This is a genomic window from Gilliamella sp. CG13 (assembly GCF_046635805.1).
Lineage (GTDB): Bacteria > Pseudomonadota > Gammaproteobacteria > Enterobacterales > Orbaceae > Gilliamella > Gilliamella apicola_I.
The window spans coordinates 1-57671 of record NZ_JBIDFM010000001.1 but is presented as its reverse complement, the minus strand read 5'-3'; the positions used below and the strand labels follow the sequence as shown (position 1 = coordinate 57671).

The following is a 57671-nucleotide window of genomic DNA, read 5'->3' as shown; positions in this document are numbered from 1 at the left end:
TTTATGCAGTTTATGCATCCCAAACGCTCAGAGGTGCATTTAAAGCAATACCAAGCGGCCAAAAACAGGCCGCTCAAGTGCTTGGTTTAAGTAAATTTAGAACGTTCTTTCGTATTATCATGCCACAAATGTGGCGCCATGCTATACCAGGATTAAGTAATCAATGGTTGATATTATTAAAAGATACCGCACTAGTCTCAGCCATTGCAATCAATGATCTAATGATGCAAACCAAAACGATTATTGCACGAACTAATCAACCATTTCTATGGTATGCGATCGCAATGGTAATCTATTTGATTATTTCAATCTTAAGTCAAAAAGTGATTGAACGAATCGAAAAACGTGCAACTTATTTTGAACAACCCTCTTCTGCCAAAAGTTTGTAAGGTTAAATTATGTCTGATAATTTTGTTTATTATCTTAAAATCATCCTACAAGGTCTTCCTGACACGTTAAGTCTGGGAATTTTAGGTATTTTAACTGCGGGGCTTTTGGCTATCGTTTTTTCATGCTTATTATCACTTAATCATTTTGTATTAACAAAGGTAATACGTACCTATATTATTATCTTTACGGGGTCTCCCCTATTAGTTCAGTTATTTTTAATTTATTATGGACCTTCACAGTTTGCTTACTTTTTAAGCCAATTTCCGCGATTTTATGATTTCATATCTTCGCCTTGGTTTTGTGCTTATTTAGCTTTAACGCTAAATAGTGCGGCGTATACCACACAAATTTTTTATGGTGCTTTAAAATCTGTTCCACAAGGACAATGGCAAGCTTGTGAGGCTCTTGGTATGAATAAACGACAAACCTTAAAAATTGTCATGCCTTATGCTTTAAAACGAGCCTTGTCCACCTATTCCAATGAAGTCGTTTTTGTTGTCAAAGGCACCGCCTTAGCCTCGATGATTCCGGTTATGGATATTATGGGGTATAGCAATCAACTTAATGGTGATTATTACGATTTTTCAATATTTATTGTTGCAGGATTCGTTTACCTCTTGATAAATGGATTATTAAGCACCATTATGAGGATAATAGAGAAAAAAGCCCTCACATTTGAAAACTAATATGAGCCAATTTGATTCAACATCTTTTTTAAAAACAGTCCCACATAAACCGGGCATTTATCAGATGTTTAATGATAAAGAGACGATTATTTATGTGGGTAAAGCTAAAGATCTGAATAACCGACTAAAAAGCTATTTTAATAGTAGTAAAAAAACACTAAAAACGGATATGTTAGTTAGCCATATCCATCGTATTGAATTTACGATTACAAATACCGAAACCGAAGCCCTACTATTAGAACAGACTTACATTAAAAAACATCAACCACGTTATAATGTTCTTTTAAAAGATGATAAAAGCTATCCTTTTATTAAATTAAGTAAAGAAAGACATCCACAATTATCACTTTATCGTGGGGCGATTAATCGCAAAAAAGATGAGTTTTTTGGTCCTTATCCTAGTGGATATGCAGTTAAACAGATTTTAGCGCTATTACAAAAAACGTTTCCGATTAGACAGTGCTTGAACACCACCTATCGGAACAGAACTCGCCCCTGCCTGCAATATCAGATTAAACGCTGTTTAGGGCCTTGTGTGCCGGGATTAGTAAGTGATGAAGATTATAACGAACAAGTTAATTATGTGAGATTATTTTTATCAGGACAATCCGATCAGATCTTACAAAAAATCACTGAAGATATGCTAAAAGCAAGTAATGAACTCAATTTTGAAAAAGCAGCAGCATTACGTGATCAGTTACAAGCCATTAAACATATCAACGAAAAACAAGCCATTTACAACAATAATGATAATTTAGATGTTATTGGCTTCCACTACGAGTTTGGTATAGCCTGTATTTATGTCTTATTTATCCGAAATGGACAAACTTTTGGGCATCGTTCTTATTTTCCTAAAGTACCATCAAATACTGAATTGGAAGAAGTGATAGAAACCTTTTTAGGGCAATTTTATTTGCAAGGCAACCAAAATCGTAATATTCCGAAAAAGATCCTACTCAATTTTTCGTTGTCGGATAAACAACCCATGGAAGAGACACTGTCACTTATTGCTGAGCATCAAGTCAAATTGGTTGATGAGCCCAAAGGCGATAATTTAAAGTTACTCAATATTGCAACCGTCAATGCGCAAACTGAAGTGAAGAATAAATTATTAACCAATTCGACAAATAAACAACGTTACGATGCACTTAAAACCTTTTTGGGCATTGATAAAATCAATCGTATGGAATGTTTTGATATCAGTCATTTCATGGGGAAAAACACAATAGCCTCTTGCGTTGTCTTTGATGATAAAGGTCCGGTAAAATCAGAATTTCGCCGCTACAATATTACGGGTATTACCCCAGGTGATGACTATGCAGCAATGGAACAGGTATTAACAAGACGCTACAATAAAAAAGATCTGCCTGATGAAAAAATACCTGATGTTATTTTTATTGACGGTGGTAAAGGACAGTTAAACCAAGCTTTACAAGTATTTGAAGGGCTCAATGTCAATTGGGACAAACATCACCCTATTCTTGTGGGGGTGGCAAAAGGTGCTGAGCGCAAAGAAGGACTTGAAACACTATTTTTTGAAGCACATGGAACTGGACATTATCTTGATGACCATTCGCCTGCTTTATTACTTATCCAACAAATTCGTAATGCATCGCACGATCATGCCATTGTGGGGCAACGAAAAAAAGGGGTAAAACAACTCACCGATAGTGCTTTAGAACACATTGAAGGAATTGGTTCAAAAAGACGGCAAGCATTACTTAAACACTTTGGTGGTCTAAGAGAATTAAAAAATGCCAGTATTGATGAAATAGCACAAGTGCAAGGAATCTCTAAATCGCTAGCCGAAAAAATTTATTTAAATTTACAACAATAACACATTGAAAAATTATAATATTTCAGGCAACATAAGCATTAAGAAACCCCGTTTTTTAATTTTTGTTAATCTATTGATTAATTAAACAAAAAAGAGCTTATGTCACATGAAAATTAATCTTCCAACTATATTAACGTTATTCCGAGTTATTTTAATTCCTTTTTTTGTGCTGGCTTTTTATTTATTTCCAACTGAATGGTCTGGTTTTTTTTCAGCATTAATTTTTCTTATTGCTGCAATAACCGATGTGTTTGATGGTTATTTAGCTAGACGTTTAGGACAAACAACCAAGTTTGGGGCGTTTTTAGATCCAGTTGCAGATAAAATTATTGTCACAATAGCCTTAATTCTGATCACTCAATATTATCAAGCATGGTGGATTTCCATTGCGGCTATAATTATCATTTCACGTGAAATCATCATCTCTGCTTTGCGTGAATGGATGGCTGAGGTTGGAAAACGGAGTAATGTTGCGGTTTCATCTATAGGCAAGTATAAAACTATCGCCCAAATGACAGCCCTAACATGGCTCCTTTGGCGCCCTTGCGATATTGTAATATATGCAGGCCTTGTCGCACTATTTATTGCAACAGTTTTAACGTTAATATCAATGGTGCAATATTTATGGATTGCACAAAATGATTTTTTCGATAATCAATAGGTTTCCAAATGATCGTTTTAAGGCATAAATGATTAAAGCAATATGCCATTTTAAAACGACCTATTTTGCTGATTATTAATACAATGGTGTAATTTACATTCAGAATAAAGTTAAACATTAATCAATCAAACAATTTATCTAAAATTTCTATTGACTGAAAAGATAAGACAGGTAAAATGCACAGCATCCGAAACGCAATTACCTTTAGGTAACTAAGTTTTGAGCCCGGGTGGTGAAATCGGTAGACACAAGGGATTTAAAATCCCTCGGCCTTTTTGGCCGTGCGAGTTCAAGTCTCGCCCCGGGCACCATTTACTACACTTTTCTTATGCGGGAATAGCTCAGTTGGTAGAGCGCAACCTTGCCAAGGTTGAGGTCGCGAGTTCGAACCTCGTTTCCCGCTCCAATATCACATTCAATACAACCTATTGAAGTCAGAAAGGTTTAAATTTTGTTTAATACCTTACTTGTACTGAAATGAAATTTAAAAAATATATTTGTTTAAATACAACTATATTGTTAACGTTTATTGCAAATCAAATTATCTCCTCAAACCCAATTAGATTTTCCCAAGCGAAATAAAATCCACAATATGCTCGCATGCTCAACTACACTTTTTTCATGAAATGAATTCCTCATAAACAATGAGTGCATAATACAGTCCCCATGGTTTTAATCTTTTAAGACATTATTTTACTCAAACTTTGAAGTATCGGTAGCGCAAACACGGAGTCGATGGCCATCAGGATCATTTCCTACAAATGTGTATCCGAAATCGAGCATTTGGGGTTCAAGTTCAATTTTAACGTTTAGTTTTTTCCATGCAGAATAAATCGCATCTACATCATTTTTTGTTACATCACTAAATGACAACTCAAAACCACCATAATGATTAGGTGCCTTTGGTGTTATTTTATCAGCCTCTTGAAGTCCCAAAATAAAACCATCATTCAATAAAAATACAGCAAAGCCAGGATAAGTTTCAACAGGTGGACGCCCTAGTATTTTTGTGTAAAACTCTGTGCTAGCATCGACATCTTTGACATAAACAATAACGCTATTAGGTTTAAACATTTTTTCTTTCCTTTTAATGTGAAAATTGATTTACTTAATTTTAGTGATCAATATTATGATGTAGCATTGCTGACAACTGTATGTCATATTTAAAATTCAATCTAAATTATTTTGCAAACATAAAGCATGAAAATTAATCGTATAATTACTACTATCATGGTATTGCTACAAAGAGAAAAAATAACTGGTAAAGAATTAGCAGAAAAATTAAATGTATCATTGCGTACTATTTACCGAAATATACAAGTTATCGAGGGAGCGGGTATACCCATTATTACCTATCAAGGAAGTGCCGGTGGAATAAGTATTTTAAAAAATTATAAAATTAGTAAAGGTCTATTCACTAAAGAAGATGTCATTGTTTTATTAAAAGGCCTTAACTTATTATCCTCACCGGTTTTAAAAGAAAGTGAAAATTTAAGAACATTCGAGAAAATAAAGAGTTTTTTATCAGAACAAGAACTTGATGAAGTGACAAATAACTTAAATCAACTTATTGTTGATTTATCTCCTTGGTTTTGCAAACAAAATATTGATAACAAAATATCTATTATAAGACTGGCACTGAAAGAACAACTGCTTTTATCGTTTGATTATTTAAGTATTAGGAATAAACAAGCGACACGTTTAATTGAGCCATATAAACTTATTTTTAAGGAAAAAGAATGGTATTTACAAGCTTTTTGTCTAACTAAAAATGACTTTCGTGTATTTAAATTGTCAAAAATGTCAAACCTTAGAGAAACTAACACTAAATTTATTAGGCAAACAACGCCTGACGTATTCTCTTTATTCCAAACGGAGATGAAAAAAAAGATTTTTAAAATAAAATTATTAATAGATGAATCGCTTTTGGAACGTATTTTAGATTTTTGTGACGAAAAGATATTAAGAAATTAAACGAACAACAATATATTGTAAATTTTGACTTTATTGATGATGACCACAGTTATGGCATTTTGCTGAGCTTAGGTCATCAATGTATTTGTTTAGAGCCTGAACATATAAGTCACGAACTGGTTGAACGAGCAGAAAAAATAATTAAATCTTATAAAAAATCGGTCAATTCATTGATGTCAAATTATTCTATTAAATAACTTATCATCAATGAATAGTCTCGTACCATAAAATGGTAAGTCAAGGTCTAGTAATGAGTGGTTTGTATTGTACAATAACATGAACTAAAAAATTACATGCAAGTCTCCTATCACCAATCAAATGGATGAATCCAATAATTCTTACTCAATTCATTTTGGTAAACAGCCTTAAATAATGATGTCCTTTAAGAAAACAAAAAGATATCGTTTTTAGATGGACTGTTACTGACATTCAAAATTAGCAGGATTATTGGTATTACCCTCACCTTTGTAAACTGTTTTTTGTGGATATGCACATAATGGTCGTTGCAAAGTAAGATTACCATTCTCTATTTTTTTAGCTGTTAGGGTTTTTGGAGGTTGTTGTTTTTCGACCCAATTTACCAGTGATTCAAAACCATTGATCTGGTCTGCACCATCACCACCATTACAATGATCAACGCCAGGTGCCATATAAAGCTTAACAAATTCATCCGTGTGTTTCTGTCCCCCCATTAATTTTACAACGTGATTGTAATAATGAATCGTCCCTTTTGGTGGGATTAAACGATCATCCCAACCATGCCAAATAATCATTTTTCCACCAGATTTTTTAAACTGGCTCAAATCTGGGTTATCCGTACCCATAATAGGTCTGAATAAATCGACTGAATCATTAAAATAATCGACAAAGCTTTGGTAGTCCATGTTTTTCCAATCAAGATTTGGATTCTGAGCTATCCAATATTTAAAATAATCAACAGGGATTGGAAAAGGTTCATTACCAGCAAGTGCCTCTTGCGGTGCGGTTTTTTCCACACCAAACCATAAGGATTCTCCAAGTTGATTCGTCGGACCTTGCCAAATTTTTCGTAATGCTATAATTTCAGCATCATTAAAATTATGTTCTTTTAAAAAGTTATCAGAAATGTCTAATGCTGTTGGATCATTGATTATACCGTCTTTAATTCCATCTTGTTCATCAGCTAATTGAATTATTGCCTTTCGTAACATTATAAGTTTATGAGTGTCAATCGGATGCCCTAACTCCTTTTGCATAACAACTTGAGGCCACAATTCAGAAGGGATAAATTTGTCCCATTGAATTGCTGGTGCCACAATATAGATACCGTCATATTCAGCGGGAAATCTTTGCGCCTCCATTAATCCTTGTCGCCCACCCGTTGAACAACCATTCCAATATGAATAGTCAGCTGGTTCACCATAATAAGCTTGAATAATTTGTTTAGTTTTAATTGTCATTTCATGAACACTACGATAAGCAAAATCCACTATCGTATCGGCTTGTAACTGATTATTCTTGAATACAAAATCACCTTCAAACAGATTTCCGCTATGTCCGGTATCAGTTCCCACTGTAGCATACCCTTTTTTAACTGCCACAGCTAATTCGTCAAAAGGAATAAAACCAGCATATCCCCCTCCCCCAATGGCTTGTAAACGATGATTCCATTGAGTTGGCATCCAAATTTCAACATTGATTTTAGGTTGAATCACCAATTCAACCCGACAAATTTGAGGAAGATGAGATATTTCTTTTGTATCCGCATTGCGCAATGAATCCGCTAAATTAGACGGCGGCGTAAAACGATCGGCAATAAGTTCTGTTTTGATAATTTTAGCATCATCAAATTTAAGGTTTACTAATGCTTGGCAACGTTTGTTATCATTAGCGTTTGCAAAATTGAAAGTACCAAAACAGCTTAATATCGTCAAAAATAATAGACAATGTTTCATTCTTACCCATCTCCTTGTGAATTTAATCATTTTTTTAAGTTTACAGATTATTAGTATTTTTATAAATGATAATATCAGTTTTACAACGTTATAGTTAGGCTGAAATTTTGGTTAAGTTTATTGCTGTATTTTAAATTTATTTTATAGTTTTGATAATTAAATCATAATTTTTATGTATGCTTAATGATAAAAACAGCCTCGTGTTGAGGCTAATTTATTATTTAATTGATTAATTTGATTTATAAAAAATACTCTATATTCTTTGGCTCAAACCTTAATATTATCTATAATAGCGGCATTTTTATTACCGGTTGTTTGATCAAAGGCTACGGCATAATATTCATGATTAGGTCTTATTCTTAAACTCACTTGACCATTTTCATCTGTGGTATAAGTCATCATGACTTCTCCCGTTTTTCTTAAACAAAGCTGAATTTCGCAATGCGATAAAAGGTTACCCTCTTCATCTTTTACCTGTGCGACAACATCTTTACGATTAACTAGCCAATTAATAATATCATTGACCATCTGTATTGCTTCTTCTGTTAATGGTCGACTAAAAGGAAAACCAATAAAAGCACAATCGCTACCAAAAACCTCACCATTGACATTTAAACTGCCTTGGCGGAATATGGCGGTATTAATATAATAAGTACCATTATACATTTGATTGACTGATAAAATTTCAATTCCAAACTCTTTTTTTAAATCTTCTATTATCATAAATATTTCACCGCTTGAGCTATGTGCGATTGTTTCGTGTTTTCGATCACTTGTTAATACGTCACTAACATTGATTATCCTATTTAAATTTCCACTTGAAAAATACATAGGGTTTTTGGCCATTCCCAGTGACATAATACTGCCCGTACTATTTCTGGTTCCACCTGCTATAACTGGAATACCCTTTTTAGAGCAGTTTTTAATGCAAAATGATGTGGTATATTCTGTTCCATTTCGATAATCCATAATTAAATCGAATGTCGATAAATACTGTTCATTGTAATCTGTCGAGCTTGCTATACAAAAAGTAATGTCATGATATGGATTTAGTGCATCTATCATTGATTGCACTCTTATAAGTTCTTCGCTGCATATAACAATTTTGGCCATTTTGACCTCCTTAATAACGTAATTATGAAATTTAATGCATTGAAAAAAACAATTAACCATTCATTGAAAATCTATTATTAGCATGTACAAGTGATTTTTAGTTCCAAACGTCGTTTTAATATCGTGATAAAATGAATGGTTAAATTGAGAAGTTATAGTTGGTTAGATTAGAATTTCGGTTTTAAGTATTATTTAAAATTATTTAATAGGTTAATTTTATGGGACTTATATTGATATGTTATTATTATGATTAATCAAACTTTGATATTATCTATAATTACTGCATTTTTCTTACCATTATCTTTATCAAATGCAATGACATAGTAGCTTTGTCCAGAAAATACTTCAGCAGAAAATAAACCGTCTTCATTACTTGTTATTTCCGAAACTAATTCTCCTGTTTTCTGATCATATATTTTTACCTCTCTTGAGATTGGTTGATCTGTTTCATCCACCACTTTCCCCGATAGGGTTGTATAATTTTGAAAACAAAAATTAATAGCATTATCGAGCATTTTTATCGCATTTCTTGTTAAAAATTCACGATCTAAGAATGACATAAAAACACAATTTGCGCCAAAAGTTCCCCCATATGTATCGACCGTTCCTTTTTTAAATTGTGCACAAATGATAAAATCATCACGGTCATGATACATGGCACACAGTGCTTCACCCCCAGGTGCCATTGAAGAAATAGGAAAGGACGAACACCATGTTGGTTTCAAATAAGGGGCAAAACCCAATTTAGGGATCTTTTGTGTTATTAAAGATATTTTCAATGGTCTTAAGTAATTCCAATCATTAACTTGATGTTCATTTTGATCAAACATACCTAAATCTTTAGCTAAAGAAACTGTCGATGACGTCCCTTGCGCTACAATTGCAGGAATACCATTATCCACGCATTGTTTAATTACCTCTTTACGCGAATATTGGGTTGTTGATACGATTAAATCGTAGGTCATCAATTGATTATAAGTGATACTGTTATCTATCAGATAATCAACTTGGTGACCTAACCCATCAAATACATTCTTGATGTCTTTTCGATAGGTGCTAGTAGATATAATTGCTATTTTTGCCATAATTTTTCCTATTTAATTTTGACTAGTAGATTATTTTTATCAATTGCTGATTGTTCTTCATGAATTTTAAAAATTAAGTCATTATAAAGTTCAATCGAATGAGAAAATGGTGTAAAACAATAAATATTATCGACAATACTTGATATTTGAATATCTAGCGTTCCCTGAAGATATTCAGAAACATCCAATTCAAATGTAGTAACATCAATAATTTGATCTACAATTATTCTTTTATTGAGTTTGATGGTCAGATGATATTTAACACCACTTTCTGGTGTAATATCGCTTTCATACCATCCAATAAGTTCTCCTGATGTTTGTTGAAGTCGATTTCTCGATGACCATTTGATGTAGAGTTGGTCGGTACTGAGTTTATCGGGAAAATAAAAATTATTTATCGTAACATTTGCAGGAGGATAAGGTTTTGCAGCTCGACCTTGAATATTAATCATTGCACCTGTCGCTAATGAAGGATCTAATGAATCAGTAGAAGTATTTGTAATAATTCGGCAATCAACTTTATCACCTTGATAATATTCATCACTTTTTAATGATAATTGTCCCCCACAAAAATAGACTTTACTCCCTTTTTCATGTTTTTCTGGTAATGTGTCAAGACACCCTCTTTTGACGGTCAGCTGATTGTTAGAAAAAGATTGAACATATAAAATTTCGTTTCCAATCAAGATCCAGTTATAGTCTTGTTCTGGTGGATTAAAGTTGAGTGTAATAATTGATGTAACTTGATCAAGTTCATGCTCTATTAATCTCATTTCACAATCTATGATATTTTCTGGATTCTCAAAAGTATTCGAAAGAGATGTAACCAACTCACTATGAAAAGTCCCCTCAGGTGGCGATGCAATTGTTGCAGCTATTTGACCGATCGACTTATCATCTTGAATCATAAAATCAACTTCTCTTTGCCCGTAATTATAAACCAGTTCATAATAGGGACATTCCATAATAGCGTAATGTTCAGCTGGTTTAGCTAAATTTATATCGGTTGTGGGTATAATGACGGGTTGATTACTTACCACTGTCGATGATGGCAATGAAAACACATCTCTCATGCATTCAACGGTAACTTGATTACTTTTCTGAGTACCGTAATCAAGTGAAGTTACACGCATTACGGCTTTATTTAGCCCTAGCTGTGGCATATCCAATACAAAAACATCACCACGATTAAGCATCCTTCCGTCTAAATTAAGGGTTAATGAAACAGAAGCTAAATCTGAAGATAATGCGGCTAAATCACGAAGTGCTAGTCTAGAAGCTAATGAACGATTGTAAACCATATCATAAGTAACAGTCGTATTATTTTCACGTCCAGCCATCAAAATTAAAGCATCATCCCGAACAGTCACCGAGCCTTGTTTATAGTCATTTGTTCTGTCTATAAAATTGACGGTAACCGAGTTAATCATCTCAGTGATGATATTTTTTTTAATATCGGAAATTTTGACTATATTCGTTTTATCAAAAAGAGGTAATTTTTCAATATGGTAGTCATTTCGAATTACTTTTATTTCAAATTGATTTGTTTTAGCATTTTGATATAAAACACAGTTTGCAGTATTTTCAATATTTTTCTTCAAATCTTCAAACTTACTTTGATCATTCCATATATAAGAAAGACCAAGTTTTTCTCGATAAAAGAGATCAGCAGCTTGTCTAAATGAATCTTCGTTAATGCTGTTCTTGATTAGGCTCGAATTAAAACCATTTTGCTGATTAAGTACTAATTCTCTTAGTATGTGAGCGGGATTCATATCTGCATTGAGATTATTGATTGCATTCATGATGGTATCATAAATAATGTTCGAATCGGTTCCCTTTATTACTGGTATCCCATCTTCTGGCGTATTATCAATTTTTGAACTTAATGATTTATTGGTATTATCAACATTGATACAAAATATATTGACATCATGTTCATCTTGTTCATTAAATTGACCTTTTTTATCAATCATATTATGAATTTCTTCATTTTTGATATGGTCAGCGTTTTCAAGTTCACCATCACTAACAAAAATACAACATCGATTCATTGTTTGATTGAATGTGTCTTTAAAGAAATTTATAGAATGAGATAACACATTTTCAAGATTTTCTCCGCCAACAATTTTTAAATTATCAATAAAAGATAAAAGACCTACAATATCGTTTTGAGAAACTTTTCTAACTAGTTTTGTTTGTGGATTTCCGCCTTGATAAGTGGTTATCAGAATATCTAATCTTAATGTCATCAAATCGATTGAAGTTGAAAGATTTTGTATAGCACGTTTCATCGCTGATTTAAGTGCTTGGATTCGCCCTCCACTCATACTCATTGAAGTATCCAATATAAAATGGATAGCTGTATTTGCACTTCCATTTTCAGTTTTTATCTCTGCTTTACTGTCATACCATTGTCGTGTTTTTTTGGAGTCTTGATAATGTATACGCTGAACAACTGCCGAAATATCTTTCATATAAGGGTTATTTCCCCAATAAAATTGTCGGAATACAAGACCCGCGACATGACGATAAGCCGGTACAATAGCTGATAATTTACTTGCCAAATAACTATTTCGATTATGTTGATGATGACCTGAATACACATCAACTGTACCTGATACACCACCTTCCCTTTTGTCACCACCGAATAATCCTTGTTTATTTATGGCTATTTGTCCATCTTGCACAGCACCTCGCCATGCTGTCCTGTCTGCTACGCTAATATTAGTCAATTTATCTATAGTGCCTTGACATAAAACCATACTGACTCCAGCGTAATATTTATAACCTACAGTTTGCTTTTTCTTACTTCCGCCCATGTTCTACGCTCCGCATGTTCTATAACTTGATTTGCCATTGCATCATTGGTTGATTTTAAAATTTCAGCATCTATGCCTTCTTTCAAAAATTGGTTCCAATCGAGTCCATGACGTTTAAAAAACTCCCGTCCACCACGACTACATTGTTTTACTGCAATCATATCGTCTCTGGTTACAATTATTTTCATTATTTTTTGCCACCTTTTTTTCTAATAGCTGACGTTTTTTTATCTCCAATCCAGGTATAAATTGGATTGGTTATCTTAACGGTACCAAATACAATGGGTATTCCCGTTCCTTCTGTTGAAGTTCCCGTTTTAAATTCATCAGCTTCTATTTTTTGTTGATTTGCTTTGCCCTTTGAAGACACCATCCCAACGACCATTCCAACAACAACAGCAACTAATGCAGAAATTAAAAAAAACATATTTCGCTCCTAAACAATTGAATTACCGTTATTTAACGGTTCTAAAGGTAAATAAGGAAATCCACCATAATTGATGGTGTTATTGAATGAATGACAAGAATTTAGGGTTCTTAAACAACCTTTGTACAGCGTAATTTGTAATATCCCTTTATTTAAATTGTCCAACAATTGCTGATTTTTTCTGATTAGGACTATTGATGATTGATTATGTTCTTTAATAAACGTCTGTTCGCCTTCAGGCGTCCTTAAAATACCTGCCGTGAAATAACCATTTTCAATTTCACGTTCAAATTCAACCGTGACGATATCATTTTCATAAGCTAACACAGTGCCTTTTACCTTAAAATCCTCTCTATTTAGACCACAATGTTCGCCATAAAGAGAATAACGACAATTACGCTGAATTTTTTCATTTACACCAGTTTGCCCTGAGCGTGTAATCAATAATTCAAATGTCATCACCATCTCTTTTTCTGATGTTGATGTCTGAGTTAAACGTCCACTCCATGACATAGTAGTCATATTTTTTTTATCGAGAATATAGATATCAACAAGTAAATGCTTCGTGATATCCGGGTTTATCCATGATTTCACGACTTCATTAGTAATTGGCATGGTTATATCAATTTTATTTTTGGAAATAGCGGCATCCCGTTTTATCGCTGTGCGATTGATGGACTCCTTTTTATATGTCTGATTATCAATATTTAGTTCACGCATACCATTGGTATAACGATATGTATTGATTCCATCATTAAAAACATATAATTCAGCTTGTTTAAAAATATTGATCATCGAAAACCTCGATTATTGGAATGTTAGATTGAGCTTGTAAATAGTTATCGTATTCAATTTGTATATCATCGGTGTCAAAACGACATAACATTAAGTGACTAATTTTTGTTATAGGCTTAGTGATAACTTGATCAATCGTTAATTGAATACTTTTACCCGTATTTTTAATATTGATAATTTTCACATACGAAACACTATCTGGATGAAATAATGCTAAATATTTGAATGATGGGTTAAATGATTGATTTTCTATATAAATCTTATCGCCTAATATATGTGTTTTAACAAGATTTTCATCGTTATCACATAACCAAAATGCGTTAAGTTTTCCTTCGATTCGATAAATAAATTTTTTAAAAGCCTGGATTTCTTTCAGTCCATCAAGGTAAAAAGTCAAAGATCGAGACAGCTTTGAATATTGCCAATTCTCAATTCGGGTAATTTTACCTAGATCATAATCAACAATTTCAATATCTTTTTGAATTGTTGATTCATTAACTCCATAACAATTATGCAATACTTCTAATCCAAGATACTTGATACCATAATTAGCGCCGCTGCTAAAATTCAATTCATGACTTAGTTCAACACTAATATCTATTTGACTTTCATACCCTGAAGTCGTGTATTTAGTATTAGTAAGATAACATGGCATTAATGGAAGAATATACGCTGCTTTATAATGATAATTTATCGGTTTTATATTGACCTGCTTTTCAACAGGAACTCTTTTTTTTAATTCAAACACTAATTTGGTTTTTTTGGGTTCTATGAAAACAAATTCTAATGGCTTTTGTTTTGGTAATTGTAGCCATTCATTTACTTCACTATGTTCAGCATTCTGATAAATCAAAAACTTATCACCCACTTTTTGATTTAAGATATTAGGTATAGTTTTCTGACCTAATTCTAGTTCACCAAGATATATTCCTGACAACCAATCTGGTATCAACCATATCTCAGTAAAATTATTTCTGAGTGAATTTAAATAATAGTTACGATTATGAATATGAGTTAAAAATGAGTATTCATAAGAAACTCGTGGTAAAGCACGTAAACCTATTCTGTGCTCTCTACCGTTTTTTGTTTCGATGATATCAGTTAGCCAGGAAAATGTTTCTTTAGCCCCTTTTATGGGTTGTTCTGTAATGATATTTGACATGTTGGCCTTCTTTAAAATAAGAATTAAGCAATTTTTGATATGTTGACAATGGTGAAAGGCTAGCTAAATGCGCTTTTGTTAATTTGTTCTTGAATGTTTATAAAGAAAAAGCGCCAATTGAGGCGCTTAATTTTATTAGTTACTCAAGTTTTAAATCCACTTTGATCTTATAACTATATGATTTGGGATTTTCAATTTTGATGCAATTTGGTCTTACTTAGACATTTTAATTAACAAGCTTTCACTATTGTTGCTAGTTCATCACCATTTTCTCGATTTATTTGCATTATTCGCTTGACACCTTCTTGAGTAGATAACCATTGCTGTGCACTGTCATTGTCATTGACTAAAGCAATATTAATGATTGGGGCAATAGTTTGTAAGCTACTTTCAGCTTTTTCAGATGTTGAACTTTGATTCGTAATTTGAGGAACTTGTATGCTACTCATATCTCCTCGTTGTAAGGCTTCAAGGTTATTAACCCCTATTCGTTGCGTTGCTGACGCATTCATCACAAATTCTTGACCATGTACTAGACCTGCTACCTGAGTTCGTGCCAGGTTCCCCGTATAACCACCTTTCATAAAGCCTGTAGATTGAGATCGAATGGCTGCGACATTCGCCATACCGGAAGTAATAGCCGCCGCCGCAGCTGCTGCACCCAGAGCCGGGCCTATATAAGGAATACCTGCCATTGATGCATAGGCAGCATTAGCAGATTGATAAGTATTTACAATGGCCTGTGCAATCGCTGCTGCTTTACCAACTTTAGCCATCGTAGCATTATTTGAACTTTGTAATTTTGCCACATTGCCAAAAAATTTATCTGCCTGACTTAAAATAACATCATTTTGTTTGGCCCAAACTTGTGCTCTTAATGATGCGGCAACCGACTGATCAAGATTGAATTTTTCTGTAAGAACATTTATTTGATCATACATCGATTGATATTGTTCAATCTGCAAACTTAATAAGCTCCAAGAGTTTTCGAACATTCCTGTAAATGGACTTCGACTATCTGTGTTCAACACGTTGATTATTTCATTATCATCTAATTCGGACAGACTTAAAGCATTAACCAAATCACCAAAATCTTGTTGCTTTTGTTTTTTTGAATTGTTCTCTAAGCCGTCTTTAATCGCAAGTATTCTCAAATATTCCTGATTCAATTCGATTGTTTTTCTTAATTCAGCATTTTGCTGTTGATTTAATATTAAACCTTTATTCATCAGATCTAGAGTGATACGATTAAATTCATTTTCTATAGCCCTTTCTTGAGAAGAGAGTTTCATCAGTTCCCATGTTCGCTCTAACTCTTTATTATAATTACCAAGTGGATCTATTGATTCATCATATTGCTGATTCAATAATGTCATATAGTCATTGTACTCATTTTGACTAATTGCTGCTTTTTGATAGATGCCTGCCAATTCTGATTGTTTTTTGTTGAATTCTGTTAGTTTATCATTTATTGGATTTAACGAACTTAGTAAAAGTTGTTCATCTGGAGTTATTAATGTGTTATCTGTATTTTTAGCTGTTGATTGATGTTGTGCTATCCCTGTATTTTTTGTTTTTGTCGTCAATGTATTGAAATTTTCATTTGGATTCTTCAATACTTTTGTACGATTTATTACAACCTCAAAGCTTTTTAATATTTCGTTACTTAAGTTTTTAATACTATCTTCAGCTTTCTTAAACGGATCTGTATTCCAACTATTTTTTAACAATGTTTTTAATTTGTTTAAATTTACTCTTGCTGAAACTGAAGCACTATCGATACTTTTTAGCTTTGTTTTGATTGAGGTAGGAATATTCTCTGAAAACTGTATTGTTTCAATTGGCATATAAACCCCTTTTTTGCCTGAATATAATCAAATTGAGGTACAATCTTTATTAACTGATAAGTCTGTCTCTCATGTTGATATATTTTTAAAGCGCTGATTTAAATTATTTATAGGTAAACTTTTTACAAAATAGTAGTAGTTATACAAGTTCATTTTAGCCTTATATAACCACTCTATTTTCAATAAAAAATTTAATGAACTAAGCTTAATAAAGATAAATAATCATCTACTTTTAAAAAATGTTACTTAGTTTTTTGATTTAAAAGCCCGATTAACATGTTTTAAATTTACCTTATCCATTTCACGTATTAGATAAACAAAATCATTCGTATCTTCATTATCTAATTGATAAAACCGAGCGTATTCAATGATTGCTAACCATGAAATAGGTGTTGGGCCCATTGAATGTGAACGTGTCGTATCTAAATCGAGAAAAGCTTGATAGTAAAATTCAAGATGTTCGTCAAGTTCGGGTTTATTTTTGATTTTATCTGGAATTGCTTGTCCCATTTGTTGAGACATTCTGATGATATCTTCGTCCTTTCCATTCATATCAAGTTGATATTCAAGGACTTCAATTAGTTTTTTATATCTTTCTCCAGCTCAACCGTTTTAAATAAATCAATATCACTTGCTTGTGCAATTAAATCATTGAATAAATCTGGCAACTGAGTTAAGAGCTTAATTGCATTGTCAGAAGTGAACGGTATAATTTTATTGTCACGTCCTTGTATGTTTTCCCAGCCTCTTAGTACACCACCAACAAAAGCTTGCATCGAAATTTCAATGACTTTATCTTCTGGCAAAGAATCTAACTGTATTTGTCTTTTGTATTGTTTAGTTAGTTTTTTGATTAACATTGAGTATTTAGAATTTACGCCTCCCATTCGGGCTAAATAGAACGTTGGAATTGTTCCATCTTTATTGGCTCCATAAGTCACTGGAACCCCATCTTTTTCTTTATTTCTATCTGTTTCAAATTGTTCAAATAAGCTCATTTTTTTCTCCTAAAAAGCACAATTATGATTAATATAATTAAACGTTAACATATGGCATGGCTGAATCAGGAAGGTATTCAAATGTTTGATACATCATTGTGTAACCATGTTTGTTTTCCGCCCCTGTTTTCTCAAGTGGTATCGTAATTTTCTGATCTTTTTCTATATTAGGCATACCACCACTTAACGCTAATAAAGGAATGTCAAAAATGACACCTGAATTTTCCGCAGCTAAAATTGTCGAAAAGCCAACATCTGCGTTGTTTCGAATCGCTTCTATCGCATCAACTGAAGAAAAGTATGCGGTAATTGATCCGGTTACACTAAAATTACCAACAGATACATCAAAGCTTCCTAAAATTCCAAGTCCTTTAACTCCTGTAACACCATTAGAAATAGCTAAACTGGAATCAGTAACATAAGCAAATAAAGCACTTGGTGTTGAACTTTTGGTATCATTGATACTTAATTTTTGTCGATAAATATTAGAAGTTGCGTTAAAAGGTGATGATTTATCACATTCTAAACGTTCACCTATAATTCGATCCTTCCCTTTTTTCGTGAAAGAATTACATCCAACATAATTCAAATCTGCAGTAACATATTGCGCTGAACCCATATTAATGGTTAATTCATTTGCAACTGCCCCATTTACGTATTGGGCTTGAATTTCGTTATTAACTGAACCGAGTGTTCGTTCAAAACAATAGGTTTTTTTAACAATTTTATTTTGTTCTTTTTCATTTTTAATTACCGTTCCAAAATAGATTTCTAATTTAATATTAGCACCGGTATCATTTTCAGGCACAAAGTCGGTATCATCAAAAGTTATTGTTTTCGCAGTAATTTCGGTTATTCTTGCCCAACCTCTATTTTTTGGAAAATAAGAGTCCGATGCATCACCACCAACCCAAATCCATTCACCTTCAATTAATCCGAGTTTAGTTAAATCAGTCGAAGTGGAAACCAATTTAGGTAATGTTCCTTTTTTAACTTCCATTGAACAACTACCTGAGCTGAATTTAAAACCTACCGCAGAAATTTTTGCGCTTGCTGGCGGATTCAATTCTTCTAGCTGTGGTGTACTTGAGTTAGTAGAAATATTGTTTTCAGAGCAAGAAGATACAATTTTTAAACCATTGTTTGCAAAATTGCTAAACCCTGAAGCATGAATAATCGTGCCTGTCAGTAATTTTTGCGGTAATTTATTACTATCTGGAAAATTATAACCTTTTGATACACTCTTAATAGGTAATGTTTTACCGCTAAGTGATTGAGTTGTAAATTTTTCTCTTGCTTCTGCAAACATGAAGCCTCGCATTAGCCATGGAAAAATATTTTTAGTCATATCAAGGCTAAAACCTGCTGAAGCATCAATATCAACAATTTTACCCTTTTGATTTTGTCGTGAAGGATTGATCGTTTCTCGCTGTAGTAAGGTTGTAGAACCGCCGAAATCACTATAGCTATTTACTTCGATACCATGCCAAACAGGATTGCTAGGAAGTATTTTTAAATCATCTTCTTCTGCGATGTATAAACTTGTAACATTACTGTCAATTGTTTTTGTTGTATTCATATTAGTTCCTAATTAATTAAATGTTTTAGTTGTATTTGCAAAATAACAATTGAAAATATTGCTATTTTGCGGTGGTTGATTATCAGTATTTCTAAATAAATCGTTAGAATTGAGGCTATCAATTCATCTAATATACTGATGAGATTTCTGATTTAATTTTTTGAGATTGTATTATTAGAAAGTTGTTGAGAGTTTGAATAAACTCACGATGGAGATGATATTTAAGGTTTAAATCTAAAAATTGAAAACGTTACTTATGTTAACTTAAAAAGTTGTAAGAAAAGATATAACATCTTTTTTATACTGATGACACTGTTAGTAAGATAAAATTAATTATTTGTTTACGTTTTTTGAAAACCTCCTTTTTAAATAATTTGGCATTGATCATATAAAAAATAAATCTGAAATATTTTATAAACTATTAATTTCATTTCTATCAACTAAAAAACGGGAAATTATTATTTTAGTAACCCATTAATGTTTTCGAGTAATAAAAAAGCCCCACTATTTATAGCGGGGCTTTAAATAAAATTATCTTAGCTTAGGTTAATTATACAGCAAAAATGTACGGTGTCAATTAATCAGGCTAAATTATCGGTTTTATTTAATTAAAAATACATATATCTCATTAACATAAAATAGATAACTATATGATTATAAATATATTAAATTAATAAAATAATTTTTTAAACATAAGTTCAATTTTCGTTTATGCTAAAAATAAATTGCCGATAAAGCTCACTTTAATAATTTTTAATGATTCAACTTAAAGTTCTAACTTTCGAATCAAAATTGATAAAAAAGATGGATGCTTTTACGATTAGATATGGATGACTTAATAAATAATGTTTTTTTGAACGTTTATAAATTTGCTTGATTCTTATGATGGTGGCCCCTACTGGACTTGAACCAGTGACCAATCGATTATGAGTCGACTGCTCTGACCAACTGAGCTAAGGGGCCTTTAGTGATGTGCTACTAAGTTAGTAGGGTTGCGATTATAATAGACTTAAATCGATTTTGCTATAGTTAAATGCATAAATTAAGTCGGTTTGCTTATTTCTTAATCTTTAATCTATTGGATACTTTGGATTTTAATAACTGATATTTTTAAACCCATTAACCTGTTACAATGTTTTAGGTTATAATTAATGTTCTGTTGTTCTAATGGCTGAGGAAATATTATGTCTTGCAAAAAATTATTATTAGTTAGTTTAACAGTGTCTACAGCGTTATTTTTAAATGCATGTAGTAATTCTCAATATGAGCTTACCCAAGCTGGGCGTCAAGTTCAGTTTGTTGATACTAAACCAACGGCTAATTGCCAACTGTTAGGTAAAGCAGAAGGACGTCGTGGAACATTTTTTTCTGGTACAAAAACACATAGCGAACTGATACGTGATGCTGCATCTGATTTGATGAACAAAGCTGCCACTATGGGGGGAAATGTGATATATGATGCTCAAGATGCATCATTACAATATATCTCAGATGTTGCTCCAACTGATGCGGTTATGGTTGGTGATGTTTATCGTTGTAATTAAGATTGATTAAAAGGGGAAGTACTCCCCTTTTTTATTCACAAAATAAATTTTAATTATCCATTTTGAGCTTCAAATTGTTTCATAAACTCAATTAAGTAATTCACACCTTCAATATCCATCGCATTATAAATTGATGCTCGCATTCCACCGGCAATACGATGCCCTTTTATACCAATAATATTGGCTTGCGTTGCTTCACTGACAAACTTTTTATCTAACTCTTCATTGGGTGATAAAAACGTTACATTCATGATGGATCGATTATTTTTAGCCACAGTGTTTCGATAAAAGTCTGACTGATCAATAAATTGATAAAGTTGTTGCGCTTTAGCATGATTGCGTTTTGCCATCGCTTCTAATCCGCCAAGTTTTTTAATCCATTTAAAAACTAGACCTGACATATACCAAGCAAAGGTTGGCGGAGTATTAAACATAGAATCGTAATCGTTCAACACTTTATAGTCTAAAACGGAAGGCAGAATAGATTTAGCATGACCAAGAAGATCTTCTCGGACAATAACAATGGTAATTCCTGAAGGACCTATATTTTTTTGGGCACCTGCATAAATGATACCATAACGGCTAACATCAATAGGTTGAGATAGAATACAAGAAGAAAAATCAGCCACTACAATTTTATCGTCAAAATTAGGTTCTTCAAATATTTCGATACCATCAATGGTTTCATTTGGGCAATAATGGACATATGCCGAATCACTATTTAAATACCAATCAGACATAGGTTTAACTGATGTAATTCCTGCCTGTTTAATAACAATATTTTGTTCGATAACATTGCAATATTTTTTTGCTTCTTTAGCTGCACATTCACTCCAATATCCACTATTGATGTAATCAGCACTGGTTTTATTCCCTAAAATGTTTAAAGGAACAGCTGCAAATTGTGCGCGAGCCCCACCCTGACAAAATAATATTTTATAATTATTGGGTACTTTTAAAATATCACGCAAATCATTAGTTGCTTCAATCGCACATTGATCAAACTCTTTGCCTCGATGACTTAATTCCATCACCGAAGCGCCCGTATTTTGCCAATTTAATAATTCAGCCTGTGCTTGTTGTAAAACATCAGCAGGTATTTTAGCCGGACCTGCACTAAAGTTATAACTCTTACTCATTGCAATTCACTTTAATCCTTCAAAAAATAGACATACATTTTTACACTGTCTGGCAAGATATACAATCAGATTTTTATCAAGATTTTTTGAATAATCGCCGTCAAATTTGTTTTGTATATTTGATAAGATTATTGAGTAATAAAAACAGTGATAATATAAAAAGCCAGCAAAATACTGGCTCAACAGGTGGGATGAGCAATTAAATTGCTAATTGTCGTTTAGCATTTTCAATCGCCATTTTTACTTGGTCTGGTGATACGCCCCCTTTTGCACAACGTTTGGCAAGACACGATGCTAAAGACAAAATTGGGTAAACATCATTGTCGATTACCGAACTAAACGCTTTTAGTTCTTCTAATGAGAGTTCTTCTAAAGCTTTTTGTTTAGCGATAGCACCGACCACGGCCTCACCCACAATATGATGGGCTTCACGAAATGGTATACCTTTAGCAACTAAATAATCTGCCAGTTCAGTCGCATTTGAATAGCCTTGTTTGGCGGCTTCTCGACATCTATCATTATTAATTTTAATATCTTCCAATACTAAAGCGGCCATATCTAAGCATTCAAGCCATGTATCTAGAGCATCAAACAGATGTTCTTTATCTTCTTGTAGATCTTTGTTATAAGCTAGCGGTAATCCTTTAAAAGTGACCATTGCACCAGTTAAAGCCCCCACAACTCGTCCGACTTTTCCTCGAATTAACTCTAAAGCATCCGGATTTTTCTTTTGAGGCATCAATGAAGAACCCGATGTAACACGATCAGACAATTCAACAAAATTAGCTTCACCGCTATTAAAAATAATCAAATCTTCTGCAAAACGTGATAGATGTACCATACCAATTGAAGCGTTATTTAATAATTCCAGAATATGGTCACGGTCAGAAACAGCGTCTAAACTGTTATTTGTTGCTTGAGCAAACCCTAACCAGCTTGCAAGCTCCTCCCGATCCATTGGATAAGCGGTACCGGCTAGTGCCCCACTACCTAATGGACTCACATCCAAACGTGTTAACGTATCTTGTAAACGGCTTACATCACGCGTTAACATCTCATAATAAGCAAGGCACCAATGCGCAAATGTAATGGGTTGTGCTCGTTGTAAATGGGTGTAACCTGGCATCACAGTCTCTTGATGCTTGTCAGCCGTATTAACTAAAGATTGTCTTAAGTGATTAATGGCTGAAATCAACTGTTGAATTTCATATTTGCACCATAATTTTAAATCGGTAGTAGATTGGTCATTACGACTTCGTCCTGTGTGTAATTTTTTACCAAGATCGCCCACTTTTTCAATTAATTTTTGTTCGACCCAACTGTGAATATCTTCAGCATCACTTTCTAAAATTTGATGAGGATTGTGTTGAACACTGACTAATAATTCATTTAAGGCTTTTTCGAGTTTTTTTTGCTCATCATAGGATAAGACACTAACCGTGACCAATGCTTTAGACCAAGCTATAGATCCAATAATATCTTGCTCAGCAAGACGATAATCAAAGCGCAAAGAATCATTAAAATGTTTAAAACGTTGATCTGCTGCTTGGCTAAAACGCCCACCCCATAATGCCATACCTACCTCAAATATTTATTAATCAATTTTAATTGCTAAACAATCTGAATTTATTGTTCTTATTTTGTATAAAATAGCTAACAGACTATAAAAGAGATATATACAGGACATAGCCTATATATATCTTTTATCTCACTTATCTAGATCAATATCAAAAAATTACTTTTCCGATTTTTTTGTTGTTTTAGATTTAGTTACTTCTTTGGTTGCTGCTTTAGCTTTACTCTCCGTTTTTACCTTTTTTGGTGAATCAGATGTTTTTGTAGCAGCTTTAGCTTTTTTAGCTGGCCGTTTTTTCTTTTCTTCATTCAATGCTCGAATGCGTGAAGATAAAGAAAATAATCGAATAAAACCACCAGCATGGCTGTGATCATAAACCTCATCTTCTCCGAATGTAGCAAACTCTTCGTTATATAAGCTATTCGGTGATTTTTTCTGCACTGCGGTAGCACTGCCTTTATAAAGCTTCACCACAACTTCACCTGTCATATCTTCAGCTAATACATCGGCTGCTGCTTGAATAGAGCGACGATAAGGGGCAAACCAACGACCATCATAAACAACATAAGCCATTTCAAGACCTAACTGCTCACGCCATTTGAAACTATCACGATCTAAAATCAACTGCTCAAGCCCTCGCAAAGCGGTCATCATAATGGTACCACCAGGCGTTTCATAACAACCACGTGATTTGATTCCTACTAAACGATTTTCAATAATATCGACCCGACCTACTCCATGTTTAGCACCAATTTTATTCAATGTGGCAACACAGTTGTAAGGCGAAAGTTTTTTACCATTAACAGAAACTACCTCACCTTTTTCAATACCAATAGTCACAAGTTCAGGTTTATTTGGTGCATCTTCAGGAGAAACCGTCCAAGCCCAACAATCTGCGTTTGCTTGATTCCAAGTACTTTCAAGAACGCCACCTTCGGTTGAGATGTGCCAAGCATTTTCGTCACGACTGTAAATTTTTTCGACCGTTGCGGTTGTTGGTATTTTTCTTACTTTTAAATAGTCAATTAAGGCTTCACGTGAGCGTAAATCCCACTCACGCCAAGGTGCTATCACTTTTAATTGGGGAGCAAGCGCAGTATAAGTTGTTTCAAAACGGACTTGATCATTACCTTTACCTGTCGCACCATGGCAAAGCGTATCGGCGCCAACTTCTAACGCATATTCGACTTGTGCTTTAGCAATAATTGGACGTGCCATTGATGTACCAAGATAATAAGTTCCTTCGTATAAAGCACCGGTTTTTAAGACTGGGTAAACATAATCTTTAACAAATTCTTCTCGTAAATCGACCACTTTACATGCTACAGCGCCAGAAGCTTTGGCTTTCTTTTCTACATCTTTCAATTCTTTTGGATCTTGACCGACATTAGCCACTAACGCATAAACTTCACATCCACCATAATTTTCTTTTAACCAAGGAATGATAGCGGATGTATCTAAACCACCTGAATAAGCTAAAACGACCTTTTTTGTGCTACTTTTTTTCATGTTATACCCTTTCTTAATGAACGACGATCGACGAATAAGTTAAAAAATCTTGAAACCTACATCACTTTTTTCTCAAAACAGTTATAATGATAACCGATATAATATAATATTTGATCGCTATTTAAGCAATAATTCTTGTACCCGTAATACCGGATTTTCCATTAAATAATTCAATCAGTTTATCCGGTTCTTTCCAACTTGCTATATCAATTCCCCTTCCTAACGCTTTAGCAGCTTCAAATGCAGAATTAACTTTAACTATCATGCCGTCAGTAATCACCCCATTAGCGATAAGTTGATCAGCTTGTGATTGAGTTAATGATTCAATGCGCTGTTTATTTTCATCTAAAACGCCAATCACATCAGAAAGCAAAATTAAATCGGCATCTAATGTTTTAGCTAACGCCACTGCTGCATGGTCTGCGTTGACATTCATCATTTGGCCTTCATCTGTTATACCAATTGAACTTACGATCGGCAAATAACCGTTTTTTATTAGAAGATTCACTAAAGTTGGATCCCCTACCTGAGCTTCTCCAACATACCCAAGCTCTTCCGAAATCTGCTTAACTTTGACGCTATCACCGTCCGCTAAACAGAGCCCTATACTTGGTATATGCTGTTTTTTAGCTTCAGAGAGTAAAGTGGTATTTGCGCTACCAGCAAGACTACCAACAATCACATCAATTTGATCTGCCGGTGTGACCCTTAATCCATTACGACGAACAACGGGGATCGATAACCTATCCATTAAGGAATCAACGACACTGCCCCCACCGTGTACAATAATTAAAGGACGGTTAAAATTCTGTTTATAATCACGAATAACTAAAAACAATTTATTGAGTGCATCTTTATTATCGAGTAGTACGCCGCCAAGCTTAATAATTAATGGTTTCATTTCAATTCCCTATTAACTTAGATTATCGTTAACCGCTATTCATCTTAATTTATCGATAAATATCCCAATTTTTAAAGTAACGCCGTTGTTTCATCAAAACCAAATCGAATATTCATACACTGCACAGCTTGTGCTGCTGCACCTTTTAATAAGTTATCTTCCACTGAAATTAAAATTAAATGTCGTCCTTTTAAAACAAATCCTATATCACAATAAGGTAATCCAACGACAGCTTTTAAAGCTGGCCAATCTTTTTGATAAACTCTAACTAAAGGCTTATCACTGTAATACTTATTTAAAGCTGAAAGAATATCATTAGAAGACACATTGGCTTTTACAAGGCAGGTTATCGTTGCGTGAATACCTTGTTTAAAACATCCTAAATGAGGAGTAAAAATGACCTCTTGACCTAGATGCGTTGCAATTTCAGGTTGATGACGATGAGTAAACAATCCATAGGCATGTAAGCTGACTTCACAAAATAAATTATTATGTGAAGGTTTACGCCCTGCACCACTTACTCCACTTACCGCATTGATGACAGGTAATTGCGATTTATCTATTAAATCTTCTTCAATTAATGGCTTTAAAGGTAACAAACTGGCCGTTGGATAACAACCGGGAACGGCAATTAATTTTGCTTGTTTAATTGCCTTAAAATTCCATTCGGCTAAACCATAAATTGCTTGGTCTAACCATTGTTGATGTTGATGAGTAAAACCATAAAAATCTTGATAAAATGAGGAAGAATTAACACGAAAAGCACCCGACAAATCAAAAACCGTACAGCCATGCTCTAAAAAATAAGGGGCGATAGCATGACTAACAGCATGCTCAGTTGCCAAAAATACCAAATCGATATCATTAATTAAAAAAGAATAATCTGAGGTTGCAATCAAAGGTAAATCAACCACCCCTTTTAATTGAGGATGAAGATTATAGTCTGAGATAAGCTTTCCCCCATCTTGACTATTTTCTGAAACCGTTAAAGCAACAAGTTCAACATGTGGGTGTTTAGTCAAGTAATAGGCTAATTTTGCACCTGCATAACCACTCGCTCCAACAATAACCGCTTTTAACATACCATTCCTATAATTTATTATTAAATAATTAATATATAGTAGGTTATTTATTAAACCGACACAAGTCCTAAAATGAATTTTTATTCACTTTTTGTGAATTTAATTTCATTTGTCGAAATAAAGTAATGTTTAAGACAGTTAAAAACCTGCCGACAACGATCCGCAGGTTTTTTAAATTGATACTATTTTAAAAGTGTTGCTGATTTTAAAATTGCAATAAGTAGATCCCAATAACGATGAACGCTTTGAATGTTCACTTTTTCATCAGGAGAATGAGGAGATACAATTGTTGGCCCAATCGAAATCATATCCATATCAGGATAAGATTGCTTAAATAGACCACATTCTAGCCCAGCATGTATTACCATAATTTTTGCTTTTTGCGAAAAAAGTTCATGATATTTGTCTTTTGCAAGTTGCAACAAACTAGAATCTAATTTCGGTTCCCAACCAGAATAACCGCCACTAATTTCATAATTTGCATTTACTAATTGACTCAATGAAATTAAGGTCGAAACAACCGCATCTTTAGCTGAATCTACTTGTGAACGGATTAAGAAATTTACATAGAGTTGATTCTCTTTGATATTCACAATGCCTAAATTTAAAGATGTTTCAACGACGCCATGTATTTGATTACTCATTCTCACCACACCATTTGGTGCTGAGTTCAACCAATTGATGATTTTGTTTTGATGCTCGGTTGTTAACACACGTCTAACTTTAGTTTCATCAACATCACTCAAATTTATTTCAATATTTGGTTCAACGCTACCTAATTCGTTTTTTAAGGTCGATTTGTATTGCTGAATGATTGACTCAAGCTTAGGTAAATCTTGTTTATTCAATGAAATTTCGGCAAATGCTTCTCTTGGGATTGCATTTCGTAATGATCCACCTTGTATATCCGCCAATCGAAATGAAAAATCCTGAGCATACTCAGCCAAGAACCTTGCCATAAGTTTAATGGCATTACCTCGCCCAAGATGAATATCACATCCAGAATGCCCACCTTTAAAACCTTTTAATGAGATACGCATATAACAATCATGTTTTTCAGGCATAACAGCATAAGTAATTGCAAACGTTGTGGTAAAATCAACGCCTCCAGCGCATCCTGTAAATATTTCACCTTCATCTTCAGAATCGGTATTAATTAAGTATTTGCTTTTAAGCCAATTAGGTTGAAGACCAAATGCCCCGTGCATACCGGTCTCTTCTGATGTGGTAACAAGCACTTCTAACGGCCCATGCTCAACAGTCGGATCAATTAAAACAGCTAATGCCGAAGCCAGCCCAACACCATTATCAGCTCCTAAAGTTGTTCCTTTAGCTTTGACCCATTCACCGTCAACATAAGCTTGAATAGGATCAGTCAAAAAATCGTGTACTGTGCCTTCATTTTTTTGAGGAACCATATCCATATGAGCTTGTAACGCAATTGAAGGACAATGTTCCAAACCTTTGGTTGCTGGTTTTGTTAACAAAATATTCCCTGCTTTATCGATTTGATAAGCAATATGATGAGAATTGGCAAAATCAACAATATATTTAGTTATCATTTGTTCATGATGCGAAGGATGTGGAATTTTACAAATATCATTAAAAATCTGCCAAGTAAATTTTGGCTCTAATGTGGAAAGCATAATATATCCTCAATATTAAGTGAGTAATTAATTAATGAGTGGTTTTTTTTGTGTAATCGCTCTATAATAAGGTGCAATTTTACATCTATTTTTAGTCCATTAATATTAATTTATTATATTTACACATTCGATTAAAATTGCGAGTTACTCATGTCAATAGAACAAAATTTAACTGAAGAAGAAATTAAAGCTAAAAAACAGCATAAAGCTGAAATCATCGCTGAAAAAGAAAAATTCAACGTTACCTGGGAAATGTTACAAGCCTATGGACGTCAACTTTCAAAACGTTTATTACCCGCAAATCAATGGAAAGGCATTATTGCAGTAAGCCGTGGTGGTTTAGTTCCAGCTGCAATTCTTGCTCGAGAATTAAGCATTCGTTATGTTGATACTGTCTGTATTTCAAGCTATGATCATGATCATCAGCGTGAAAAACTGATTCTTAAACAAGCTAATGGTGATGGTGAAGGTTTTATTGTCGTTGATGATTTAGTTGATACCGGTAACACCGCTCACACCATTCGTGATATGTATCCTAAAGCACGATTTGTGACTATATTTGCAAAACCGGCTGGTAAACCTCTTGTTGATGATTATGTTGTAGATATTGAACAAGATACTTGGATTGAACAGCCTTGGGATACCGGTGTCATGTTTGTTAAACCAATTAGTGATCATGAATAATTAATCTACCATAAGGGATAATTGGCTGTTATGTCAGCGACTAAAAATCTATCAGAACAAATATTTAAACAGCAATATGATTATCCAGAAACTTCGGGGCTTATTAATCGTATTGATTACAGTGACGGTAGTAGTATTAGTCCGTTAGACGGCGACCTAGATTCAAGATGGTATAGAATTATCAATCCCATTTTGTGGTTTTGGCGTGGTTTGCCAAAGCTTGAAGTTGAAGCAGTTTTATCACGAATTGCTGCTTCAACTAAAAAACACACCAATGATAAATGGTTAGATTCAGTTATTGGTTATCAACCTGGTAATTGGATTTACGAATTTTTGAATCAAGCTGCTGAATGGTCAGCAAAAGCCGATGCAATCGATCCCACCAATTTAAGCGAAGACGATAAAAAAAACCTAAATACTTTTTATTTGATTGCAAGCGAATATGCAAGTATTGCAAGCTATCCTCATTTTAAAAATGACGAGTTAGCGATGTATGCCCAAACATGTGCGTATCAAGCTTATACAAAAGCGCTCAATTATTCCCCTTATAAGATTAAAGAACTTGAGTTCAAAGTCGAAGATCGGAATGTCAAAACGCTACTTCATTTACCTAAAACTGAAGGTACATGCCCTGTCGTTGTGATCTGTAATGCACTTGGTAATTTGCAAATTGATTTTTATCGATATTTTAGTGAATATTTAGCACCGCAAGGCATTGCGATGTTAACTGTGGATTTACCCAGTGTTGGATACAGTCGTAACTTCACTTTAACTCAAAATAGTAGTCAGATTCATCAAGCCATTATTGAGCAACTTTCTACCGTGCCTTGGGTGGATAATAATCGTTTAATTGTGGCAGGTTTTCGTTTTGGTTCGCATATTGCAACACGATTAACCTATTTGATGCCAAATAAAATCAAAGGATTATTTAATTTTACACCTTTTGTTCATCAAATTTTTACTGATAAAGAACTACAAAAGAATCTACCTAATAGCTACAAAGATATGCTAGCTAGCCGTTTGGGATTACCGCTAATATCCAACCAACAATTAGCCGCCGAATTAAATTATTTCTCACTGAAAAATCAGGGTCTTTTAACTCGAGCTTGCCCAGTTCCTGTGATGAATATTATTTTCGAAAATGATGTGCTTAGTACCTTAACTGAAGCAAAACTTATTCATTCAGCCAAGCAAAATAAAATTATCACTATTCCAAAAACACCATTACAAAAAAGTTTACATCAAGCATTAACACAATCAGTAACATGGATGAAGTCTATTTTGTAATACCAGTATAAAATGAGTATTGTTATGACTAACATAAAACAGCAAGTTGTCGTGGTTAAATTGGGTACAAGCGTATTAACAAGTGGGACAAAACAGCTAGATCGTGCACGGATAGTAGAATTAATACGACAATGTGCAATCTTACATCAAGAAGGTCATAAAGTTATTATTGTAACGTCAGGTGCGATTGCTGCCGGACGAGAGTATTTAAACTACCCTAACCTACCTAATACGGTTGCATCAAAACAATTACTTGCTTCTGTAGGTCAAAGTAAACTCATCCAACTTTGGGAACAACTGTTTTCTATTTATAAAATTTATATTGGTCAAATGCTATTAACACGTGCAGATTTAGAAGATCGTGAAAGATTCCTAAATGCTCAAGATGTGTTAAAAGCAATGTTGGATAACCAAATCGTACCCGTTATCAATGAAAATGATGCGGTAGCAACAGCGGAAATTAAAGTTGGCGATAATGATAATTTATCTGCACTTGCGGCTATTTTAGCAGAAGCTGATAAACTTATTTTATTAACTGATATCGAAGGTTTATATACTGCCGATCCTAGATCAGATAAAAACGCTAAATTAATTTCAGAAATCGAACAGATCGACGATCATTTGCGTAGTATCGCAGGCGATAGTGTTTCAGGGTTAGGTACCGGTGGAATGAGCACAAAAATACAAGCTGCCGAAGTCGCAGGAAGTGCCGGTATCGAAGTTGTGATAGCGGCAGGAAACAGATCCAATGTAATTATCGATATCATGAATAATAAATCGGTTGGCACCCGTTTTCTTGCTCAAAAAACACCATTAGAACATCGCAAACATTGGATATTTGGTGCACCGATAGCAGGAAAACTTATATTGGATGATGGTGCAGTTAATGCAATTTTAAATAATGGAAGCTCCCTTTTACCTAAAGGAATTATAAAAGTTGCACAAACCTTTTCACGTGGTGAAGTGGTTGATATATGCGATAAATCAGGCAAATCCATTGCCCGAGGAGTCAGTCGTTATAATAGCGATGCACTACAACAAATAGCAGGACATCACTCATTGGAAATTAGCCAAATTATTGGCTATGAATATGGTTCAGTTGCCGTTCATCGAAATGATATGATTATTAAATCATAATTTATTAGCAATCTTATTCAAATACAATACACTAATAATTATTAGGCTTAATAATTAAGATAAAATCAATTGATTTAAATTCATAAATACCAATAATAAGGCACAAAATCAGCATAATGCTTTAAACGTATATTTTGCGTTTAACCAATATTAAGAATTAAAAAATCTAAAAAGGTCTCATCATGTTAAACCAAATCGGAAAAGCAGCAAAACAAGCTGCATACCAATTAGCACAATGCCCTACTGCTGCTAAAAATAAAGTACTTACGGTCATTGCCGATTTATTAGAAGCACAAAGTACCCTGATTCTAACAGCTAATGCGCACGATATAAAATTAGCAAAAGAACAAGGCTTAAGTGATGCTATTGTTGATCGTCTACTGCTAACCCCTGAGCGATTATCTTCGATTGCCAATGATGTTCGTAAAGTTATCACATTGAAGGATCCTATAGGTGAAATTATTGATGGGTCAACGTTAGACAGTGGTTTAAAGTTACAACGTCACAGAGTGCCATTAGGTGTAATTGGTGTTATTTATGAAGCTCGTCCAAATGTAACCATTGATATCACCTCGCTTTGCTTAAAAACAGGTAATGCTGCGATACTCAGAGGTGGCAAAGAAACGCTCAAGACTAATATGGCGATTATTTCTATTATCCAACAAGCCTTATCACAAGTTGGATTACCTCAAACCGCCATACAATATATTGACAATCCTGACCGAAAATATATTAACGAATTACTTAAACTCGACAAGTATATTGATATGATTATTCCAAGAGGTGGCATGGCACTCCATCAGTTATGCCGTGAACAATCTACTATACCTTTCATTACAGGTGGAATTGGTGTTTGTCATATTTTTGTTGATGAAAGTGCTGATTTTGATAAAGCTTTAGCCATTATTATTAATGCCAAAACACAGCGGCCTAGTACTTGTAATACGCTGGAAACATTATTAGTTCATCATAAAATTGCACCAATGTTTATGCCGATATTAAGTCAAATAATGACGGATAATGAGGTTACCTTACATGCAGATAAGCGCACAATTGAAATGTTAAACTCAAATAAAGCTAATGTGTATCCGATAAAAGATGAAGAGTTACGTCAAGAATGGCTATCAAAAGACCTTAATGTTGTTATCGTCGATTCCCTCGAAAATGCAATAGAACATATACGAGAATATGGAAGTGGTCATTCAGAATCAATCTTAACCCGTAACCTAATACATGCGGAACAATTTGTTAATCAAGTCGATGCAGCAGCGGTATATGTCAACGCCTCGACACGTTTTACCGACGGTGGACAATTTGGCTTAGGCGCTGAAGTGGCTGTAAGTACTCAAAAATTACATGCCAGAGGCCCTATGGGACTTGAAGCATTAACAACCTATAAGTGGATAGGTATTGGGGATGATTTAATTCGTCAATAAAATCTGTATCAACTGTTCAGTAACACCTGACAGTTGATACTTCAATATTTAGTCAAAATTACGCATTAATAATGCATAATTTAAGTCGATTTCTTCTGGGATAGGGATATAAACAATATGTCCATCACCTAATCCCGCTGGCACTGGTTGCCCTTTTTTATTCTCCATACGTTCAATAGTAAAAGTCATGTTACCTTTTGGTGTCATCATCTCAACACTATCACCCACTGAGAACTTATTCTTAACAATAATTTCCGCTAAACCATTTAGACGTTCACCACTAAATTCCCCCACAAACTGTTGTCTGTCGGATACCGAATGACTGTGAACATAATTTTGCATATCTTCATGCTTATGACGACGCAAAAAGCCTTCGGTATAACCGCGATGCGCTAAAGAATCAAGTTCAGCCAACAAACGAGGATCAAATGGCTTACCTTCGCTTGCAGCATCTATCGCTTGACGATACACTTGTGCCGTTCTTGCACAGTAATAAAAGGACTTGGTACGCCCTTCAATTTTCAATGAATGGACACCTATTTTAGTCAAATCTTCTACTAGTTCTACCGCTCTTAAATCTTTAGAATTCATGATATAAGTTCCATGCTCATCTTCGAATGCTTGCATGTATTCACCCGGTCGACCAGATTCTTCTAACATAAATACTTTATTTGTTGTTTGACCAATGCCAAGTGTAGGTTCAACTTGTTGTACCGGTATGGGCTCATATTTATGTACAATCTGACCTACTTCATCTTCTTTTCCTTCGGCAACTTTGTATTCCCAACGGCATGCGTTAGTACAAGTGCCTTGGTTAGAATCTCGTTTATTAATATAACCAGATAACAGACAACGCCCAGAATATGCCATACAAAGTGCACCATGGATAAACACTTCTAATTCCATCTCAGGAACTTTTTCACGTATTTCGGCAATCTCATCAAGAGACAGCTCTCGAGACAACACAACACGTGTTAGTCCCATTTGATGCCAAAATTTAACGGTTGCCCAGTTAACAGCATTGGATTGTACCGATAAATGAATTTCCATTTCCGGAAAATGCTCACGAACAAGCATAATTAAACCCGGATCAGACATAATGAAGGCATCGGGTTTCATATTGACAATAGGTTCAAGATCACGAATAAACGTTTTAAGTTTCGAATTATGAGGTGCAATATTCACCACCACATAAAACTTTTTACCCTGTGCGTGGGCTTCGTTAATGCCGATAGCTAAATTTTCATGATTAAATTCATTATTGCGAACACGCAAACTATAACGAGGTTGACCGGCGTAAACCGCATCTGCACCATAAGCAAACGCATAACGCATATTTTTAAGAGAACCGGCAGGCGAAAGTAACTCAGGTTTTGGGTATAAATTTGTCATTAAAAAATGCCTCTGATTTCAAGTCAGTATTACTCAGCAGTAATAGGTTAAGCAAAATAGGTGGGCATTTTACGCTTTAGGCTAGAGCTTGGCAAATTTATTTAAAGATGAACTTAACAAATCCTAACTTGATAGGATTTAATACGATTTTCATCAAAAATGATGATTAAATTCAAATCAAATTGTTCAAATAACTAATTCTTTAATGATTGGAACAACGATAAGAATATAACATATATCGTAAACCAGTAAATGAATGGTTTTCACTTTTTTTAACTATCCATCTTTTAGATTTCTTTATTAATAAGAGGGAAATACTCTTCCCAACGATACTCTCTGATTGGCATAGGCTTTTCGTTCACAAAATACAGCACCAAAGCGGGTTTAATTCCATTCCAATTATCCACAAACTCATAGCCCAGAAGAAAACCATCTTTGATTAATTTTTTTGCTTTTGCATGATAATTAAAGTAGCTCATAGTAGTCAAATCAAGAATACCTATATTTGACTATTATTTGTACTCTTTTTTGAGCAATATAGCAATCAGTTTAAACAAAAATTAATGAAAATAGCGTAAGATTAAGTTTGAAATTTAGAATATGAGTTGATTAAAAATTTAATGGAGGCGCGTCCCAGAATCGAACTGAGGTAGACGGATTAGCAAACCGGTGCATTAAACCAACTCTGCCAACCCTCCCAATAAAAACGGCAACCGACATTAATTAAAAAATTATGAAACAAACAAAATGTGCCGATTGCCAAAAACTGGGTATAAAAAAAGCCCCGAACACGGAGCTTATAAATGTGAAATTTTTGAATATTAATTTTTTGATATTAGCAAGGAATGAAGTCTTTTAATGATCATTAAAATAGTTAATAGTAAATTAATGGTTACAAAAATTATTAATGGCAAAAACAACAAACGATTTATACTCAATTCAATTTCAGTCCAAGGAATGTCTAATATAAATTTACTACCCATTGAATATACTAGGCATAACATAATCAAAAATAATGAAACAATCATTGAATAGCTGATATTAAAATATAAATCTTGGAGTAAGCTTGATTTCAATTTCAACATTGAATCGTTCTTATTTTTATCATCATTTAATTTTTCATTAACCTTACCAACCTGATCATAAACCAAGACCAGAACGCTTAATAGTAAGGCCGTGAATATCGAGCCGAAATTAACGAGCAACGAAATAATATCAATGCTTAAAAATATACCCCAAAAACTACCTAATATAGCAACTAGCGCTGGTAGAACAAAAAAAGTCACGATATCACTAAAATCCAGCTTTTTTGTACTGGCATTATAAAGTGTTTTAATGTGCCCCTTAATTAAAGAGCCTATATTTATTTTGGAATTCATAATTTATCAACCTATAGACAACCCAGGATACATGTGTTGAGCGTACTCCTTTGAGATTCTTATACACCACTTTTGCATTGATTCAAATACAGGAACTCCGCCAACTATTTCAACATCATCATCTAACTCAATTTCGCACATAACATTGGTTGCTTTTTTGCCAATTCTAAATGTTCTTTTTTTACCACCCAATTCAACAACGCTTTTTATTACCCCCGAATTTTCAGCTAGCACTTCAATCACTTTTAACTTATCGCCTTTACCGATGAAATCTCTCAGCTTCCCCAAAGATTTATTTTTCTTTGGTTTGATAACCAACTCTTGCTCTTCATGTCCCAACAGCGTTAATTGGTCTGTGATATCTTTGCAACCTTCAAATTTAACACATCTAATTTCAGTTGTTCTGGCATCCAACCAAGAATTAAAGGCTTTGTCATATGATAAAGGATTCATTTGTAAACTTTGATTAGTCATACTGTTAAAATACTTAGAAAATAAAGAATAAAATAAGGTTTTCACACCAGAACTTCGGTAATTAGATGTTAATACAATAGCCTCATCAAAGTTTTTTGGTATAAAAAAATACATAAAATATTTTATAATTTCAGCATTTTCTTGAGCTTTTTCGAAATCAACTTTACCTGTTTTTATATCAATAATATCTGTTTTGATTCCATAAACACCCACAGAAAACCATATTGATATAAATCTTTGTTCATCATCAAAGAACAAATTTTCAAATCGATACACTTGCTTTGAATCAGATTTATCATGGTAATCTTGATTTTTTTTAAAAAAATCTTTCAAAAGTTCAAATAAATCACATCCAGCAATATTATTAAGAGGCGAATAATGATTTCCTTTAGGGCCCATAATGTTTTTATTATAACTACGGAATAAATATGGAGAAATTGAATACATTTTCTTAATTTCATTTTATTAACAATACAAAATATATTTAACAGTATAGTTTATATTTTAACTATTTTATATATTAAATTTATAGAAAATTATATTTATTTATAACCAATTTTGTGTTAGTAGTTAAATCTTTAACAATGGAGTATTTCGATGTTTGTTAATGCTGATTGCTGGAATGGGCATAAAAAAACCGACTTTTGTCGGCTTAATTACATTGTTGAGTAACGAATTTATTATCATTACCCTGAATTTGTTTTATTTTCAGACTACGAAGGTGCGACCAAAGATAAGCAACTATTTAGTGGTCACAAAACTGAAGCGCAAGTTAATACATATGACAGAAAAGTCAAAGTTACACCGACGCTAAACCCACCTCAGAAAGAAGATTTATTTAACTGTATATTCTAAGTATATTCTAAGTGGTTTAAATTTTGAGCGATTATTTTTTTAATTTATTGATTTATTTTATATTTTAATGGAGGCGCGTCCCAGAATCGAACTGAGGTAGACGGATTTGCAATCCGCAGCATGGCCACTCTGCCAACGCGCCGTTGAGGTCTAACTGAATAGGTGGCAAATATTAGCATTGGCATGTTTATACGTCAAGAATAAATAGTTTATAATTACAGCAGTCACAAAAGTTATTTAATCTCACTGCCCTTTTCGATAATTATTCATCCAAATTTCAACATATAATAGACATAAATATAAAAAATTAAATTTAGTGATCAGCAAAAATCAATTAGTCTATTACGTTTTAAAAATGGTATTCACTTGCTTACGGATTAACTAAAAAGGCGGTTGATAACGACTGATGTCAGTACTTAAAACAAAAAAACCAATAACCGTGAATTATCAGAACTGTCTTTACAAGCTTTGTTTATCTGATTAATTTTCAGAATAGTGATAGATCCATGTGATACCCTCATAGTCTGCGAAGGCACTCGGAAATAAGTAAATGCCATTGAATAAAGGAAAGTTAGCATACTTCCATTCTAAATTAAACTCCGGATAGATTTTGACAATGGCGTCATAAAGCAATGTAGTGCAATATAAATGATCTTCATCACGACTGGCAAGTACAAACGGAGCACCTTGTTTAGTTAATAGTTCTGCAACTATCAATTGTTGTTGTTGATCAGATAAAAAATGGGGTCTTGCTATCGCATACTTCTGCGCAAGTGAAGGCGTAGTAAATTCGTCAATTGTTGAAATAATAACTTGATTTGGTAGATTTTCATTATCGCCCGTTGTTGCATGAATTACTCTAACTTCTGGCTCAGTTGCTATAATAAAACCAATATGAGAAAAATCACCCCCGCCTAATTGATTAATAACCAAGCTATCAATTTGAACACCTTTGCGAAAAATCCAATCCCCTACTTTTATAAGTGGAATAAAGTTAGATTGAGCATCTAAAGAATCAGCTGATACCGTTTTTGTCACTAAATTAGAACAAAACAGTATAACAATAAAGACATAATGGCAAAATTTCATGACAATTTAAAAATTAGTTAATCATAATTGAAAAAGGGTAACCATTGATTTACCCTTTTTTATTTTCGTTATTAAACACTATTCTTATGATTTATTTCATATTGACAAGCCATTTGCCATCAATCTTTATCAAATCTAAACTAGATTTCTTTTGAGCACCATCTTTAAATGAAACAGTGACTTGAACTTGAGCTTTTGTTTTATCGGTATTATATTCAGCAGGTGAACTAACGATTTTATCAATTCCGCCATGTTTTTTTGCCATTTTTGCAGATTCATCTAAAACACTCTTAAATTTACTTTTTAATAGTATTTTTACATCAACACCATCTTTTTGCATATCATCAGAAATATACAATAAATCCATAAAGGTATCCATATCAACGCTATAACCAGCTTTTGTAAATTTTTCTCCAACGGCTTCTGGAGAATCATTATTGGTACAGGCAAAAACCATAAGCGATAACATAAAAATACCCAAAAATTTTACAACTAATTTCATTTTTTTTTCCCATTAACAGAATATTAACGACATAAATCTATTCGAATTCCTTTTCAAGGTAGCATAAATCGATTTACAAACTTGAAAAGGTACAAAATCATACTATGTAATATTTTAATTGAAAAGAAATAAGTAAAATTTTATTAATTATTCTTAAGTAATCAAAAACAAAATCGTTATATTAAATTACATTTTAATACTTTATTTACTCCGTTTTTTAAATGGACTTAATGACCCTGTTCATTTGTATTATTAATAGAAATTGAAGCAACTTGCACTGAAATAACACCAAATTATCTAATAAAAATATGAAATAAATTGATTAAATCAATTCAAAATTTTTCAAAATAGATAGCCAGTTATTATCTAAATCAGCTTTAATCGTGATTGGACACTGCGTTAGTGGGTGAATAATATTAAGCGAACTTGCATGTAACATTAGTCTTTTAATACCAAAGTAAGCAGTAAAAGCTCGATTTTGATGAAGATCGCCATGTTTACTATCACCTAAAATAGGATGAAATATATGTTTCATGTGGCGGCGTAATTGATGTTTTCGACCGGTTTGAGGGGTTAATTCCACAAAACTAAATCTTGCTGTATCAAATTTACCAACTTTAATCGGTACTTCGATCTTACTGATACCCCGATAAAAAGTAATTGCATCTTGTGCGGGTTTATTCGGTGTCGAGAACTTATCGGCAATTTTATCCAGCTCTTCAACTAAAGGATAATCAATTATCGCCTCACCTTCAACATAACCCCGAACAATTGCATGATACGTTTTTTCAATCTGTTTAGTTGCAAACTGTTGTGACATTAAACGAGCGGTTTCACTAGATAAAGCAAACAATAATACCCCAGATGTAGGACGATCTAAGCGATGAATAGGAAACACATGTTGCCCAATCTGATCTCGCAAAGTTTGCATGACGACCGTTGTTTCATGTTTATCTAACCAACTGCGATGCACAAGCCAACCGGATGGCTTGTTAATCGCAATTAAAGCATCATCTTGATAAAGAATTTCGAACATTATTTAACAAATACTATAAAAACAGTGTTTCAAGTTCACTCGCAATACTGGTACTGTTATTGTCACCAATAACATGGTCGGCTTTGGCTTTCACTTCATCATCTGCGTTGCCCATCGCAATACCCAGCCCCGCTAATGTCAACATTGAAATATCATTATAGCTATCACCAAATGCGACGATTTCACTAAGATCGATATTTTCATGTTTAGCCCAATGCATTAAACCATTTCCTTTTGTATTGCCCTTCACGGCGACATCAGCGCGATTCGACCAAGACCATTCGCATGAAAATTGATTAAGTGCTTCAACAGCATCCGAAAATTGTCGTAATGCAGGCAGATCATGACTACTTGTGGCAAATTTGTAAACCGCTCCTGCTTCGTCAATTACCTTATCAAAGCTATCTACTTTTTTAATCTCAGGTTGTAAAAATGAAGGCAACGAATTTACCCATTTAAAAAAACCTTCTAAATGATCATCGAGCACTTCATAAGTCATCATTTTGTCAGTGTAAATAAGCGTATGAATACCATATTGATTGACCAAATTAAGCAATGTTTTTGCTTGCTCTTTTGTCATGGGTTTACCGGCAAATGATTGCTGTTTTTCAAAATCATACAGGTAAGATCCATTACAACAAATTGCAGGTGTTGATAATTTAAGTTGATAATAATACGGATAAATAACAGAATGGTGACGACCAGAAACTAAAATAACTTTAACACCTTGGGCACTGATTTTTTCAATCATCGCAACTGTCTCAGGTAAAATTAGACGATTACTGGCAAGTAAAGTACCATCCATATCAAAGGCAACGGCTTTATACTTCATTTTATTCCTCTTTCTATCTTCAAATAACTATTCCTACACCCTTTTATATCACTCGACTTTGGCTAATTTAACGAATGATTTGGTAACTGTTCAGAAAACATTGATGCTTAATCTACAACCGATTTACCATTCAATTTTTTGACGACCAACAAACGAGTGCGATAACGTTGTACCGTCTACCATTTCAAGTTCTCCACCAACTGGCACGCCATGAGCGATACGGGTTGCCGTTACATCAAACTCTGCACACATTTGAGCAATATAGTTGGCGGTTGCATCCCCTTCAACTGTTGGGTTCGTCGCTAAAATAACCTCACTGATCGTTTCTGAAGATAGTTTGTGCTTTAATAGATCAAGACCAATATCAGTTGGACCAATACCATCTAAAGGAGAAAGATGACCTAACAATACAAAATAACGACCACTGTATTGACCGGTTTGTTCAATAGCAACGATATCTGCTGGGGTTTCAACAACACAGAGTTGACCGCTACTTTGACGACGAGCATTGGCACAAATGGTACAAATGGATTGTTCAGTAAAAGTTCGGCACTCTTGGCAATGACCGATATTAATCATCGCTTCATGAAGTACGTGAGCCAATTTAATACCGCCTTGTCGATTACGCTGTAATAAATGGAAAGCCATCCGTTGTGCAGATTTGGGACCAACGCCAGGTAAGCAACGTAATGCTTCCATGAGTGATTCTAATAATGGGCTAATTTGCATAAATTCGTTTAGTTATCACAATAAATACATTTAGCGTTAATAATACCTCTTTTCAAGCTTTGATAAAACAACAATTACATCGCTTTTAAATTTCAATTCAGGCAGAACGATTTAATAAATCACCCGATTTTAATGTCGATAACCGAAGCCATGAATGGTTTTAATTAAAACAGGATTCAATGGATCGAGTTCAATTTGTTTACGTAATTTAGAGATATGCTGATCAAGTGTTCGACTATTTGGTGAATAATCATATCCCCATACATAATCAAAAAGCATATCCCTTGTCACAACTTGATTTTGATGTTGATACAGGCAAGATATAATTTTGATTTCTCGAAGTGAAAGCTCGATTACTTGTTGATTACGTTTTGCACATAACTCGATTGGATAAACCGTCAAATCACCAAAATAAAAAAATTCATCGTTTATATGGTTAGCATGTTTTAATTTTAAATAACGTTTAGCAATAGCTTTGATTCTTGCTCGAAGTTCATGAATGCCAAAAGGTTTACTCATATAGTCATCAGCGCCAAGCTCTAAACCAATAACGCGATCGATTTCTTCATCTTTAGCAGATAAAAAAAGAATCGGTATATCATCATCTAATTTTCGAATCTCACGACAAACACAATACCCATCCATTTCGGGCATCATAATATCTAAAATGATAAAATCAGGTTTATCCTGTTTAAACAATTTAAGCGCAGTTTTCCCATTTTCAGCTTGAAGGATGGTATAACCTTCTTGTTGTAAAAGATCCGACATTCCTTTACGAATGTTATGATCATCCTCAGCGATTAAAATCTTCATGCACATGCTCCGTTAAAATTAATGAAAACGCAGTACCCGGATTTTCATTGGTTACCTTGATAGTACCCTGCAATTGCTGCGCTAATTGGTTGGCAATAGTAAGCCCAATTCCTGTTCCCGAAACGCCTTCGGTAATGGATGAATTTATCCGATAAAAGGGTTTAAAAATTTTCTTTAATAGATGCTTAGGGATACCACGACCATAATCCCGCACGGTGATAATAGTCTGTTTATCATTAGTCGTCAGTGATAAATCAACATTTTTGCCATTTACGGCATATTTTTCAGCATTGCTTAAAAAATTACTTATGATTTGCATCACACTATCTTCATCGGTAAAGATAGTGTGATTTTTATTCGAATTTAAAATCAAATTCAGTTGCAATGATTTTATTTTAAGAACGGGATTGAAAGTTTGAAAAACTCGCTCAATGAGCAACGTTAAATTAACGGCTTTAAAATTCTGTTTAGCTGGCTTACTTAAATTAAGTACATTTTGCACTAAGCGAGTTAATCGCTGACTTTCACTGGTGATCACATCCAAATATTCAGGTACAGGAAAAGGTTCATCGATTAACTGTTCTTTTAACATTTCTGAATAAAGTGTGATATTAGTTAATGGCGTTTTAAACTCATGTGAAACTTGCCCAACAAAGCTAACTTGTTGTTTAGCTAAACGAATCGCTCGTGTATATTCTCGATAAACATAACAAACGATACCAATAACTAACACAATAAACAAAAATAATATTCCACCACCTAACCAATAAAAGGTAACAAAGTTTGGTGATAAATAATAATAAGTTAATTGCCAATTCTGTAGTGGATAGTCAAGCATCACATTAATGTCATTGATTGTCGAGTGACCATGAACATAGATTTGTTTTGAACCATCATAGAGACTGAAATTATCATCGATAGATTGATCTTCAAATAACCGAATAATATCTAACGCAAATTTAATCGTTGATAGCTCAAATCCCTTGATAATGTTACCCTTTTTAGACCAAAAAATCAGATGATCATAAGACTGATACCAGCCCGAGGTTGGCTGAGATAATTCACTGGAGGAATTGGGATTGATTAAAATTGCATTATCATACTTAATCGACTCAACAAATTTAACCCATTGCAGATCGTTACTATTACTGATATAAACAATGTTATTATGGCGAATTTCGAAAGCATTTTTAATATCCGATTGTGATTGTAACAGATTATCAAACGTACCTACGCCCTTTTCCAAAAGTTGAATTAAGCTAATCAAATAAACAGAACGCTGATTTAACAGCGATTCAATCGATGATTTTATATTCTCCAACCGGCTTTGTGCTAACATTCTTTGCTGATGTTGGCGCATTAAAACTTCATGTTCAATACTACGCCAACCAAGATAGCTAAGTGCCATTACAAATATTATACAAGAGAGAATCGCTGCTAATTGTTTCATACTTTCGTTATTTTTTAATCACACCCAGTTTAGTATTTTGTTGCTTTTCTGCCATTTCTTTACTATAAATTTTGCCATTTCCACTTTCATTAACTGCATCTGCTGCCATTTTTTTATTCCATTTCATATCATCTTTCACTCTATTCGCATATTCTGGATACATATTTGCAACTGCTTCAAGTCTTTTACTGTTATCCTCTAGAATTTTCTGCGCAGCTTTTCGATCGCCTTTATTATAGAATTCTAATGCTTTAACGCTATTTTCATTCACTTCTTGTATTTCAATCTCAGTAACGACATCTTGGCGCAAGGCTTTTTTTACGGCTTCCAGATTATCGGTATAAGCAAGTTTTACTGATTGTCTTTCTTTTTGAGTTTTCTTATCTAACAAATCATCATACACTAAATCAATTTCCGCTAATGTTTTTTCTTCGCCTACTTTACCTTGTGGTTGCTCGACCTCTAACAAAATATACTTTTCTTGATTAGAATAAATTTGATTCATTGTTACCGTTACTTGATTACCTTTGATTATGCCGTCTCTACCTAATAAACGAACCGGTTTTACCCCATCTTTTAAATAGATATTGATCTTAACATGTTGGGCAACCGTTGACATTACATCCTTGAACTCACGGGCAAATACATTTTCAAGATCTAAAGAATCATTAACAAATACATGATTACCATCACTATAACTGGCAATCGATGACATCAATAATTCATTATAATCCTCACCGATACCAAAAGTACTGACAGAAATATTCTTTTTGGCGGCAATAATGGCAAGTTCAGAAAGTTCTTGAACGGATGTCGGACCAATATTCGCCTGCCCGTCCGATAATAAAATAATGCGATTAACATTATCTTTAGACAACTGTTTTTCAACTTGATGGATACCTTTACTTAATCCGGCAAATAACGCTGTGCCACCATCTGCAACAATATTTTCTTTTATTAAACTAATCAATTTTTGTTTATTGTTAACTTTGGTTGAAGGAATAATCACCTTTGCATCATTATCATAAGCAACGACAGATAAAGTATCATTCTCATTAAGCATGTTAATAGCAAAGATAGCCGCCTCTTTTGCTTTAACAATACGATCACCTTGCATCGAGCCTGAGCGATCAATTACTATTGCCAAATTAATAGGAACCCGTTTTGCTGAATCAAATTCATGACCGGTTAACGAAATTTTTAAATAATTCTTCTCTTGGGAATTTTGCATAACAATTGGCGATGCAAGTTCCGAGCGAATTTCAATTTGCTTATTGACTTGTGCATGACTGGATAAACTTAATATTGAAAGCCCTGCTAATAGGACTGTTTTAATTAATTTCATTGTTTTTCCTTATATAAAAAGTTTATGTCATTATATTGATTTGACCAATCAAACTGTCAGATAGTTGTATTTAATTGTAAAAAGTTGTAAAAAATACCGTTTTAGGACAGGAAAACGCCAATTAAATTTTTTATTTAAAAAGGAATCATTTCATCCCGACTTTCAACATGTATCAATCAAATTGTGAACAATCGACCGCTTTTACTGCATTGTTACGGTTTGTTTATTGCAAGCACAAAGAACGAAGGTATATAATACAAAATTAGCCATTCTTAAAAAGAGAATATTTAGAGAACATTTAATATGACTCAGATACAAGAAAAACTTGCGCTTATCAAAAACAGCATTATCACCATTCCAGACTATCCTAAGCAAGGAATTTTATTTCGTGATATTACCAGTCTGCTTGAAGATCCTGTCGCATTTAGAACTTCGGTCGAATTGTTAATCGATCACTATCGAGATAAAAAAATTGATAAAGTTGTCGGTACTGAAGCGCGTGGTTTTATTTTTGCAGCACCAATTGCATTAGCGTTAGGCGTTGGTTTTGTGCCAGTTCGAAAACCCAACAAGTTACCACGTCACGTATTTAAAGAAGAGTATCAACTTGAATACGGAACCGATACACTTGAAATCCATTCAGATGCAATTAAACCGAATGAACGTGTGCTGATTATTGATGATTTACTTGCAACAGGTGGAACGGTTGCTGCAACTGCTAAATTAATTCAAAAAGCAGGTGGTATAGCAGAAGATGCCGCATTTGTTATTAATTTACCGGATCTACATGGTAAAACAAAATTAACCGATCTGGGTATTAACTGTTTTACCCTCGTTGATTTTGCCGGCGAATAATCTTAGTCTACTGGGGCGATGTTGTCGCCCTACTCATGCTAAGAGTTAACTCCTCCCTTCACTTTTTGTCCATGTTGTATATCAACTCTGTTTTTATTCAATACTGATCTCCAACTACCACAACTAACGCTACGCAATAATACTCAATTTAAATTGACCACATGCCTAAAAAAGAAGCCATCAAAAAGTGAATAAAAAATCAACTTAATGCTTGATTTACATTTTAATGTGAATTATTATTCAAAAATATCGCATAATTATTAAATAGGAAATAAATCAAACATGAAAAAATTTAGCCATATCATTGCCAGAACGCCTGCCAAATCTCTAATTCATGGATTAACTTCAGCAAATTTAGGCAAGCCTGATTATCAAAAAGCCTTAGACCAACACAACAACTATATCCGAGCACTACAGCAATGTGATGTTGATATCACCCTATTACCCGCCGATGAACGTTTTCCAGATTCGGTCTTTGTTGAAGATGTTGCTCTGTGTACGCCACACTGTGCCATTATTACTAGACCAGGGGCAGAAAGTAGACGTAACGAGACTGAAATCATCATCGATACCATTGAACGATTTTACCCAAATAAAGTCGAAAAGATTACGGCTCCGGGCACGGTTGAAGCCGGTGATATTATGATGGTGGAAGATCACTATTATATCGGATTATCGGCACGTACTAATCAAGAAGGTGCTAATCAAATGATTGCTATATTACAAAAATATGGCTTAACCGGTTCGGTGGTCACGCTTGAAAAAGTTCTACACCTAAAAACAGGATTGGCTTATCTGGAAAACAACAATTTATTAGCAGCCGGCGAATTTATTACCAAACCCGAATTTCAACATCTGAACATTATTGAAATTCCTGAACAAGAAAGCTATGCCGCTAACTGTATTTGGGTTAATGATCGGGTCATCATGCCTGCTGGTTACCCAATCACTAAAGCTAAGATCGAAGCTTTAGGTTATCAAGTGATTGAGGTGGATACATCAGAATATCGCAAAGTCGATGGTGGTGTTAGCTGCATGTCATTACGATTTTAATTAAACGCTGCCAAAGCCGAATAAAACGCAAAATAAGACAAAATTATGAATACACCTACCCGTACAAAACTAGGCATACTTCCTTTAACCTTACTTGTGGTTGGCAGTATTGTTGGAAGTGGTATTTTTAGTTTACCGCAAAACATGGCTGAAGCGTCTGGTGCTGGCGCTATTTTAATTGCGTGGATCATCACGCTTTTTGGCATGTTAATGCTGACACGGATATTTCAGTATCTTTCGATTCGTTTTTATAAGATTAATGATGGTTTATATGGTTATGTCCGTGAAGGCTTTGGTGATTATATAGGATTCAACGCAGCTTGGGGATACTGGATATCTGCATGGATGTCGTGTGCCAGTTATTTAGTTATCTTATTTAGCGCGTTAGGATCATTTGATTGTTTTAGTTATTTTGGTAATGGCACAACCTTGCCAGCAGTCATAGCCGGACTCATCTTTTTATGGCTGGTAAATGCCCTTGTTTTAAAAGGGATTTATCATGCTTTCTTATTAAATTGCTTAGTCACATTAGCAAAAATTGTTCCGATTGGTCTGTTTATTGTCTGTATCATTCTTGCTTTCAAGGTTTCAACATTCAAAATAGACTTTTGGGGAACGCCACAACTTGGCTCAATTGTGGATCAAATAAAGCATACTATGCTTTATACTGTTTGGGTTTACTTAGGTATCGAAAGCGCAACGGTTTATGCTTCACGAGCCAAAAACATTTTAAGCATAAGCCGGGCAACTTTTTTTGGTTTTGCTATTACCAGTTTATTGCTCATCTGTGTGTCTGTTCTGTCGCTGGGTATTGTTCCTCAACAAGAACTGGCAGCAATGAAAAATCCTTCAATGGCTTTAGTCATTGAGCATGTAGTTGGTAGTTGGGGAGCAACATTAATTAATATTGGGCTGATTGTTTCGGTTAGTGGTGGATTATTATCCTGGTTAATGCTTGCTGCTGAAATGCTTTTTTTAACCGGACAAGGCAATAATCATACCGTTGCACGCTGTTTTGGCAAATTAAATAAAAATGGTACGCCTGCCAATGCATTATACTTAACATCAAGCTTGATCAGCCTATTGATTGTTCTCGCATATTTCTACCATTCGGGTTATAACACTTTAATCCAATTATCTACCTCAATGGTACTAATCCCCTATTTATTATCAGCTTTATTCGTCCTTAAATTAGCCATAAAATCTCGCAAAGTTTACCTGATTTTTATTGGGGCTGCGGGATCAATTTATGGCGCATGGTTAATTTATGCTGGTGGGATGTCTTACTTATTATTATCAATGATATTGTATGCAATTGGGCTAATATTTTACTTATACGCACGCAAGCAACGATGCCTTACGGCTTTCACTTATGTTCATGACAAAATATATGCAATCGCAATCATAATATTAGCCATTATTGCCGTTATGTATTTTTATGTCATACTGGATTAACTAACCCTTGGCGCTATTTTTGGAACAAATAAAAATCTGCTAATAGCGCTCTAAAAGCAGGCGAATACTGCCCATCATCACAACGCATACACAGTTGTTGTTCAATGACATGAGCATTAGGCTTTGGAGCAAACGCCATTAATGATAAAGAAAACTCTTTATCTGCCATGTATTTTACCTGCAACAATTGTTGTAAAAATAGATGATTTGATTCGCATAATTGCCTAAATTGATCTGCTAAATGATAAGGCAGCACCAAACAGAATAGACCGTCTGGCTTTAATAATCGTTTGACTGAATCAATAAGCTGTGTGTAGTTTAAACTTTCTGTATAACGGGCTAATTGCCTTTGGTTCGTTCGACAATCCACTGCCGACTCAAAATAAGGTGGATTGGTCACAATCAAATCATAGCTATTGGCATCATCCCTATTAAAATAATTCACATCCCCTTGTATTGTTGATATGGATGTAAAGCCTGCTTGTTGGCTATTTTGTTGACATTGGTTAACGGCTTGTACATCAATATCGATAGCATCAATTTGACAAGCTTGATGTTCAAGGCGCTGTGCAAGCATTAACGCAATCACGCCACAACCACAACCGATATCAAGCACCTTATGAGTTGAAGACAAGATCGGAACCCACGCCCCAAGTAAACAACTATCAGTGGTAATTTTCATTGGACTTTTGTCATGCGCAACAAAAAAGCGCTTAAAGGTAAAGCCCCCTTTTTTTAACGATTGTGATTTATTTTGCATGGATAAATTTTTTAAATAACGGTTTATTCGACGCCACCGCATCCGCCCAGCGTGTAGGTTCAGGCAAACGATAACCACGTAAACATAAATTGACCCATTTCAACGCACTATCTTGGCTGATACGATGACCGGATGAAATAAATAACGGATTACAATTATTCTTGCTTTGTAATACCCAACCTATCTGTTGCTGCTTGTCGGTGAGTGGCGTTACTTGACCAGCAACTTTCGGCAATGGATTATAATGACCACAAAGGCGTTTTTTAGCGACACCAATGGTCGGCATATTTAATAATAAACCAAGATGACTAGCAATACCTAATCGCCTTGGATGCGCAATGCCTTGACCATCAACCAACAATAAATCAGGTTTATGTTCGACCTGCTCCCAAGCAGAAAGTAAAGCAGGATACTCCCGAAAAGATAAATAACCAGGAATATAAGGAAACTCGGTTTTTAATCGCGCGACATGATATTCCACCACATCAAAATCCGGATACGTTAAAATCACAATAGCGGCACGAGTGGTTTTGCCTTCATCTTCAAAGCCCACGTCGGTACCACCAATTAAAGTGATTGATGAATTAAAATCATCGGTTAGGTTTACTTGTTCAGCTAATTGCTGCTGGGTTAGTTTCAATTGTTCTAAATTAATAGACATTTTCTTTCTGCTGAGTATTATTAACGGCAATAAAATGATTTTACCAGAATTAGTATGCCATATACATTAGCAAATCCGACCGAACTGACAGAAGAAATTAAAAAAAGCCGCTTTATTGTCAATGCGGCGCCCGTTATTAATGCCCAGCAAGCAACGGATTTTATCGATCAAATTAGCGATCCTAACGCAACCCATAATTGTTGGGCATGGAAAATTGGTCAACAGTATCGATTTAATGATGATGGCGAACCAACCAGCACCGCAGGGCGTCCAATTCTATCAGCGATTGAAGGACAAGATTGTGATCAAGTAGTGGTGGTGGTAACTCGTTATTTTGGCGGAATCAAACTTGGCACAGGAGGCTTAATACGAGCCTATGGTGGGTCAGCCAGTCATTGTCTACAACAAGCAGAATTGATTGAACTTATTGCCCGAATACCTTTGCAATTTCACTGCTATTATAATGAATGGCCAATTATAGAAAATCGCTTAAAAGAACTGGATGCACTGATTGAAAATCAAGATTTTGATGCCATAGGGGTAAACGTCAATATTGCCATTACGCAAGACAAATTGCTTTCGCTACAAAAAAGCATCAGTGATATTACTCGTGGTAGAGTGATAATACCAGTATAAATCCTGTTGGTTAATTTCCGTTGGATGTTCACAAAGTCATAACTGTCACTATTTCTATAATATTGCTAAAGCTTTTTTATTAAAAAATGGCTTGCTACGAAATTCTTAAATTATCACTGAGCACTACCGATAACTCTATGCTCTGAGCAAGCAAGAAATAAAGCGATATAGGATGTGTTTTTCATTCGTTATGCTGGGTTATCCCTGTGTATATAGGGAACACTAAATATGATTTTATTTATTTGCAAGAACATGCTTATCATATAAAAGATGACTTGCCCACCTTGAGTTAAGTGTTTATTTTGTTAAAACTCATTTATTTTTATTCCTAATGCTCTAATATATCTGTTGTACGAGGTGGATTTTCTATATCAGGTTCTGGCGAACATAGCCCTTGCATATACCCTTGTGAAAAAATAGCATTAGGATTAGTTACATCAAACGTAGAATCTTTTGCTTGATCTTTAATCCAATTATCTTCTTGTTTTTTAAAAGATAAAGGATATTTTTTATTAAAAATTAAGTACCATATCCCTCCCCCCAAATACTTATAAATATAATCGAAAAAAGAATAGCTTTAATACTCATTTTTGATTTCTCCTTAATTTAGTTTTTCTTTTTATTTATACTATCTTGAACAGGGTTAGGATCTTTGAACCATTGATCGGCTTATCCCTGTGCATACAGGGAACACAACTCTCCTGCGCTGCCAATTTTCAGTTTTGGCGGTTTATCCCTGTGTATACAGGGAACACGGGTAAGCCGTCATACCCACTTTTCAGCGATGCGGTTTATCCCTGTGTATACAGGGAACACTTTAATAGACGGATCTACTAAAATTAACATCCCGGTTTATCCCTGTATATACAGGGAACACTGACCATATAGAGAGGTCTATATACAATATAGCGGTTTATCCCTGTGTATACAGGGAACACTGAGATGAGAATTTTTCCATAGCCTGTTTTCGCGGTTTATCCCTGTGTATACAGGGAACACTAACCGAATTGGTATTTTTTATTATGATATACCGGTTTATCCCTGTGTATACAGGGAACACTAAAACTGATTGAATCAGCTAAACTATTTAACTCGGTTTATCCCTGTGTATACAGGGAACACATTAGATGCTGCATTAAACACATCCAAGTTATCGGTTTATCCCTGTGTATACAGGGAACACGAGTAACCGCCATTGAATACTCTGCAAAAGGGCGGTTTATCCCTGTGTATACAGGGAACACGCGAGTGTTAATAATCTCGAATATGATCATCTGCGGTTTATCCCTGTGTATACAGGGAACACGGTACCTGATACCCCGACACCTACTTTTTCGCCGGTTTATCCCTGTGTATACAGGGAACACTAAAAACTCGATACGACCACCTAAAATATAGCCGGTTTATCCCTGTGTATACAGGGAACACTCTAATTATAACTTATTGTTTATTAATTAAAATAGTTGGGTGAAAAATTCTACCGATTTTTGTTGTTTTTTTAAGCGATTAAATTTAATGCGCACTAGAGATATAGTTCTATATTTATCATATAGTTATTTTCAGTTTCCTAGTTTTTTAGCGGTGCTCTTTTTGGCAACTTTTACTATGTACCGAGCAATTTTTGATAACAAGATAACATGTTACTTTTCGGTGGATGATATTAACGAACTACTCAATATTAATCTTGACTTTGCTCCTTGCTTTATTTGTTCGGGTCGCTGCTGCTGTCATCGCTTTTGTCTGACTGTGTGTTATTAGTCGTGGTTGGCATCGGTTGATTATGGGATACAGCCATTAACTGATTCCATAATGACTCTTCTTTTGCGGGTTCTACTTTAGCTTTATCAAAATCGTAAACTTCACCCTTACCAACCACATTATCCGTTCTTGGGGTAAAAAAGCTGGAGGGGGTAACAGTTGAAATTTCCAGCCAATTTAATCCATCAGATATCGCCAACTCCACCGGAGTTTGGTTCGGATTGGTTAACGATTTAATCGTTATTTTTCCTTCAAACACAGATTTTTCACCATTTAAAACTAACAATGTTTAATTACTCTTCTTTGATTTCTCGATTATAATCCGATGCCCATTTATATGTACCGCTAACACAAGTCATTGTTGTTAATTTTCCACTACCAGACACCTTATAACTGTGAATTCCGGGAAATGGTTCCCCATTAACTTGTTCTTTAAAATATCGAAATCGTTTATATATTTGTGGATCTTTAACCCAGTCCGGCACATTTTCAAGATGATAAGTAAAATAGACATCTCGCACTGTGCCCCCCCCGACCCCGTTAATGGTGTCTTTTGTGCGGTTAATTTTGTCCACCACCACCCGACCAAAACAAAAATTGGTTTCACCAAATGTCCAGTCAACGTATTTTCGCCCTAAATCGGTCAGGTCGTAACGGTACGTTGCTCTACCGTCAACTTCACCGGCGTATTCCTCCGTAAAAAAACCTATCCCGGCAAAAAGGTGTAAACCATCATTTTTTGCTCGATTATTAAATGCTTTTCTTCTTTCTTGTGCAAACGGTAGATCTTGTCCTTCTATATAATAGGTAGTATAGGGGTACATGGATTTTGTCACGCTACCCACCATCATGCATAATGCTTTATCGCCAGTTGGGTTATGATTGTCATAAACGTTTTGAATCTTCTCTTTATAAGGATAAGTATCGCACCCCGTTAACAGTAAACTGCTGACACTGAATATTAAAAGTGTGATTAGACTAGCTTTAGTTTGCATGTTGATATCCTGTTTAATTTTTTATATAGTGGTGTGACAGTAAGTACGGCGTGCGCTCTTTGGCTTGTTTTGATGTGTTCGGGTCGCTACTGCTGTCATCGCTTTGACTTTGGTCGGCACTCTCGTCCAGCTTGCCTTCTGGCCAGTAATTAACCCTAATGGTGACATCATAATCCCCTCTGATTTGACCTAAGCACCATTTAATTAAATACAAACCAATCTTTGGTGCTTCATACACAGATTTTTCACCATTAAAAACTAACAATGTTTAATTACTCTTCTTTGATTTCTTCATTAAAATCCGATGCCCATCTATATCTGCCACTTTCGCCGGTCATAGTGGTTAATTTTCCGTTACTTGACACTTTATAACTGTGAATCCCGGGAAATGGTTCCCCATTGACTTGTTCTTTAAAATATCCAAAACGTTTATATATTTGTGGGTCTTTGACCCAATTCGGCACATTTTCAAGGTGATAGGTAAAATAGACATCCCGCACGGTGCCCCCCCCGACACCGTTAATGGTGTCTTTTGTGCGGTTAATTTTGTCTACCACCACTCGACCAAAACAAAAATTGGTTTCACCAAATGCAAATTTTACGTATTTTCGCCCTAAATCGGTCAGGTCGTAACGGTACGTCGCTCTGCCGTCAACTTCGCCAGCAAACTCTTCCGTAAAAAAACCTATTCCGGCAAACAGGTGCAAACTGTCATTTTTTAATCGATTATAATTTGCTTTTTTAGTTTTTGACGAATACGGCAAATCCTGCCCTTGCATATAAAAGGTAGTATACGGGTACATTGATTTTGTCACGCTACCCACCATCATACATTTTGCTTTATCGCCTGTTGGGTTATGGTTATCGTAAACTTCTTGTATCTTTTCTTTATACGGATAAGTATCGCACCCCGTTAACAGTAAACTGCTGACAGTGAATATTAAAAGTGTGGTTATACTTGCTTTAGTTTGCATGGTGATATCCTGTTAATATTTTATATAGTGGTGTGACAATAAGTACGGCGTGCGCTCTTTAGATTGTTTTGGTGTGTTCGGGTCGCTACTGCTGTCATCGCTTTGACTTTGGTCGGCACTCTCATCCAGCTTGCCTTCTGGCCAGTAGTTGACCTTGATAGTGACGTCATGCTTCCCTTCGATTTCACCTAAGCTCCATTTAATTAAATACAGACCAATTTTTGGCGCTTCTGACTCATCGCTTTTGTCTGATTGTGTGTTATCGGTCGTCGTTGGCATCGGTTGATTATGGGATATCGCCATTAACTGATTCCACAGTGACTCTTCTTTCGGAGATTCTGTCTTGCTTTCATCAAAATCGTAAATTTCACCTTTACCAACCGCATTATCCGTTCTTGGGGTAAAAAAGCTGGAGGTAGTAATCGGCGAAATTTCCATCCACTCTAATCCTCGCGAAATAGTTATCTCCACCGGAGTTTGATTCGGGTTGGTTAACGATTTAATCGTTATTTTCCCTTCAAACACAGATTTTTCACCATTTAAAACTAACAATGTTTAATTACTCTTCTTTGATTTCTCGATTAAAATCCGATGCCCATTGATAAGAAGCACTTTCGCCGGTCATGGTTGTTAATTTTCCACTACTTGACACGCTATAACTGTGAATCCCGGGAAATGGTTCACCATTGACTTGTTCTTTAAAATATCGAAATCGTTTATATATTTGTGGGTCTTTGACCCAATCCGGCACATTTTCAAGGTGATAAGTATAATAGACATCCCGCACCGTGCCGCCCCCCACCCCGTTAATGGTGTCGTTTATGCGGTTAATTTTGTCTACCACCACCCGACCAAAACAAAAATTGGTTTCACCCAATGCAAATTTTACGTATTTTCGCCCTAAATCGGTCAGGTCGTAACGGTACGTCGCTCTGCCGTCAACTTCGCCTGCATATTCCTCCGTAAAAAAACCTATCCCGGCAAACAGGTGCAAACTGTCATTTTTTAAACGATTAAAAATTGCTTCTTTTGTTTTCGGCGAATAAGGCAAATCCTGTCCTTGCATATAATAGGTGGTATAGGGATACATTGAGGATGTGATATCCCCCACCATCATACATTTTGCTGTATTGCCTGTTGGGTTATTGTAGTCGTTAGATTCTTGTATCTTTTCTTTATAAGGATAAGTATCGCACCCCGTTAACAGTAAACTGCTGACCATAAATATTAAAAGTGTGGTTAGACTTGCTTTAGTTGGCATGGTGATTTCCTGTTTAATCTTTTATATAGTGGTAAGACAGTAAGTACGGCGTGCGCTCTTTAGCTTGTTTTGTGGTGTTCGGGTCGCTGCTGCTGTCATCGCTTTGGCTTTGGTCGGCATTCTCATCCTGCTTGCCTTCTGGCCAGTAATTGACCCTGATAGTCACGTCATGCTTCCCTTTGATTTTACCTAAGCTCCATTTAATTAAATACAGACCAATTTTTGGCGCTTCGGACTCATCGTTTTTGTCTGACTGTGTGTTTTCGGTCGTCGTTGGCATCGGTTGATTATGGGATACAGCCATTAACTGATTCCATAATGACTCTTCTTTTGCAGGCTCTGCTTTAGTTTCATCCATTCTATAAAGTTCACCTTTACCAACCGCATTATCCGTTCTTGGGGTAAAAAAGCTGGAGGTAGTAACCGGCGAAATTTCCAGCCACTCTAATCCATCAGATATCACCAACTCCACTGGGGTTTGATTCGGATTGGTTAGCGATTTAATCGTTATTTTCCCTTCAAATACGGATTTTTTCTTATTAAAATCCGGCAAATTCAACGTCAGTATCGGACTATATTCATATACAGCCTTGGGATACTTTTCCCCTTCAACGTAGACAAATTCAACTGGCGCATTTGTTTTTTCTGATTCTAAAAGACAACGCCCTTTTCTGACCGCTAAATAGTAATCCTGATCCGACAGTAACATACATTTTGGCGTCGGTAAGTAATACGGTGGGTATTTGGATTCACGAAAGTCAAAATTGCCCAACATACAGCGGTTTAGCCATTTACTGAATTCATCCCAGTCATCGCCGTTATCGTATAAGATCATACCGGCAATAAGTGCCCCTATCGAAATAATGGCAAAGAAAATTTGACCATAACCTGGAATAAGATTCAACCAACCTACAACACTACAGATCAGCGTCAAGATACTGGTTATCATTAAAGCTGTTGAACCAGTATTGCCTTCACCACAACTTTTGAATGCTTGATACACCCCTATCGCACTGTCTATTACATTAAGCACACCAGCTGCCTTATTGAGGACTCCTAACGTCCCTTTGAACATTGCCATTCTTGATGTTCGTTGTAAAAATAACGACGGCGTCTTTGCCAGCAAAAGCTTAAATAGCTTTGTCCCATGTAATAATACTTCAATGGTCGTTACACCCATTATCGCATAACTCGTATATATGCGAAATTTCATTACTGTTCTTAAGTGAGGATCCTTTATATTATCAATCTGCTTATTCAGACCTGTTATATTTTCATATTGAAAATACAAACTGATACCGCTTAGTACCAAACTTTTTGATGTGTCAAAAACTTCCACGTATTGTTTTTGTCTTGGTATCACGTCTGATAAATATTTCACTTCATCTGCATCAAGTGTGATCCCATTGACCTCGATGACATTGGGCGCTATATTCTTTAACACTTTTTGGGAAAACCCTCCATTTTTGGTAAAGCCTTTTTCAAATTCGTTTACACGATTCATATCCTCAAATGCCATTAACATATTTATTTCAACCACTTCTTTACCAAAATTCTTATTTTTTCCTTTAAGCGGAATAGACCATCTATCCTTATTCTGCGATTGAATTAAATTAACAATATTCCCTTTATTGGTGGTCATTTGTTTGCTACTAAACAATGGCATCATTTGATGATTCTTTTTCAGATATTGATTTAATCCTTTAATGGTCATTTTTACTTTATATTGACGGATTACTTCCGGCCCTCTAACTTTAAACAGGTTTATGGTATCAATATAATGATCTTGCATTTTAATTTGATTAATTTTGATATTATTTTGCATTGCCCGGTTGGCGCCATCAACACTTGAAGTGACAATATGCTCTATCAATCGTCTGGCAACATCAACGTTTTCCTCAATTTTAATACTTAAAATTGTTTTGGTCGTATTGAAAATAACTCCTTTACTACTGATAGCAGTCGTCAATGTAGGTTGCGCATGAGTCTCTAGCATATGCAGGCATTGAATCAATGATACTGTTAATTTATCCTCCGAAGTTTCTTCACTTTTTAAGGGTTTTTCAGCAAGCAGATAAAAATAAATCGATTCTTCATTATTAAGTAGCATGCCCCA

General features: G+C 34.6%; 54 protein-coding genes, 4 tRNA genes, 2 pseudogenes and 1 CRISPR repeat array (1 of these 61 running past the window's edge). Of the genes and pseudogenes, 17 read left to right on the top strand and 43 right to left on the bottom strand.

Annotated features, from left to right (window positions below; all coding sequences use genetic code 11):
• The 6 genes from artQ to ACGH6R_RS00275 all read left to right on the top strand — a co-directional run.
• On the top strand, positions 1–389 hold the 3' portion of the coding sequence (artQ, locus tag ACGH6R_RS00300) for an arginine ABC transporter permease ArtQ (RefSeq protein WP_411589893.1). 343 nt of this gene lie to the left of the window's left edge; the window shows 389 of its 732 coding nt (coding positions 344–732); its start codon lies beyond the left edge, outside the window; its stop codon occupies positions 387–389.
• Between the two features lie 9 nt (positions 390–398).
• Complete coding sequence (gene artM, locus ACGH6R_RS00295) at positions 399–1076, top strand: arginine ABC transporter permease ArtM (protein ID WP_411598574.1); 678 nt, start codon at positions 399–401, stop codon at positions 1074–1076.
• Between the two features lies 1 nt (position 1077).
• Positions 1078–2913, top strand: coding sequence for an excinuclease ABC subunit UvrC (gene uvrC / locus ACGH6R_RS00290; RefSeq protein ID WP_267359797.1), 1836 nt, complete (start codon positions 1078–1080; stop codon positions 2911–2913).
• A gap of 106 nt (positions 2914–3019) precedes the next feature.
• Positions 3020–3574 carry a CDP-diacylglycerol--glycerol-3-phosphate 3-phosphatidyltransferase gene (gene pgsA, locus ACGH6R_RS00285; RefSeq protein WP_267350991.1) on the top strand — a complete coding sequence of 185 codons (555 nt, stop codon included), beginning with the start codon at positions 3020–3022 and terminating at the stop codon, positions 3572–3574.
• A gap of 223 nt (positions 3575–3797) precedes the next feature.
• A tRNA-Leu gene (locus tag ACGH6R_RS00280) sits at positions 3798–3885 on the top strand.
• A 19-nt stretch (positions 3886–3904) separates the two neighbouring features.
• Positions 3905–3980, top strand: a tRNA-Gly gene (locus tag ACGH6R_RS00275).
• Between the two features lie 287 nt (positions 3981–4267).
• On the opposite strand, the gene ACGH6R_RS00270 is transcribed toward ACGH6R_RS00275, so the two are convergent.
• Positions 4268–4648 (bottom strand): VOC family protein, encoded by a 381-nt coding sequence (locus ACGH6R_RS00270; protein WP_267352264.1) that lies wholly within the window; start codon positions 4646–4648, stop codon positions 4268–4270.
• Between the two features lie 126 nt (positions 4649–4774).
• Here ACGH6R_RS00270 and ACGH6R_RS00265 point away from each other — a divergent pair, with 126 nt between their 5' ends.
• Complete coding sequence (locus ACGH6R_RS00265) at positions 4775–5548, top strand: helix-turn-helix transcriptional regulator (RefSeq protein WP_411598573.1); 774 nt, start codon at positions 4775–4777, stop codon at positions 5546–5548.
• Between the two features lie 419 nt (positions 5549–5967).
• Here ACGH6R_RS00265 and ACGH6R_RS00260 read toward each other — a convergent pair whose 3' ends face one another.
• From ACGH6R_RS00260 to ACGH6R_RS00200, 13 genes are all read right to left on the bottom strand, one after another.
• The gene (locus tag ACGH6R_RS00260; protein WP_411598572.1) at positions 5968–7482 is read right to left on the bottom strand and encodes a tannase/feruloyl esterase family alpha/beta hydrolase; all 1515 of its coding nucleotides are present in this window, start codon (positions 7480–7482) and stop codon (positions 5968–5970) included.
• A 267-nt stretch (positions 7483–7749) separates the two neighbouring features.
• Positions 7750–8595 (bottom strand): hypothetical protein, encoded by an 846-nt coding sequence (locus tag ACGH6R_RS00255; protein WP_267352267.1) that lies wholly within the window; start codon positions 8593–8595, stop codon positions 7750–7752.
• Between the two features lie 254 nt (positions 8596–8849).
• Entirely contained in the window at positions 8850–9680 is an 831-nt protein-coding gene (locus ACGH6R_RS00250) for a carboxypeptidase-like regulatory domain-containing protein (protein WP_267359811.1), read from the bottom strand.
• An 8-nt stretch (positions 9681–9688) separates the two neighbouring features.
• On the bottom strand, positions 9689–12502 hold the full coding sequence (locus ACGH6R_RS00245; protein ID WP_267378767.1) for a phage tail protein: 2814 nt from the start codon (positions 12500–12502) through the stop codon (positions 9689–9691).
• The gene (locus ACGH6R_RS00240) at positions 12472–12690 is read right to left on the bottom strand and encodes a hypothetical protein (RefSeq protein ID WP_220217144.1); all 219 of its coding nucleotides are present in this window, start codon (positions 12688–12690) and stop codon (positions 12472–12474) included. The genes ACGH6R_RS00245 and ACGH6R_RS00240 overlap by 31 nt, the downstream gene beginning before the upstream one ends.
• Positions 12690–12929, bottom strand: a complete 240-nt coding sequence (locus ACGH6R_RS00235) for a hypothetical protein (RefSeq protein ID WP_065557716.1) — start codon at positions 12927–12929, stop codon at positions 12690–12692. The genes ACGH6R_RS00240 and ACGH6R_RS00235 overlap by 1 nt, the downstream gene beginning before the upstream one ends.
• Before the next feature lie 9 nt (positions 12930–12938).
• Positions 12939–13724, bottom strand: a complete 786-nt coding sequence (locus ACGH6R_RS00230; protein WP_220217143.1) for a phage BR0599 family protein — start codon at positions 13722–13724, stop codon at positions 12939–12941.
• Entirely contained in the window at positions 13708–14886 is a 1179-nt protein-coding gene (locus ACGH6R_RS00225) for a hypothetical protein (protein WP_411598571.1), read from the bottom strand. Before ACGH6R_RS00225 ends, ACGH6R_RS00230 begins: the two co-directional genes overlap by 17 nt.
• A 230-nt stretch (positions 14887–15116) precedes the next feature.
• On the bottom strand, positions 15117–16733 hold the full coding sequence (locus ACGH6R_RS00220) for a hypothetical protein (protein WP_411598570.1): 1617 nt from the start codon (positions 16731–16733) through the stop codon (positions 15117–15119).
• A 246-nt stretch (positions 16734–16979) separates the two neighbouring features.
• Positions 16980–17285 (bottom strand): hypothetical protein, encoded by a 306-nt coding sequence (locus tag ACGH6R_RS00215; protein WP_267352272.1) that lies wholly within the window; start codon positions 17283–17285, stop codon positions 16980–16982.
• 26 nt (positions 17286–17311) lie between these two features.
• On the bottom strand, positions 17312–17731 hold the full coding sequence (locus tag ACGH6R_RS00210; protein WP_267352273.1) for a hypothetical protein: 420 nt from the start codon (positions 17729–17731) through the stop codon (positions 17312–17314).
• A 37-nt stretch (positions 17732–17768) separates the two neighbouring features.
• Positions 17769–19310, bottom strand: a complete 1542-nt coding sequence (locus ACGH6R_RS00205) for a phage tail tube protein (RefSeq protein ID WP_267378773.1) — start codon at positions 19308–19310, stop codon at positions 17769–17771.
• Positions 19311–20196: 886 nt separating this feature from the next.
• Positions 20197–20273: transfer RNA gene (locus ACGH6R_RS00200), tRNA-Ile, on the bottom strand.
• 221 nt (positions 20274–20494) lie between these two features.
• Here ACGH6R_RS00200 and ACGH6R_RS00195 point away from each other — a divergent pair.
• On the top strand, positions 20495–20854 hold the full coding sequence (locus ACGH6R_RS00195) for a DUF4156 domain-containing protein (RefSeq protein WP_267378776.1): 360 nt from the start codon (positions 20495–20497) through the stop codon (positions 20852–20854).
• A gap of 53 nt (positions 20855–20907) precedes the next feature.
• On the opposite strand, the gene serC is transcribed toward ACGH6R_RS00195, so the two are convergent.
• From serC to ACGH6R_RS00165, 6 genes and pseudogenes are all read right to left on the bottom strand, one after another.
• Positions 20908–21993 (bottom strand): 3-phosphoserine/phosphohydroxythreonine transaminase, encoded by a 1086-nt coding sequence (gene serC / locus ACGH6R_RS00190; protein WP_411598569.1) that lies wholly within the window; start codon positions 21991–21993, stop codon positions 20908–20910.
• 199 nt (positions 21994–22192) lie between these two features.
• Positions 22193–23569, bottom strand: a complete 1377-nt coding sequence (gene argH / locus ACGH6R_RS00185; protein ID WP_411598568.1) for an argininosuccinate lyase — start codon at positions 23567–23569, stop codon at positions 22193–22195.
• Between the two features lie 291 nt (positions 23570–23860).
• Positions 23861–25078: pseudogene (locus tag ACGH6R_RS00180) on the bottom strand (argininosuccinate synthase); the annotation flags it as partial.
• 121 nt (positions 25079–25199) lie between these two features.
• The gene (gene argB / locus ACGH6R_RS00175; RefSeq protein WP_411598567.1) at positions 25200–25979 is read right to left on the bottom strand and encodes an acetylglutamate kinase; all 780 of its coding nucleotides are present in this window, start codon (positions 25977–25979) and stop codon (positions 25200–25202) included.
• 71 nt (positions 25980–26050) lie between these two features.
• Positions 26051–27061: an N-acetyl-gamma-glutamyl-phosphate reductase gene (gene argC, locus ACGH6R_RS00170; RefSeq protein ID WP_411598566.1), complete on the bottom strand. Its 1011-nt coding sequence runs from the start codon at positions 27059–27061 to the stop codon at positions 26051–26053.
• Between the two features lie 182 nt (positions 27062–27243).
• Positions 27244–28707 carry an aminoacyl-histidine dipeptidase gene (locus tag ACGH6R_RS00165; protein ID WP_411598565.1) on the bottom strand — a complete coding sequence of 488 codons (1464 nt, stop codon included), beginning with the start codon at positions 28705–28707 and terminating at the stop codon, positions 27244–27246.
• A gap of 150 nt (positions 28708–28857) precedes the next feature.
• Between ACGH6R_RS00165 and gpt the strand changes: the two genes are divergently transcribed.
• From gpt to proA, 4 genes are all read left to right on the top strand, one after another.
• The gene (gene gpt, locus ACGH6R_RS00160) at positions 28858–29391 is read left to right on the top strand and encodes a xanthine phosphoribosyltransferase (RefSeq protein ID WP_220217131.1); all 534 of its coding nucleotides are present in this window, start codon (positions 28858–28860) and stop codon (positions 29389–29391) included.
• A 30-nt stretch (positions 29392–29421) separates the two neighbouring features.
• A complete protein-coding gene (gene frsA / locus ACGH6R_RS00155; RefSeq protein WP_411598564.1) occupies positions 29422–30678 on the top strand; it encodes an esterase FrsA in 1257 nt (418 codons plus the stop codon).
• Positions 30679–30702: 24 nt separating this feature from the next.
• Entirely contained in the window at positions 30703–31815 is a 1113-nt protein-coding gene (proB, locus tag ACGH6R_RS00150; protein ID WP_267359842.1) for a glutamate 5-kinase, read from the top strand.
• 182 nt (positions 31816–31997) lie between these two features.
• Positions 31998–33251, top strand: a complete 1254-nt coding sequence (proA, locus tag ACGH6R_RS00145) for a glutamate-5-semialdehyde dehydrogenase (RefSeq protein ID WP_267378797.1) — start codon at positions 31998–32000, stop codon at positions 33249–33251.
• A 48-nt stretch (positions 33252–33299) separates the two neighbouring features.
• Here proA and yegQ read toward each other — a convergent pair whose 3' ends face one another.
• The 4 genes from yegQ to ACGH6R_RS00125 form a co-directional block, all read right to left on the bottom strand.
• Positions 33300–34643: a tRNA 5-hydroxyuridine modification protein YegQ gene (gene yegQ, locus ACGH6R_RS00140; protein WP_267359846.1), complete on the bottom strand. Its 1344-nt coding sequence runs from the start codon at positions 34641–34643 to the stop codon at positions 33300–33302.
• Positions 34644–34930: 287 nt separating this feature from the next.
• Positions 34931–35122 carry a thermostable hemolysin delta-VPH gene (locus ACGH6R_RS00135; protein WP_065557694.1) on the bottom strand — a complete coding sequence of 64 codons (192 nt, stop codon included), beginning with the start codon at positions 35120–35122 and terminating at the stop codon, positions 34931–34933.
• Between the two features lie 342 nt (positions 35123–35464).
• A complete protein-coding gene (locus ACGH6R_RS00130; RefSeq protein WP_411589870.1) occupies positions 35465–36022 on the bottom strand; it encodes a hypothetical protein in 558 nt (185 codons plus the stop codon).
• A gap of 6 nt (positions 36023–36028) precedes the next feature.
• Positions 36029–36943: a hypothetical protein gene (locus ACGH6R_RS00125; RefSeq protein WP_411598563.1), complete on the bottom strand. Its 915-nt coding sequence runs from the start codon at positions 36941–36943 to the stop codon at positions 36029–36031.
• A 261-nt stretch (positions 36944–37204) separates the two neighbouring features.
• Between ACGH6R_RS00125 and ACGH6R_RS00120 the strand changes: the two are divergent.
• Positions 37205–37351, top strand: a pseudogene (locus ACGH6R_RS00120) (hypothetical protein); the annotation flags it as partial.
• A 68-nt stretch (positions 37352–37419) separates the two neighbouring features.
• Here ACGH6R_RS00120 and ACGH6R_RS00115 read toward each other — a convergent pair.
• The 9 genes from ACGH6R_RS00115 to ACGH6R_RS00075 all read right to left on the bottom strand — a co-directional run bounded on the left by ACGH6R_RS00115 (position 37420) and on the right by ACGH6R_RS00075 (position 45147).
• Positions 37420–37493: transfer RNA gene (locus ACGH6R_RS00115), tRNA-Cys, on the bottom strand.
• Between the two features lie 338 nt (positions 37494–37831).
• The gene (locus tag ACGH6R_RS00110) at positions 37832–38440 is read right to left on the bottom strand and encodes a YiiX/YebB-like N1pC/P60 family cysteine hydrolase (protein ID WP_267378805.1); all 609 of its coding nucleotides are present in this window, start codon (positions 38438–38440) and stop codon (positions 37832–37834) included.
• Between the two features lie 91 nt (positions 38441–38531).
• Positions 38532–38942 carry a DUF4878 domain-containing protein gene (locus ACGH6R_RS00105; RefSeq protein ID WP_411598562.1) on the bottom strand — a complete coding sequence of 137 codons (411 nt, stop codon included), beginning with the start codon at positions 38940–38942 and terminating at the stop codon, positions 38532–38534.
• Positions 38943–39264: 322 nt separating this feature from the next.
• On the bottom strand, positions 39265–39978 hold the full coding sequence (gene truC / locus ACGH6R_RS00100) for a tRNA pseudouridine(65) synthase TruC (protein ID WP_267352288.1): 714 nt from the start codon (positions 39976–39978) through the stop codon (positions 39265–39267).
• A gap of 13 nt (positions 39979–39991) precedes the next feature.
• Positions 39992–40810, bottom strand: a complete 819-nt coding sequence (locus ACGH6R_RS00095; protein ID WP_411598561.1) for a pyridoxal phosphatase — start codon at positions 40808–40810, stop codon at positions 39992–39994.
• A gap of 123 nt (positions 40811–40933) precedes the next feature.
• The gene (gene recR / locus ACGH6R_RS00090) at positions 40934–41539 is read right to left on the bottom strand and encodes a recombination mediator RecR (protein ID WP_267352290.1); all 606 of its coding nucleotides are present in this window, start codon (positions 41537–41539) and stop codon (positions 40934–40936) included.
• A gap of 129 nt (positions 41540–41668) precedes the next feature.
• Entirely contained in the window at positions 41669–42352 is a 684-nt protein-coding gene (locus ACGH6R_RS00085) for a response regulator transcription factor (protein WP_267352291.1), read from the bottom strand.
• Positions 42333–43802 (bottom strand): sensor histidine kinase, encoded by a 1470-nt coding sequence (locus ACGH6R_RS00080; protein ID WP_411598560.1) that lies wholly within the window; start codon positions 43800–43802, stop codon positions 42333–42335. The genes ACGH6R_RS00085 and ACGH6R_RS00080 overlap by 20 nt, the downstream gene beginning before the upstream one ends.
• 7 nt (positions 43803–43809) lie before the next feature.
• Positions 43810–45147: a vWA domain-containing protein gene (locus tag ACGH6R_RS00075; protein WP_411598559.1), complete on the bottom strand. Its 1338-nt coding sequence runs from the start codon at positions 45145–45147 to the stop codon at positions 43810–43812.
• Between the two features lie 303 nt (positions 45148–45450).
• Between ACGH6R_RS00075 and apt the strand changes: the two genes are divergently transcribed.
• The 3 genes from apt (at position 45451) to ACGH6R_RS00060 (ending at position 48510) form a co-directional block, all read left to right on the top strand.
• Positions 45451–46002, top strand: a complete 552-nt coding sequence (gene apt, locus ACGH6R_RS00070; RefSeq protein ID WP_267352294.1) for an adenine phosphoribosyltransferase — start codon at positions 45451–45453, stop codon at positions 46000–46002.
• A gap of 282 nt (positions 46003–46284) precedes the next feature.
• Positions 46285–47055 carry a dimethylargininase gene (ddaH, locus tag ACGH6R_RS00065; RefSeq protein ID WP_267359862.1) on the top strand — a complete coding sequence of 257 codons (771 nt, stop codon included), beginning with the start codon at positions 46285–46287 and terminating at the stop codon, positions 47053–47055.
• A gap of 45 nt (positions 47056–47100) precedes the next feature.
• Complete coding sequence (locus tag ACGH6R_RS00060) at positions 47101–48510, top strand: basic amino acid/polyamine antiporter (RefSeq protein ID WP_065557680.1); 1410 nt, start codon at positions 47101–47103, stop codon at positions 48508–48510.
• A 13-nt stretch (positions 48511–48523) separates the two neighbouring features.
• On the opposite strand, the gene ACGH6R_RS00055 is transcribed toward ACGH6R_RS00060, so the two are convergent.
• On the bottom strand, positions 48524–49270 hold the full coding sequence (locus ACGH6R_RS00055) for a tRNA1(Val) (adenine(37)-N6)-methyltransferase (RefSeq protein WP_411598558.1): 747 nt from the start codon (positions 49268–49270) through the stop codon (positions 48524–48526).
• On the bottom strand, positions 49260–49931 hold the full coding sequence (nfi, locus tag ACGH6R_RS00050; RefSeq protein ID WP_411598557.1) for a deoxyribonuclease V: 672 nt from the start codon (positions 49929–49931) through the stop codon (positions 49260–49262). Before nfi ends, ACGH6R_RS00055 begins: the two co-directional genes overlap by 11 nt.
• A gap of 54 nt (positions 49932–49985) precedes the next feature.
• On the opposite strand from nfi, the gene ACGH6R_RS00045 reads away from it, so the two are divergent.
• Positions 49986–50567 carry an IMPACT family protein gene (locus ACGH6R_RS00045; RefSeq protein ID WP_065557677.1) on the top strand — a complete coding sequence of 194 codons (582 nt, stop codon included), beginning with the start codon at positions 49986–49988 and terminating at the stop codon, positions 50565–50567.
• A 328-nt stretch (positions 50568–50895) separates the two neighbouring features.
• Here ACGH6R_RS00045 and ACGH6R_RS00040 read toward each other — a convergent pair whose 3' ends face one another.
• From ACGH6R_RS00040 to ACGH6R_RS00005, 8 genes are all read right to left on the bottom strand, one after another.
• The gene (locus ACGH6R_RS00040) at positions 50896–51111 is read right to left on the bottom strand and encodes a hypothetical protein (protein WP_411598556.1); all 216 of its coding nucleotides are present in this window, start codon (positions 51109–51111) and stop codon (positions 50896–50898) included.
• A 121-nt stretch (positions 51112–51232) separates the two neighbouring features.
• Positions 51233–51995: a CRISPR direct-repeat array (repeat unit 29 nt; unit sequence CGGTTTATCCCTGTGTATACAGGGAACAC).
• 274 nt (positions 51996–52269) lie between these two features.
• Entirely contained in the window at positions 52270–52611 is a 342-nt protein-coding gene (locus ACGH6R_RS00035; protein WP_411598555.1) for a hypothetical protein, read from the bottom strand.
• A 7-nt stretch (positions 52612–52618) separates the two neighbouring features.
• Positions 52619–53320: a hypothetical protein gene (locus ACGH6R_RS00030; protein WP_411598554.1), complete on the bottom strand. Its 702-nt coding sequence runs from the start codon at positions 53318–53320 to the stop codon at positions 52619–52621.
• A 13-nt stretch (positions 53321–53333) separates the two neighbouring features.
• Complete coding sequence (locus ACGH6R_RS00025) at positions 53334–53585, bottom strand: hypothetical protein (protein WP_411598553.1); 252 nt, start codon at positions 53583–53585, stop codon at positions 53334–53336.
• A 7-nt stretch (positions 53586–53592) separates the two neighbouring features.
• A complete protein-coding gene (locus tag ACGH6R_RS00020) occupies positions 53593–54294 on the bottom strand; it encodes a hypothetical protein (protein WP_411598552.1) in 702 nt (233 codons plus the stop codon).
• A gap of 12 nt (positions 54295–54306) precedes the next feature.
• Positions 54307–54846, bottom strand: a complete 540-nt coding sequence (locus ACGH6R_RS00015; RefSeq protein WP_411598551.1) for a hypothetical protein — start codon at positions 54844–54846, stop codon at positions 54307–54309.
• A 7-nt stretch (positions 54847–54853) separates the two neighbouring features.
• Positions 54854–55555 carry a hypothetical protein gene (locus ACGH6R_RS00010; protein WP_411598550.1) on the bottom strand — a complete coding sequence of 234 codons (702 nt, stop codon included), beginning with the start codon at positions 55553–55555 and terminating at the stop codon, positions 54854–54856.
• A 13-nt stretch (positions 55556–55568) separates the two neighbouring features.
• The coding region (locus ACGH6R_RS00005) for a hypothetical protein (RefSeq protein ID WP_411598549.1) at positions 55569–57671 on the bottom strand (2103 nt) is incomplete at its 5' end.

Excerpts from the sequence above, each read along its gene's own strand:
- ACGH6R_RS00260 (WP_411598572.1), bottom strand. The coding sequence starts at position 7,482 with ATGAAACATTGTCTATTATTTTTGACGATATTAAGCTGTTTTGGTACT.
- argC (WP_411598566.1), bottom strand. The coding sequence starts at position 27,061 with ATGTTAAAAGCGGTTATTGTTGGAGCGAGTGGTTATGCAGGTGCAAAA.
- ACGH6R_RS00205 (WP_267378773.1), bottom strand. The coding sequence starts at position 19,310 with ATGAATACAACAAAAACAATTGACAGTAATGTTACAAGTTTATACATC.
- ACGH6R_RS00095 (WP_411598561.1), bottom strand. The coding sequence starts at position 40,810 with ATGAAGTATAAAGCCGTTGCCTTTGATATGGATGGTACTTTACTTGCC.
- frsA (WP_411598564.1), top strand. The coding sequence starts at position 29,422 with ATGTCAGCGACTAAAAATCTATCAGAACAAATATTTAAACAGCAATAT.
- ACGH6R_RS00055 (WP_411598558.1), bottom strand. The coding sequence starts at position 49,270 with ATGCAAAATAAATCACAATCGTTAAAAAAAGGGGGCTTTACCTTTAAG.
- pgsA (WP_267350991.1), top strand. The coding sequence starts at position 3,020 with ATGAAAATTAATCTTCCAACTATATTAACGTTATTCCGAGTTATTTTA.
- ACGH6R_RS00220 (WP_411598570.1), bottom strand. The coding sequence starts at position 16,733 with ATGCCAATTGAAACAATACAGTTTTCAGAGAATATTCCTACCTCAATC.
- ACGH6R_RS00235 (WP_065557716.1), bottom strand. The coding sequence starts at position 12,929 with ATGTTTTTTTTAATTTCTGCATTAGTTGCTGTTGTTGTTGGAATGGTC.
- ACGH6R_RS00250 (WP_267359811.1), bottom strand. The coding sequence starts at position 9,680 with ATGGCAAAAATAGCAATTATATCTACTAGCACCTATCGAAAAGACATC.
- ACGH6R_RS00210 (WP_267352273.1), bottom strand. The coding sequence starts at position 17,731 with ATGAGCTTATTTGAACAATTTGAAACAGATAGAAATAAAGAAAAAGAT.
- argH (WP_411598568.1), bottom strand. The coding sequence starts at position 23,569 with ATGGCATTATGGGGTGGGCGTTTTAGCCAAGCAGCAGATCAACGTTTT.
- ACGH6R_RS00105 (WP_411598562.1), bottom strand. The coding sequence starts at position 38,942 with ATGAAATTAGTTGTAAAATTTTTGGGTATTTTTATGTTATCGCTTATG.
- ACGH6R_RS00110 (WP_267378805.1), bottom strand. The coding sequence starts at position 38,440 with ATGAAATTTTGCCATTATGTCTTTATTGTTATACTGTTTTGTTCTAAT.
- ACGH6R_RS00020 (WP_411598552.1), bottom strand. The coding sequence starts at position 54,294 with ATGCAAACTAAAGCAAGTATAACCACACTTTTAATATTCACTGTCAGC.
- proA (WP_267378797.1), top strand. The coding sequence starts at position 31,998 with ATGTTAAACCAAATCGGAAAAGCAGCAAAACAAGCTGCATACCAATTA.
- ACGH6R_RS00060 (WP_065557680.1), top strand. The coding sequence starts at position 47,101 with ATGAATACACCTACCCGTACAAAACTAGGCATACTTCCTTTAACCTTA.
- argB (WP_411598567.1), bottom strand. The coding sequence starts at position 25,979 with ATGAAACCATTAATTATTAAGCTTGGCGGCGTACTACTCGATAATAAA.
- ACGH6R_RS00195 (WP_267378776.1), top strand. The coding sequence starts at position 20,495 with ATGTCTTGCAAAAAATTATTATTAGTTAGTTTAACAGTGTCTACAGCG.
- ACGH6R_RS00270 (WP_267352264.1), bottom strand. The coding sequence starts at position 4,648 with ATGTTTAAACCTAATAGCGTTATTGTTTATGTCAAAGATGTCGATGCT.
- ACGH6R_RS00240 (WP_220217144.1), bottom strand. The coding sequence starts at position 12,690 with ATGAAAATAATTGTAACCAGAGACGATATGATTGCAGTAAAACAATGT.
- ACGH6R_RS00245 (WP_267378767.1), bottom strand. The coding sequence starts at position 12,502 with ATGGGCGGAAGTAAGAAAAAGCAAACTGTAGGTTATAAATATTACGCT.
- ACGH6R_RS00080 (WP_411598560.1), bottom strand. The coding sequence starts at position 43,802 with ATGAAACAATTAGCAGCGATTCTCTCTTGTATAATATTTGTAATGGCA.
- ACGH6R_RS00230 (WP_220217143.1), bottom strand. The coding sequence starts at position 13,724 with ATGATCAATATTTTTAAACAAGCTGAATTATATGTTTTTAATGATGGA.
- ACGH6R_RS00255 (WP_267352267.1), bottom strand. The coding sequence starts at position 8,595 with ATGGCCAAAATTGTTATATGCAGCGAAGAACTTATAAGAGTGCAATCA.
- gpt (WP_220217131.1), top strand. The coding sequence starts at position 28,858 with ATGTCAATAGAACAAAATTTAACTGAAGAAGAAATTAAAGCTAAAAAA.
- nfi (WP_411598557.1), bottom strand. The coding sequence starts at position 49,931 with ATGTCTATTAATTTAGAACAATTGAAACTAACCCAGCAGCAATTAGCT.
- truC (WP_267352288.1), bottom strand. The coding sequence starts at position 39,978 with ATGTTCGAAATTCTTTATCAAGATGATGCTTTAATTGCGATTAACAAG.
- apt (WP_267352294.1), top strand. The coding sequence starts at position 45,451 with ATGACTCAGATACAAGAAAAACTTGCGCTTATCAAAAACAGCATTATC.
- ACGH6R_RS00135 (WP_065557694.1), bottom strand. The coding sequence starts at position 35,122 with ATGAGCTACTTTAATTATCATGCAAAAGCAAAAAAATTAATCAAAGAT.
- ACGH6R_RS00085 (WP_267352291.1), bottom strand. The coding sequence starts at position 42,352 with ATGAAGATTTTAATCGCTGAGGATGATCATAACATTCGTAAAGGAATG.
- ACGH6R_RS00125 (WP_411598563.1), bottom strand. The coding sequence starts at position 36,943 with ATGTATTCAATTTCTCCATATTTATTCCGTAGTTATAATAAAAACATT.
- artM (WP_411598574.1), top strand. The coding sequence starts at position 399 with ATGTCTGATAATTTTGTTTATTATCTTAAAATCATCCTACAAGGTCTT.
- ACGH6R_RS00225 (WP_411598571.1), bottom strand. The coding sequence starts at position 14,886 with ATGTCAAATATCATTACAGAACAACCCATAAAAGGGGCTAAAGAAACA.
- serC (WP_411598569.1), bottom strand. The coding sequence starts at position 21,993 with ATGAGTAAGAGTTATAACTTTAGTGCAGGTCCGGCTAAAATACCTGCT.
- recR (WP_267352290.1), bottom strand. The coding sequence starts at position 41,539 with ATGCAAATTAGCCCATTATTAGAATCACTCATGGAAGCATTACGTTGC.
- yegQ (WP_267359846.1), bottom strand. The coding sequence starts at position 34,643 with ATGACAAATTTATACCCAAAACCTGAGTTACTTTCGCCTGCCGGTTCT.
- ACGH6R_RS00215 (WP_267352272.1), bottom strand. The coding sequence starts at position 17,285 with ATGAATGGAAAGGACGAAGATATCATCAGAATGTCTCAACAAATGGGA.
- ddaH (WP_267359862.1), top strand. The coding sequence starts at position 46,285 with ATGAAAAAATTTAGCCATATCATTGCCAGAACGCCTGCCAAATCTCTA.
- ACGH6R_RS00265 (WP_411598573.1), top strand. The coding sequence starts at position 4,775 with ATGAAAATTAATCGTATAATTACTACTATCATGGTATTGCTACAAAGA.
- ACGH6R_RS00010 (WP_411598550.1), bottom strand. The coding sequence starts at position 55,555 with ATGCCAACTAAAGCAAGTCTAACCACACTTTTAATATTTATGGTCAGC.
- proB (WP_267359842.1), top strand. The coding sequence starts at position 30,703 with ATGACTAACATAAAACAGCAAGTTGTCGTGGTTAAATTGGGTACAAGC.
- ACGH6R_RS00165 (WP_411598565.1), bottom strand. The coding sequence starts at position 28,707 with ATGCTTTCCACATTAGAGCCAAAATTTACTTGGCAGATTTTTAATGAT.
- uvrC (WP_267359797.1), top strand. The coding sequence starts at position 1,078 with ATGAGCCAATTTGATTCAACATCTTTTTTAAAAACAGTCCCACATAAA.
- ACGH6R_RS00045 (WP_065557677.1), top strand. The coding sequence starts at position 49,986 with ATGCCATATACATTAGCAAATCCGACCGAACTGACAGAAGAAATTAAA.
- ACGH6R_RS00075 (WP_411598559.1), bottom strand. The coding sequence starts at position 45,147 with ATGAAATTAATTAAAACAGTCCTATTAGCAGGGCTTTCAATATTAAGT.
- ACGH6R_RS00030 (WP_411598554.1), bottom strand. The coding sequence starts at position 53,320 with ATGCAAACTAAAGCTAGTCTAATCACACTTTTAATATTCAGTGTCAGC.
- ACGH6R_RS00130 (WP_411589870.1), bottom strand. The coding sequence starts at position 36,022 with ATGAATTCCAAAATAAATATAGGCTCTTTAATTAAGGGGCACATTAAA.